Source organism: Caballeronia terrestris (genome assembly GCF_001544515.1).
Classification (GTDB): domain Bacteria; phylum Pseudomonadota; class Gammaproteobacteria; order Burkholderiales; family Burkholderiaceae; genus Caballeronia; species Caballeronia terrestris.
The window spans coordinates 1-50208 of the sequence record NZ_FCOL02000041.1 but is presented as its reverse complement, the minus strand read 5'-3'; the positions used below and the strand labels follow the sequence as shown (position 1 = coordinate 50208).

General features: G+C 59.9%; 44 protein-coding genes and 7 pseudogenes. 23 read left to right on the top strand and 28 right to left on the bottom strand.

Annotated elements, in window-relative coordinates:
• The 3 genes and pseudogenes from AWB67_RS25430 to AWB67_RS25420 all read left to right on the top strand — a co-directional run.
• Positions 1-656: pseudogene (locus AWB67_RS25430) on the top strand (SMC family ATPase); the annotation flags it as partial.
• A 307-nt stretch (positions 657-963) separates the two neighbouring features.
• Complete coding sequence (locus tag AWB67_RS25425; protein ID WP_087658975.1) at positions 964-1350, top strand: hypothetical protein; 387 nt, start codon at positions 964-966, stop codon at positions 1348-1350.
• 400 nt (positions 1351-1750) lie between these two features.
• Positions 1751-2053, top strand: coding sequence for a transposase (locus tag AWB67_RS25420; RefSeq protein WP_087658982.1), 303 nt, complete (start codon positions 1751-1753; stop codon positions 2051-2053).
• A 233-nt stretch (positions 2054-2286) separates the two neighbouring features.
• Here AWB67_RS25420 and AWB67_RS25415 read toward each other — a convergent pair whose 3' ends face one another.
• From AWB67_RS25415 to ligD, 3 genes and pseudogenes are all read right to left on the bottom strand, one after another.
• A complete protein-coding gene (locus AWB67_RS25415; protein ID WP_087658974.1) occupies positions 2287-2598 on the bottom strand; it encodes a DUF4148 domain-containing protein in 312 nt (103 codons plus the stop codon).
• Positions 2599-2613: 15 nt separating this feature from the next.
• A pseudogene (locus AWB67_RS41995) lies at positions 2614-2822 on the bottom strand (hypothetical protein).
• Between the two features lie 845 nt (positions 2823-3667).
• Positions 3668-6178, bottom strand: coding sequence for a DNA ligase D (gene ligD / locus AWB67_RS25405; RefSeq protein WP_087658973.1), 2511 nt, complete (start codon positions 6176-6178; stop codon positions 3668-3670).
• A gap of 440 nt (positions 6179-6618) precedes the next feature.
• Between ligD and AWB67_RS25400 the strand changes: the two genes are divergently transcribed.
• A complete protein-coding gene (locus AWB67_RS25400) occupies positions 6619-7104 on the top strand; it encodes a DUF2934 domain-containing protein (RefSeq protein ID WP_159964931.1) in 486 nt (161 codons plus the stop codon).
• 99 nt (positions 7105-7203) lie between these two features.
• Here AWB67_RS25400 and AWB67_RS43410 read toward each other — a convergent pair.
• Positions 7204-8681: pseudogene (locus AWB67_RS43410) on the bottom strand (helix-hairpin-helix domain-containing protein); the annotation flags it as partial.
• A 119-nt stretch (positions 8682-8800) separates the two neighbouring features.
• Between AWB67_RS43410 and AWB67_RS25390 the strand changes: the two are divergent.
• Positions 8801-9928 carry a J domain-containing protein gene (locus tag AWB67_RS25390; RefSeq protein WP_087658971.1) on the top strand — a complete coding sequence of 376 codons (1128 nt, stop codon included), beginning with the start codon at positions 8801-8803 and terminating at the stop codon, positions 9926-9928.
• Between the two features lie 249 nt (positions 9929-10177).
• On the opposite strand, the gene AWB67_RS25385 is transcribed toward AWB67_RS25390, so the two are convergent.
• Entirely contained in the window at positions 10178-11137 is a 960-nt protein-coding gene (locus AWB67_RS25385) for an SOS response-associated peptidase family protein (RefSeq protein ID WP_087658970.1), read from the bottom strand.
• A 414-nt stretch (positions 11138-11551) separates the two neighbouring features.
• Positions 11552-11773, bottom strand: a complete 222-nt coding sequence (locus AWB67_RS25375; protein WP_087658968.1) for a hypothetical protein — start codon at positions 11771-11773, stop codon at positions 11552-11554.
• Positions 11774-12136: 363 nt separating this feature from the next.
• Here AWB67_RS25375 and AWB67_RS25370 point away from each other — a divergent pair, with 363 nt between their 5' ends.
• Positions 12137-12601: a Fis family transcriptional regulator gene (locus AWB67_RS25370; protein WP_125477666.1), complete on the top strand. Its 465-nt coding sequence runs from the start codon at positions 12137-12139 to the stop codon at positions 12599-12601.
• A gap of 23 nt (positions 12602-12624) precedes the next feature.
• On the opposite strand, the gene AWB67_RS25365 is transcribed toward AWB67_RS25370, so the two are convergent.
• From AWB67_RS25365 to AWB67_RS41985, 3 genes and pseudogenes are all read right to left on the bottom strand, one after another.
• Positions 12625-14103 carry a UvrD-helicase domain-containing protein gene (locus tag AWB67_RS25365; protein WP_087658966.1) on the bottom strand — a complete coding sequence of 493 codons (1479 nt, stop codon included), beginning with the start codon at positions 14101-14103 and terminating at the stop codon, positions 12625-12627.
• A gap of 305 nt (positions 14104-14408) precedes the next feature.
• On the bottom strand, positions 14409-14939 hold the full coding sequence (locus tag AWB67_RS25360; RefSeq protein ID WP_235025311.1) for a tyrosine-type recombinase/integrase: 531 nt from the start codon (positions 14937-14939) through the stop codon (positions 14409-14411).
• Positions 14940-15362: 423 nt separating this feature from the next.
• A pseudogene (locus AWB67_RS41985) lies at positions 15363-15512 on the bottom strand (tyrosine-type recombinase/integrase); the annotation flags it as partial.
• A gap of 144 nt (positions 15513-15656) precedes the next feature.
• Here AWB67_RS41985 and AWB67_RS25355 point away from each other — a divergent pair.
• On the top strand, positions 15657-15983 hold the full coding sequence (locus tag AWB67_RS25355; protein ID WP_087658964.1) for a hypothetical protein: 327 nt from the start codon (positions 15657-15659) through the stop codon (positions 15981-15983).
• A 280-nt stretch (positions 15984-16263) separates the two neighbouring features.
• Positions 16264-16467, top strand: coding sequence for a cold-shock protein (locus AWB67_RS25350; protein ID WP_087658963.1), 204 nt, complete (start codon positions 16264-16266; stop codon positions 16465-16467).
• A gap of 173 nt (positions 16468-16640) precedes the next feature.
• Here AWB67_RS25350 and AWB67_RS43405 read toward each other — a convergent pair whose 3' ends face one another.
• Positions 16641-17480 carry an H-NS family nucleoid-associated regulatory protein gene (locus tag AWB67_RS43405; RefSeq protein ID WP_374729848.1) on the bottom strand — a complete coding sequence of 280 codons (840 nt, stop codon included), beginning with the start codon at positions 17478-17480 and terminating at the stop codon, positions 16641-16643.
• Between the two features lie 360 nt (positions 17481-17840).
• On the opposite strand from AWB67_RS43405, the gene AWB67_RS25340 reads away from it, so the two are divergent.
• Positions 17841-18320, top strand: coding sequence for a hypothetical protein (locus AWB67_RS25340; RefSeq protein WP_235007812.1), 480 nt, complete (start codon positions 17841-17843; stop codon positions 18318-18320).
• Between the two features lie 41 nt (positions 18321-18361).
• On the opposite strand, the gene AWB67_RS25335 is transcribed toward AWB67_RS25340, so the two are convergent.
• Genes AWB67_RS25335 through imuA form a run of 3 tightly spaced genes read right to left on the bottom strand, consistent with a single transcriptional unit; the run spans position 18362 to position 23624 of the window.
• On the bottom strand, positions 18362-21508 hold the full coding sequence (locus AWB67_RS25335; RefSeq protein ID WP_087658962.1) for an error-prone DNA polymerase: 3147 nt from the start codon (positions 21506-21508) through the stop codon (positions 18362-18364).
• Positions 21509-21523: 15 nt separating this feature from the next.
• Positions 21524-22987, bottom strand: a complete 1464-nt coding sequence (locus AWB67_RS25330; protein ID WP_087658961.1) for a Y-family DNA polymerase — start codon at positions 22985-22987, stop codon at positions 21524-21526.
• On the bottom strand, positions 22917-23624 hold the full coding sequence (gene imuA / locus AWB67_RS25325; protein WP_087658960.1) for a translesion DNA synthesis-associated protein ImuA: 708 nt from the start codon (positions 23622-23624) through the stop codon (positions 22917-22919). Before imuA ends, AWB67_RS25330 begins: the two co-directional genes overlap by 71 nt.
• Before the next feature lie 413 nt (positions 23625-24037).
• On the opposite strand from imuA, the gene AWB67_RS25320 reads away from it, so the two are divergent.
• From AWB67_RS25320 to AWB67_RS25300, 4 genes and pseudogenes are all read left to right on the top strand, one after another.
• Entirely contained in the window at positions 24038-24388 is a 351-nt protein-coding gene (locus AWB67_RS25320) for a hypothetical protein (RefSeq protein ID WP_087658959.1), read from the top strand.
• Positions 24389-24521: 133 nt separating this feature from the next.
• Positions 24522-24791, top strand: a complete 270-nt coding sequence (locus AWB67_RS25315; protein ID WP_235025309.1) for a DUF1488 family protein — start codon at positions 24522-24524, stop codon at positions 24789-24791.
• 14 nt (positions 24792-24805) lie between these two features.
• Positions 24806-25042, top strand: coding sequence for a hypothetical protein (locus AWB67_RS25310; RefSeq protein WP_087658958.1), 237 nt, complete (start codon positions 24806-24808; stop codon positions 25040-25042).
• A 540-nt stretch (positions 25043-25582) separates the two neighbouring features.
• Positions 25583-26874: pseudogene (locus tag AWB67_RS25300) on the top strand (NRAMP family divalent metal transporter).
• Between the two features lie 403 nt (positions 26875-27277).
• On the opposite strand, the gene AWB67_RS25290 reads toward AWB67_RS25300, so the two are convergent.
• Both AWB67_RS25290 and AWB67_RS25285 read right to left on the bottom strand, forming a co-directional pair.
• On the bottom strand, positions 27278-27652 hold the full coding sequence (locus AWB67_RS25290) for a phage holin family protein (protein WP_087658956.1): 375 nt from the start codon (positions 27650-27652) through the stop codon (positions 27278-27280).
• Positions 27653-27705: 53 nt separating this feature from the next.
• The gene (locus tag AWB67_RS25285; protein ID WP_087658955.1) at positions 27706-28020 is read right to left on the bottom strand and encodes a hypothetical protein; all 315 of its coding nucleotides are present in this window, start codon (positions 28018-28020) and stop codon (positions 27706-27708) included.
• A gap of 187 nt (positions 28021-28207) precedes the next feature.
• Between AWB67_RS25285 and AWB67_RS25280 the strand changes: the two genes are divergently transcribed.
• Positions 28208-28552, top strand: coding sequence for a hypothetical protein (locus tag AWB67_RS25280; RefSeq protein ID WP_125477664.1), 345 nt, complete (start codon positions 28208-28210; stop codon positions 28550-28552).
• 956 nt (positions 28553-29508) lie between these two features.
• On the opposite strand, the gene AWB67_RS25275 is transcribed toward AWB67_RS25280, so the two are convergent.
• Positions 29509-29799 carry a hypothetical protein gene (locus tag AWB67_RS25275; protein ID WP_235025308.1) on the bottom strand — a complete coding sequence of 97 codons (291 nt, stop codon included), beginning with the start codon at positions 29797-29799 and terminating at the stop codon, positions 29509-29511.
• 377 nt (positions 29800-30176) lie between these two features.
• Positions 30177-30779, bottom strand: coding sequence for a response regulator (locus AWB67_RS43400; protein ID WP_087658953.1), 603 nt, complete (start codon positions 30777-30779; stop codon positions 30177-30179).
• 352 nt (positions 30780-31131) lie between these two features.
• Here AWB67_RS43400 and AWB67_RS25265 point away from each other — a divergent pair, with 352 nt between their 5' ends.
• The 5 genes from AWB67_RS25265 to AWB67_RS25245 all read left to right on the top strand — a co-directional run bounded on the left by AWB67_RS25265 (position 31132) and on the right by AWB67_RS25245 (position 35355).
• Positions 31132-31347, top strand: a complete 216-nt coding sequence (locus AWB67_RS25265) for a CsbD family protein (RefSeq protein ID WP_087658952.1) — start codon at positions 31132-31134, stop codon at positions 31345-31347.
• Positions 31348-32013: 666 nt separating this feature from the next.
• Positions 32014-32874: a hypothetical protein gene (locus tag AWB67_RS25260; protein ID WP_087658951.1), complete on the top strand. Its 861-nt coding sequence runs from the start codon at positions 32014-32016 to the stop codon at positions 32872-32874.
• A 254-nt stretch (positions 32875-33128) separates the two neighbouring features.
• Positions 33129-33854: a YrzE family protein gene (locus tag AWB67_RS25255; RefSeq protein ID WP_235025306.1), complete on the top strand. Its 726-nt coding sequence runs from the start codon at positions 33129-33131 to the stop codon at positions 33852-33854.
• Between the two features lie 48 nt (positions 33855-33902).
• A complete protein-coding gene (locus AWB67_RS25250) occupies positions 33903-34373 on the top strand; it encodes a DUF2382 domain-containing protein (RefSeq protein ID WP_087658950.1) in 471 nt (156 codons plus the stop codon).
• Positions 34374-34467: 94 nt separating this feature from the next.
• Positions 34468-35355, top strand: a complete 888-nt coding sequence (locus tag AWB67_RS25245; protein WP_087658949.1) for a YsnF/AvaK domain-containing protein — start codon at positions 34468-34470, stop codon at positions 35353-35355.
• A 585-nt stretch (positions 35356-35940) separates the two neighbouring features.
• Here AWB67_RS25245 and AWB67_RS25235 read toward each other — a convergent pair.
• The 6 genes from AWB67_RS25235 to coxB are packed head-to-tail and all read right to left on the bottom strand — an operon-like array spanning position 35941 to position 42065.
• Positions 35941-37212 carry a c-type cytochrome gene (locus AWB67_RS25235; RefSeq protein WP_087658947.1) on the bottom strand — a complete coding sequence of 424 codons (1272 nt, stop codon included), beginning with the start codon at positions 37210-37212 and terminating at the stop codon, positions 35941-35943.
• Between the two features lies 1 nt (position 37213).
• Complete coding sequence (locus AWB67_RS25230; RefSeq protein ID WP_087658946.1) at positions 37214-38134, bottom strand: cytochrome c oxidase assembly protein; 921 nt, start codon at positions 38132-38134, stop codon at positions 37214-37216.
• Positions 38128-38463, bottom strand: a complete 336-nt coding sequence (locus AWB67_RS25225; protein WP_087658945.1) for a hypothetical protein — start codon at positions 38461-38463, stop codon at positions 38128-38130. Before AWB67_RS25225 ends, AWB67_RS25230 begins: the two co-directional genes overlap by 7 nt.
• 16 nt (positions 38464-38479) lie before the next feature.
• Positions 38480-39115 carry a cytochrome c oxidase subunit 3 gene (locus tag AWB67_RS25220; RefSeq protein WP_087658944.1) on the bottom strand — a complete coding sequence of 212 codons (636 nt, stop codon included), beginning with the start codon at positions 39113-39115 and terminating at the stop codon, positions 38480-38482.
• The gene (locus AWB67_RS25215; RefSeq protein ID WP_087658943.1) at positions 39112-41019 is read right to left on the bottom strand and encodes a cbb3-type cytochrome c oxidase subunit I; all 1908 of its coding nucleotides are present in this window, start codon (positions 41017-41019) and stop codon (positions 39112-39114) included. Before AWB67_RS25215 ends, AWB67_RS25220 begins: the two co-directional genes overlap by 4 nt.
• Positions 41016-42065 (bottom strand): cytochrome c oxidase subunit II, encoded by a 1050-nt coding sequence (gene coxB, locus AWB67_RS25210; RefSeq protein WP_200822301.1) that lies wholly within the window; start codon positions 42063-42065, stop codon positions 41016-41018. Before coxB ends, AWB67_RS25215 begins: the two co-directional genes overlap by 4 nt.
• Positions 42066-42719: 654 nt before the next feature.
• Between coxB and AWB67_RS25205 the strand changes: the two genes are divergently transcribed.
• Positions 42720-43961: a Gfo/Idh/MocA family protein gene (locus AWB67_RS25205; RefSeq protein ID WP_235025305.1), complete on the top strand. Its 1242-nt coding sequence runs from the start codon at positions 42720-42722 to the stop codon at positions 43959-43961.
• A 434-nt stretch (positions 43962-44395) separates the two neighbouring features.
• Entirely contained in the window at positions 44396-45196 is an 801-nt protein-coding gene (locus AWB67_RS25200; RefSeq protein WP_087658942.1) for an MOSC domain-containing protein, read from the top strand.
• A 465-nt stretch (positions 45197-45661) separates the two neighbouring features.
• On the opposite strand, the gene AWB67_RS25195 is transcribed toward AWB67_RS25200, so the two are convergent.
• Together AWB67_RS25195 and AWB67_RS25190 are read right to left on the bottom strand one after the other, a co-directional pair.
• A complete protein-coding gene (locus AWB67_RS25195) occupies positions 45662-46078 on the bottom strand; it encodes a MerR family DNA-binding protein (protein WP_087658941.1) in 417 nt (138 codons plus the stop codon).
• A 459-nt stretch (positions 46079-46537) separates the two neighbouring features.
• Entirely contained in the window at positions 46538-47074 is a 537-nt protein-coding gene (locus AWB67_RS25190) for a DsbC family protein (protein ID WP_159964929.1), read from the bottom strand.
• 434 nt (positions 47075-47508) lie between these two features.
• Between AWB67_RS25190 and AWB67_RS25185 the strand changes: the two genes are divergently transcribed.
• Both AWB67_RS25185 and AWB67_RS25180 read left to right on the top strand, forming a co-directional pair.
• Complete coding sequence (locus AWB67_RS25185; protein WP_235025304.1) at positions 47509-47997, top strand: response regulator; 489 nt, start codon at positions 47509-47511, stop codon at positions 47995-47997.
• Positions 47998-48248: 251 nt separating this feature from the next.
• Entirely contained in the window at positions 48249-48692 is a 444-nt protein-coding gene (locus AWB67_RS25180) for a hypothetical protein (protein ID WP_087658939.1), read from the top strand.
• 601 nt (positions 48693-49293) lie between these two features.
• Here the strand turns inward: AWB67_RS25180 and AWB67_RS25175 are convergent.
• From AWB67_RS25175 to AWB67_RS25165, 3 genes and pseudogenes are all read right to left on the bottom strand, one after another.
• Positions 49294-49498 (bottom strand): annotated as a pseudogene (locus AWB67_RS25175) (cold-shock protein).
• Entirely contained in the window at positions 49480-49806 is a 327-nt protein-coding gene (locus tag AWB67_RS25170) for a hypothetical protein (RefSeq protein WP_235025303.1), read from the bottom strand. The pseudogene AWB67_RS25175 and the gene AWB67_RS25170 overlap by 19 nt, the downstream one beginning before the upstream one ends.
• Positions 49807-49843: 37 nt before the next feature.
• Positions 49844-50134 (bottom strand): annotated as a pseudogene (locus AWB67_RS25165) (IS3 family transposase); the annotation flags it as partial.
• Between the last annotated feature and the right edge of the window lie 74 nt (positions 50135-50208).

Here is a 50208-nt window from a genome sequence, read left to right as displayed (position 1 = left end):
AGGCCGCTTGCCCGCTAGCAAATTCACGGTGCTGGGCTACGCTCATACGTAGGCCGTGTGCTCAATTTAGCGCTTACGAAGCATTGGCGATGGAGTTAGAGAAGTTCTCAGCCACGCAGTCGCGTGCCGATCGCCTCTCTGACGAGATCGCTCAATGGAAGCTGCTGGCTAAGGGCTTGGGCAACGACGGCGTGATCGCGTTGACCATCGATGACGCGGGTCCGGCGCTCACGCACACCGTCAACGAGCTACTGCTCGCTTGTTATGGCATGCGCTTCACCGTTGAGATCCGCACGCAGCGCACGCTGGCAAGCGGTGAGCTGCGTGAGGGCCTCGAGATCCTCGTTCACGACGCGGAGTCCGACAGCAGCAAGTCAGTCTCCGTCATGTCTGGCGGTCAGAAGGTCTGGATCAACGAGTGCCTGACGCGTGGCATTGCGCTCTATCTCGCGCAGAACACCGGTCAGCCGTATCAGACCTTGTTCAGCGACGAGTCAGACGGACCTCTTGATCCCGAGCGCAAAGTGCAGTTCATGCGCATGAAGCGCGAGGTACTGCGCCAAGGCGGGTATCAGCGGGAGTTCTTCATTTCTCAGACGCCCGACCTTGTTGCAGAGGCCGACGCAGTCATCGACGTACAGGCGCTTGCCGCCTGATTTCTTCTCAACCCTTGTGGGGGAGTTGCCCCACAAGGGGCGCTTCCCGTGTTCCTTCTTTCTCGCGCCCTTCGGCGCTATCCCCCTATGGCACACCTCTTGATGCTGCTGCTCGCGGCAGCCGGCAGTCCGTCCCATTCGAACGCGGTGCCTCACCAGCCGCCAGCGCAGCACGCCGCACCGGCTACTGCTCAATCGCAGCCGCCGCGCCCGCCGTACCTGCGTCGCGCGTCTGAGTTCGATACTGGCCGTTTGCGTCGGATCTGACAGCGCCTCTTTTTGTTTCACTTTTTCACTGGAGCCTTACATGGCCTATTCCTGCACCGATTTCGTCGACGACGTACTCAATAACATGGTGGTCCGAAGCTGGATCAAGCCCGTGCAGTACGGGCCTGATGACCCGCAAGCTCAGTGTGATGCGGTGTTGGGCGCGATTAGCGACGCGGACGTGTCGCTGCGCCTCACCGCTGACGCGAAGCAGTTCTATGCGGAACTGCTGGATGCCGTCGAAACGCTGACCGGCATCGCCGAAGAGCACGGCGCGCTCGCCCTCGCGAATGTCGTCTATCTACAGACGGCCATCTTGAAGGGCGGTGTGATCGAACTCACGCGCGATGAAGCGGACAACCTTGCTTTCGTCAAAGACCTGCCTTCGGGCTGTCGCTGGTGGCAGAGCGTCAAGCTGATCGAGTGATCGGCACGAATCGCCTGCAACTTCCTTTCTTAACCCTTGCGGGCAAGCAACCCGCAAGGGTCGCTCCGCATTTATTGGTGGAGTATTTTTTATGTTCGAAGCAGCCAGTCTCGGCGCATCGCCAGAGCAGTTCGCCAATGTGGAGGCGGCTATCTGTTACATCGCCGGCACGGCGACGCACGCCGGTGAAGTCCGCCCCTGATTTGGAATGTCGATACGAAAGTGTTCTTGGTCATCGGCGGCAGAGTTCGACCCCAAAACGGAGTGTGGCATTGACTCCGCCGGGGCTTGAACAATACGCCAGTGGCCAGAACTCGCTACGCGCAAGAGGACGACGGGCGGTGAGCAAACTGTCTATTTCGAGGGAGCCTCGCAGTTCGAGGTGCATGCGCGTGCCTATTTGTCACTCAAGATCTACCTGATTGTCGACGGACATTCGGTCCATCGATCCGTCACCGTGAAGAAATTTGTCGCCGACAATGCGACGCGCCTGCGCTTGATCCGTTTGCCTGGCTACTGCCCTGATCTGAACCCGGCCGAACTGCTCAACCAGGACGTCAAGACCAATGCACTGGGCAAGAGCCGGCCGACCGGCAAGGCGGAAATGATCGACGCGGGTCGTCGTCATTTGCATCGCCGCCAGAAGGAGCCTCACATGATTCGCAATCCGTTCAAAGAAAAACATGTTCGCTACGCCGCCTAAAAACCAGAGCAGTATTTGATGCACCCGTCAGCAATCGAAAGCTCTTGGCGTACACGGTTCAACTTGACCTATTCGCCGGCAACCAATCCGGATGGAACGCGTAACGCGCGTTGCTGCGCGCGCAGGTGCCATGGACCCTCGCTGGAGAGCCTGGGATTATGTGGGCCTTGCTGATAGCGATCGACAGTTGGCGCGCGTCCGTCGTGGGGACCGATTGGACGTCGGTCACCGGTTCACTGCGTTTGTGTTGGCGCGCATTCGATCCGGTACCAGTAGTCAACAAGGCGCTGCGCAGCCTGCAGGTCCTCGGGATAGTATGGGTCGTCCCAGAATGGGGATGGGTCGTATCCCGCTTTTCGCAACGCGGCTAACTCTGACTGATGCTCGGCCATCGTCGGGGTCGCATTTGTCTTCAATGCAGTCAGGTCGTGGCACTCGCGGTCCGTGAGGTATCTGCCCGGCGGCGGCATCTCGCCGACGGCGCAACCGGCGAGCAAAGATGCCGACGCAAAGGCGATCAGCCAGTGTTTGCGTGTTGTGCCCATGATGGCCGTCCTCTGTTAGTCGCCGCTGCCGAGTTCGCCGTGCTTGTGCGAATGTGTGGCCGCATGGACCAGCTCATAGTGAGCGCCTTGCCGCTTCTGGTCGGCGGAAAATGCTCGCCCTCGACGGACGTCACCTCGAAGCCAGTTCGGTCACCGCCTTCCCTCACGACCTTGTAGATGCCCGATGTTTGAACCTTATCGCCGGGCTTGTGTTGATCTGCCATTTCTGCCTCCATGCCGTTGTTTCAGTAGGCGTGTAGCAAAGTCCATTCCGCCGTTACGTGCCTTCTGCAGATTGCGGGACGCGCTGAAGTGGCGAATCGCTTCGCCGCGTCGCCAAGCGCTTTCATGGATGCGCGCGGCGTTAGTTGTGCATCCACAAAATCCGGCGCATGCAATGAGGATATCGAAGTTCAACGATGCGTCGGTATAGTCGGGGACACGCGCAAACGCCTCCCGACATGCAGCTTCGGGCGCGTCAATGTCCTCGTCCTCCAATGACCAAGCTCGGTATAAGAGGTTGGTCGCCACTTCTCGGGCTCTATTGGCCAGGGGCGCCTGCAGCGAAGCGATGTTTGACGCGGCAGGTTCCCGTCGAAGTCCAAAAGCAGTTGACCGGTTTCTGCATCGCACCTTCGGCTTGTCTCGTCCCTCACGGTGACGCGGTTGCCGACGGCCGCGATGCGCATGCCGGTGAGCGACCCTTCGTGGCCCCAACTCTTGTACAGGTGATCGGGGGCGGGGACAACCTTCACGGGCGAGACGCCTGCGCGTCTGCGCAGTCCGCAGCATGACGACGGCGTGGAACGTGAAGCGCCAGTCGCGCCGCTCGCCGCTTGGCGAGTCGAAGCCGGCCGCAACCAGCCTTTCTACCTCCAACGGGCATGCGCGCACGTGCCGCTGTCTTTCATGGCGAGATCGCGTCGCGAAAGCCGTCGGTTGATTGTGGAGCGGACTCGCCTTTGGCATCTTTTCAACGGGGCAGAAACCTGTGGGTTTGTTTGAAAAGGACCGGGCGAAATCTCACTGCGGTGGCCGATGACATAGCCCACTTGCCGAGCCTCGAGTCTCAAGGAAGACGCTCGATCGCCGACGACAAAGATTGTCCAGTCGACCAGAAATCCGCCCAAGGATCCCGCGACTGAAAACTCAGATACTCGCGCGCCGTCTGGACATTCCACTGAGCACCGCTCTTCAGGTCGGTAAGCTGCTCCCACGCGAGCGGCATCGATACGCCCATTCCCGGCCGGGCGCGGGCCGAAAATGCCGCTGCAGTGGTCTGCCCCTTCCCGTTGCGCAGATAGTCGACGTAGACTTTTCCCAAACGATTTGCGGGCCCAGATATCGCGGAGAAGCGCTCGGGAATGGTCTTCGCAAGGTGTCGAACGAATGCCTGCGAGAATGACTTTACCGTCAGATAATTCAAATCTGGAGTGAGCGGTACGACCACATGCAGACCCTTTCCGCCGCTTGTCTTGAGCCACGCCTTAAGGTCCAGTTCTGAAAGCAGCGTGCGAACGAGCAGCGCCGCCTCCTGGACGTGGTTCCATTTCACGCCCTCGCCGGGATCAAGGTCAAAAACAACCCGGTCGGGTTTGTCGAGCTGACGGACGATTGAATTCCACGTATGAAATTCGATCGTGTTCATTTGTGCGGCGGACAGCAATGCGTCTGCCGTATCGACCGTCAACAGCGGCGGATGATTCGGCCAGAGGTCGCGATTGTGCGGAGTCAGGCCCGGCATAGCCGTGCGTTCGGCATGCTTTTGGAAGAACAGGTTGCCCGCCACACCATCGGGCGCGCGAACCAGGGCCACAGGCCGGTGCCTGAGGTGCGGCAACATCCACTCGGCTACGCTCGCGTAGTAGCGAACCAGATCGGCCTTCGTAATCGTCGCCGACGCATCAATGACTCTTTCCGGGTGAGTGATTTTAAGCTGCGCCGAAGGCTCGGGCAGTTGCGTCTTGCCTGCCTCTCGGACGACGCTGCGTGCGGGCTTATCAAGGCGCAAACCTTTAAACGACGACTGTCGTATCACACCGTCGCCTGTCCATTCGGCGAACTCGACTTCGGCAACCATGGTTGGATTGAGCCACCGTTCGCTGCCTGCAGCACGTCTGGACCATTGTCGTACCTTTGTGACCTGGACGTCGAAGGGCTCCGCGTCAACCTCCAGTCCAATCAGGCGACTCCACAGGTCTCGAGCGGTCTTTGAGTCCCATCCGGTGCCGACCCTTCCCGCGTTATGAAGCTTGTCGCCCACGTAGTACCCAAGCAACAAGCTGCCGACCTCTCCGGATTTGCCGCCGCGGCCGGTCATGCCGCAGATCACCAGTTCCTGCCGCAGTCGGGCCTTTGCCTTCAACCACGAATCCGTGCGTCCCGACTCGTACGGCGCATCGCGCCGCTTGAGTACAAGACCTTCCAGCCCTAAGCCGGCCGCAGCCGCGAAGACCTGCGCGGGAGGCGCGTCAAAGTCCTGACTGAACAGAAGCTGCTCTCCTGCGTTTTCGAGAACCGTAGCGAGTCGAGTTCTCCGCGCCCAAACCGGCACTCTCCTGAAATCTTCGCCGTCGAGGTACATCAGATCGAACAGGAAGAACACGATGTCTTGGTTGTTTCGCTCATCAATTGCAGTCTGAAGTGCCGAGAAGCTTGGAATGCCGTCTTTGAGCACGACGATCTCGCCGTCGAGCCACGCACTCACGACCGGGAGCCTTTTGATCGCGGCGGTCAGGGCTGGAAACTTCGCGGTCCAGTCGTGTCCGTTTCGCGTGAAGAACCTCACTCGGCCCTTGTCGATTCGAGCCAGCAAGCGATAGCCGTCCAACTTCGTCTCAGTGATCCAGTCGCCGCTCTTGGGAAGCGCACTTGCCAGTGTTGCAAGCTGCGGCTCGAGTTTCGCCGGTAGCGAGGCCCGCACTGCGGCGGATAGGTCGATCTTCGACTCGTTGGCGCGCGGGCGTTCCATTGTCTTCGGCTCGCGTTCTTCGAGCAGTCCCAGCGGATTGGCAACGACGCTGTCCGGAAGCGCCTTGATAACGTCGTATTCTTTAAGCGCGCGAGCCCACTCGTCTCGTTTCTTGAACAACATCCACTGGTCCTGCCTATCCTCCGGCTTGGAGATGCGCACCAACTCCCATAAGCCAGCAAGCTTCTCACCGTGCAGGCGAAAAACGAGCTTGCCCACCTCCATACCTTTGTCTGCATCCCCTACCGGCTCCCACGTTCCTTTGTCCCAAACAATGACCGTGCCGGCGCCATATTGCTTCGGCGGGATCGTGCCCTCAAAACCTGCGTAGGAGACCGGGTGATCCTCGACATGCACGGCCATTTGTTTTTTGCTCGGGTCGTAGCAAGGACCTTTCGGAACGGCCCACGAGAGCAGTACGCCGTTGAATTCGAGCCGAAAGTCATAGTGCAGCCGGCTCGCCCAGTGTTTTTGCACGACGAAAATGAGCTTGCGTGGGCTGACGGAAGTCGTGGTGGCAGACGCAGGCGGCTCGGGCGTGGTACTGAAGTCCCGCTTTTTCCGGTAGCGGGCGAGGGGAGGCGCGGATGTGTCGCGGGGCGAGGCCATAAGGGTAGTTAGTTAGTGCGACCGCGGATGATCGAGTATCGGCAGCAGGCAAGGCTAGTTTCGCACCACGCAGCGCAGTTGGTACGGACCTTAGTCTGCGTCTTTGTCCGCTTCGTCGCCTCGTGCGCCTGGACGCGCCCGGTGCCTCCCATGGACAGGGTTGCTTGTGGATACCTCCTCCGGCCCGGTTTTTTAGTGAAGACCTCCGACGCTCGGCTGTGGGCGTTCCATTCCTGAACCGCTGTAGCCATGGCTCAGGGCGAGATATGGTCGCGGGAGCAAAACGTATTCCATTCAGGTCGGTCGCGTGGTGGCTGCAATGCTCGAAGCAGGTGCGCGGGCCGACCATAAAGCATCCGTTTCGAGACAACACCGCCGCATTGAGGATTGGAAGATGACCTGCTATGTTTCCAGTCTCTTCAACTTTCGAGACGGCTCCAATGCATACTGCGCTATCTACAGACGAAATCCGTGTCCGTGCCTATCTGTTGTGGGAGGGCGATGGTTGCCAGACCGGACATGACGAGCATTATTGGCACGAGGCGATTATTCAACTTGAGCGTGAGCGTGTCTCCGTGCACGCAAATGCAGGTATCGACCGCGCTGTTGTGTCGGATCCCAGCATGCCGAAGACCTCGAAGAGAAGCGCCGCGAGAAAAGTCGGTGAAGCGACGTCTTCCAAAGTTCGCCCAGGATCAGACTCATCAACGAACGGCGAAGAGAACGTCAGGAAAAATCGCAAGATGACGGGAGAGCGTCAGAAGAAGGTCGATATAAAGGTCGACGAAAGGGCTAATACGAAAATCGAAGCAAAAGCGAAGGCGAGGAAAAATGCGGATGCGCCCGCAGCCGCTTCGAAACAGCCGAAGAAGTCGCGGCGTATCAAAGAAGAGACCGGCCAAGCGCACGCAAACAAAGCGCCGTAAAACTTCGCGACCAGACGGATGAGTTTGCACAAAGAGGCACGGCGCAAAGCGCGGCGACGGCTGGACCAGATCAATCGGCTCGAGCCGCTCGAGTAAGCTTCAGCAGAAACTGCGACTTTCGGTCGTCAGGCCGCCGAGCCGCTGGGCGACCAAATGTCGAACCTCGCCTTCGCATTGCCAGACGCTATACACCGCAAAAAGCGCTGCGCCCAACGCTTCCTTTCGCTCCTCCTCGAGCGGCGACGGCCGGACGATCACGCTGATACAACATGACGCCCCTGGCGGTGCTCGGTTGCTGCCTCACTGTGACAAGTCCGCAGCCGCGCCAATCTTTCGTTGGGGTTTGCGCAACGTCGAGGCTTGCATATGCCGGTGTGCCAGCAGGACGGGCGCAGCAGCGAACGCGGATGGTGGCCGAAAGTCAGTCCTGCTGCGTTGTACTCGCTGACGATGTCTTCGGCTTCGGAAGGCGCGTCAAGCGCTGGCGTCTCGTCATCGATCCGCTTGTCGGCCAGGATGTCCCAGTCGGGCGCTGCTACGACCGATTGCCAAAGCGCTTCACGGCGATTGACGGCGGGCGACTGCAGCGCGTTCGCGCTCGCGCTCGCGCTCGCCAATACTTGGAGGTCGCGCCCGTCGGGCTGCGCGCGGCGCGCCAGGTCACCCACGCTCGCGAAAGTCTTCGCGGCTCGCGCATGCTCGATGTAGCTCCGCTGCTACGTCCCGCATCCTTTTGAGTAACGACAGACCGCGGCGGACGACTACCTCGCACGATTGACGCGCACGAGTACGGAGTCAGAGCCGCTGACCGTAACGTCGATGGCACCACCTCGATACCGTGTCGCTTCGCATCCTGCACGAGTTGCGACGCCGAGTAGAAGCTCATCGGCTGCGATTTGAGCATCGCGGCGAGCAACGCAGCGGGTTCGTTCGTGGCATTTAAGCCAACTGCTGTCATAGACCAGTAGGATGGAGCTCGCTGCGTGACTTTTGGGAAAACCATATTCGCCGAAACCCATTGATCTTTTCGAAGCGCCTCGCCCGGTGTGAAGCCTGCCGCAAGGATAGCGACCTGCATCCCCTGCTCCTGAAAGATCGGCACGCCGAGGCTGCGGCCGAGAGCCGTCTCGAACGCGGCATTGGACACGTGACCGGCTCGATCTTTTGGCGTCGCCACAGATAAGGATGAACAGCGCCGCCCTGAATCGGACCACGACGCACGATGGCGACTTCGATGACGAGGTCGTAAAGGGTTCGGGGCTGCATGCGCGGCAACATGCTCAGTTGCGCCCGCGACCGGATCTGAAGAACACGGACCATGTCGGCCTGAGGATCATCTCGTACGTTTCAGGGTCCTCTGACCGGATGCCTTGCATCTCGAAGCGCTCGCCGCGCTGCTCCGAGACGACATCGAGTGTGCGGCGAATGGCCGACAGTATGCCAAGCGCGAGCACGTCTTATTTTCAGTAGCCCTAGCGCCTCGAGATCACCCTTGTCCTACTGGATCGCAGTGCAGTCCCCATCGCGGCATTCTCGAAGGGGACGAGCCGCGTGAGCTTACCTCGACTGATGACGAAGTCGCTGCGCGCGTAATAGCGTGACAGTGGGTGGGTTTGTCTGCAGCGGGGAGCAGGTCCGGGAACCTGGTTAAAATGTGCCTTGCGTCGCTTCACGCAGTAATGGAGAAAACCATCCCATGACCAGGACGACCCGCAGGTCCGTGAGCATCGCCCCGGCCCACAACAAGGCCAGTCTATCGAAAGGCCAGAAGGCGTTCAACACGCTCATCCGGCAAATTGAAAAGCGGCGTCACTATCTTGGTGCGTGGGAGGTGGTCGGGCCAGTCTTTCAGAAAAAATACACCGACGAGTTCCTTCCACTCGAAAAGATTTGCACGGATTTGCGGATAAAATTGGTTTATCGCCTTGAGCAGGCCTTCGACCAGAAAGGATTGACGAAATCCGATCGCCGCACGATCTCGGAGCTGATCACCGGCCTAGCGGGCGATCTGATCGAAGAGCAGGACGATGCGCAACTGAAAGCCATTTACAACCGGCATAGTCGATCGGACTTTGACAGCGAAACAGCCGCTGAACTCGAGGACATGAAATCGATGCTAGAGGCGATGCTAGGTGCGGAACTGGGCGACGATATCGACTTGAACTCACCGGATGATCTGTTGCAGCGGGCGCACGCGAAGATAGAAGAGCAACAGGCGCGGGAAGCTGCCGAAAATCAGGCGCGAGAGGAGCGCCGTGCCAACCGGAAAAAGTCGGCGAAGCAGCTCGCCGCCCAGGCGCGGCAAGAGGCGGAGCAGGCACAGCTAAGCCAGTCCATCCGCGAGGTCTATCGCAAAGTTGCCAGTGTCCTTCATCCGGATCGAGAACCGGATCCCCAGGAACGGCAGCGCAAGACCGCGCTGATGCAGCGGGCCAACCAAGCCTATGGCAACAACAATCTGTTGCAGCTACTCGAGTTGCAGCTCGAACTTGAGCACATCGATCAGAGCGCGATCAATAATATCAGCGAAGACCGGCTGAAGCAGTACAACGTGATCCTGAAGGAGCAGCTCGGCGAACTGGATCAGGAAATCCTGCATGTCGAAGCGCGATTCCGGCACGCCTACGGAATTCCACCGTTCATTGACGTCTCTCCTGAGACCGTCGTACGCAATCTCACAGGTGACATCGCAGGAATTCAGCAGAGCGTACGCGACCTGAAACAAGACCTGCTGGTGTTCGAAGAGATCGGAACACTCAAGAGTTGGCTGAAGAGTGTCAAACGTCAGCATGCAACGCTTCACTTCGACGAAATGCCGTTTTGAGTGACTTCGAGGTTCGTGCCCCGAAGATCTTGATTGTGCTGATTTCCGCTCAACACGAAGCGAGCGTCCAACTAAATTTCGACGAGACGCTTCACGAGCAACCGAACACTCTTGCCGCCACACATGGCGACGCACCCGCGCTTACACGGGGGGAAGCGCCCGTTGCCACATCTGGACGGTTGGAGACTTCGCTCTGCTGCTTATTCCAACGACCTCTTTGGTCGGTTGTGACGCTTCGGGAGCGCGCCGCTACGCGGCGAGCCGGTGCTCGTAGTACGGCCGATCCCTGTCTTCAAGAATTGCGTCCAGCGCTTCACGATTCGAAGCATCCGGGTGCAGCCACGCCTCGACGTTCTCCGGCTTGATCGGCACGATGCACCGGTCATGGCCCGCCGCTGCGACCTCGGCCGGAGGTTCGTCGGTTATCGCCGCAAACGACAACAAGTCCGGCAAACCTGGCGCGCTCCAACGAGACCACAGGCAGGCGACCAACATCAACTGGCCGTTGCTCGGACGAAACTCGAGCACGACGTTCTCGTCTTGCTCGTGCGACTCAAGTAAGGTTCCTTCCCACTTCGCCTTGCTGACGTTTTCGTAAAACACATCGACGAGCATCACGCCGTGTGTGCGTCCAAACAACGGCTTCCAGAAACCGTCGAGATTGTCGCGCCGTGCATTGTAGGTCCCCGGAAATTTGATATCGTAGTTTGCTGGCTTGCCCGCAATGCGACACTGGTAGCGCATCGGCCTGACGACGTACTGCCCATCCTCAACGACGAGAACAGGGGCATAGTGACCCGGAAAAATTCGCGAGTCACGCGCTTCGGGCATCGTTCGATTGATGTCTTCCAGGCGTCGTAGCGAGCTTTCGATCTTATCTATCGCAATGCGCTTGCTCTCAGTCGCAGCCTTTGTTGTTTTCGTTTGCAGGGTCCGCTCCGCATCGGCGAGTCGTGTGCGTTGCTTAAAGAGCTCCTGTTCGAGCCGGGTCGCCTGGTCAGCGTTATACCGGTCGATGAACTCTTTTATCTGTCGCTCGTTGTCCGTCTGCGGGTTGCGGAATGCATCATCCATCGCCTTCGGAATCTTTGCCTTGCTGCCTTCGGCTCGCTCCCAGTAAAGGCGCGCGAATTCGCGGATGTCCATTTGAGCGCCAAACATCTTCACATACTTGCGGTAGTCCGCTTCGATTTGAGCCGAATAACACATGAGTCGCTCCGGAGTCACTTTTTCTATTCGACTTATTACATACCAAAACCGACATTTCAGGGTGTAGACGGCGTTGCCCTTTAAGCAGCGGTGAAGGCGAGAAGGCAGCGCGTCGAGGTACTGGAAAGCCGCGGTTGGCGGGCCGACCTTATCAGGAGTCACAGAGTTGGCGGAGGCTAGTAGTAACCCTTACCCCGCGACTAGCATGTTATTCCCGCCCTCAGTGGCTCGCATGCTGTTGGCGTGGTACGCACTTGCGACCCATAACGGCCTGACCAAACTCGCAGACGCTGAGGACCCGTCTCGCGGGTTGGTCAACTTCGGCGCAGAACTGCGTTGTGACGACGCGGCTCTCCAGATGGCAGGAATCGACACGACGCAGCTGTCGCGATGCGCCGCGCAGTCGGTATAACGTTAGCTTCGCGCTTCAGTACCCTTCAACTCGTCATGTTTGTGAGAGTGCGTCGCCCCATATTTCAGCTCGAAGTGCGCGCCTTTCCCGCTACGCGTCGGCGGAAAATGCTCACCTTCCACACAGGTAACCTCGAACGTTCCTTTACCGTCTTCGTGCACCACCGAATAAATCCCTGAGACTTTAACGATCTCGCCCGGCTTGTATGAATTGTCGCCCGCCATCTTTTTCTCCTTCTCCGATGAAAGTGGAACAAGCTTCTTAGCAAGACGTGTTCCGAGGAACAGCGGAGCTCGTCTCAATCAATATTCGATCTCGGCGGATGGTGTCTGCTTGCACACCATCGCCTGTGCGTGGACATTGCGGCGTATTGATACGACCACTCTTGGACGATGCCATGCAGCTGCGCACGATCGCCGGCCTGAAAAAGGCTCCATCCCTCAAGAGATCGGTGCCCGACGTGCGGCGGTTGCGGCTCGGGCTGCAGAAGGGGCGTGATGCAATATGCATTCGGTGGTCGCGCCTTGGCACTAAGTAGCCCGGACCGGTCAAAATTCGGCCTTTGGTAAAATGTCGGATTGGTTTCAGTGGCTGAACATATGCCAACGTCGAAAAAGCGAAGATCGGCCAAGGTGCCGCCAAAAGCATTGAAAAGCCTTCTGCTACCCATGCCTCGGCGCGAATCGGATACGATGTCATTGCGATCACGGCTTGCATTCGAGGCCATGCGCAGTCAGCGGCCGACGGCAACTGACGTTTTGAACGTTGCACAAACGGTCTTGCTCACTAGTTTCATCACCGAGGCTGGGCACGGGCTGCTCGACCTCACCTTGATTCGGCAAGTCGAGGAAGAGGTCCTTGCGCTTCTCGACAGCGGAAAGACAACTGACGACTGGATCACGCCCGAAACACTCCTTGAACCGCTTGCGTCCGTCATCAACGAGCATGACCGACAATTGAGGGAAGTGCGCCTCGGCGTGGTCAAGGCGGCCTGCGAGCGACTTGACAGGATGGTCACTTCGGCACTCGCCCAGTCCAAAGAGGGGAGCTAGTCAAATCGGCGGGTCTGCGGTGTTCAATTGGGTTCGGCACGCCGGACGTTGAAAAGTTTGAGCAGTTCCTCACGAAGATCGGAAATGTCGAGCACGTGCTGGGCGCGAGTCAAAGCCACGTAGAGGAGGCGCAATTCATCCTCGTCCATTGTCAGGCGGCCATCAATCATCTTGAAGCGGAAGTCATTGACAACTCTCACCCGCTTCCATTCGAGCCCCTTTGCACGATGTACCGTCGAGACCACGTAATCGGCGTGGCCTTCGGGTGTTATACGCTGAGCCAGGGCGCGCAGATAATTGGTGCCACGACCGTCGACGATTTCGACAATCGGCCGCAGATCTTGGCCGAGCGCGCTGCGTGCGAACGACTGGGCTTCCTTCCAGTTCTCGAACAATGACAACGCAGTCGGACGAAACGCTCTGCGGCCGGCGAGCAACTGATCCGCCCCGTCGGCGAATGCGACGATCTCGTTTGCGTTCATGCGGATCGCAGGCCGATGGCCCATCTCAATACCGGCCGCGAACTGCCAGATCGCTGTTGCGTTCTTGCGGCAGAGCACCGCGTCGACAGGGGGCGCAAGAGAAGGGTCCTCGACCATGATCGAGCCGATACCGGACTGGCCCCGTATGGGCGTGGTTTCTCCAAGTAAGGCCAATACGCGGCTCGCGAGTGCAGCGAACGTTGCGCCGAAGCGAAACGATTCGGTGAGCGGCCGCTCCGGCGCGATGATCTGTGCCATCGCATTGACCGCGCCGCGCCACTCGTAAATTTGCTGGTAGGGGTCTCCAACGTAGATGATTTGCGCGTGTCGTTGCCGCGACAGAACGGAAAGCATGACGCCATCGCTGTCCTGCGCCTCGTCCAATAAGATGAAGTCCGCGTCGATGCGAGGATTGCTCCGTGCCCACACCTTCAAATAAACATCCGGCTGTATGGCGCTGCGCCCGCGCGGATCGATACTCTCGCTCCAAAGTCGTGTTACGTGGGGCGCAAGATGGGCACGCAGCCAGTCAGCAGCGTCCTCGCGCACTTTTTCATCCACCGGGACGTGAAAAGCCCGCGGGGATTCGTCGGGCGAGCGACAAAACCTACCCAGACCGTCTGAGATCATCCGGCCAATCTCAAACGGCGCAACCTCGACAGCCTTTCCGGTGATGGTAGGCACCTCGATTGCCCCAAGTCCGTAGCGAGCGGCAAGCTCGTGAGGAGGCTCCGACGGCAGGTTGATGCGCGCGGTGAGGCGAGACGGGGCGCCGGCGTAAGCAAGTGAGTGCACCGTGCGTGCAGCTACATTTGCCGGAAAACCTCGACGCGCAGACTCAGCGATCTCTTTGTTGAAAGCAAGGTAGCTCCCGCGCCGAGAGCCGAGTTGATGCGCAACCAGTCGAAGCGTGGACGTTTTGCCGGCGCCGGCATACGCCTTGACCTTCAGATCGTCGCCGCTACTTGCGGCGGTCACGACGGCTTCCTGCTCGGCCGTAGGTTTGAAGGTGGTGGCCACGATGAGCCCTTCCGAGAAAAGCGACAGTGTGCCGGAAGTTCAGCAAATGGGCGCTTTCCGAGGCGAGGGCCGCCCCCCGCGACCCATTCACGAACACGAGCGCAAACAATCCTGTACGTAAGTACGCTTAAAAAGCGACCCTATTGTCATGCTCATCGACATATTCGCGTTGTCGTCCATCTCGTGGCTTGTCTCGAGCATCGGTCCTGCTGCCCAAACGCTGTTGCGGCCCGTCTCGGACGAGCGTGAGCGTGCATCGATGGTCTGCGCTCGAGAGCCTGATTTCGTTGCGAGCCCGACTGAAGTCACCCGATCTCGCTATCCATAGATTCATATTCACACTCAGGCGATGCAAAGGATGGGTCAAGTGTCTGCCGCAGTCGCACACTGGTGCGATGACTGGACAGGCCCAGCAGGTTGGCGACCTCTTCGTCAGTGCGGCCCGCATGGAGATGGCGGCGTGCGTAGGTATTTCTTAAAAGTCGTGGGCTCATATCTGCGGCCGTGATTTCCAGCGTCTGCACCGCCAGCCGCACGTATTTTCCGAGCGTATCGTCCTTCATCGGCTTACCGGCGGCGGTCGCCAGAAATAGCCACTCACTTTGACAGGCCAGCTTCACTCGTGCGTCGTGGTACTCCCTCAGCACCTTGAGCGAGAAAGCTTCGAGCGGAACTCGGCGAGCGATCCGCGGACCGCGCTTTTGCACTGACACGTCTGGCCGGATGCCATCAATATCGAGGTCGGAAAGGCGGAGGTAACGGCATTCGGCGGCCGTGATGCCGGCGCCCAGCAAGATCGCAACAATGGCTGTGTTACGAAGCGCTTTAAAGTCCATTCCCGGCTGCGGGAGGCAAACCGATTGCAACCGGCCATCATCCGCAAGCGAAAGGTAGATCGGCGTGGGTTCGTCCTCGGGCCACGACTCCGCGGCGAGCATCTGAGCCGCAGGGTTAGCCGAGCGGAGTTCCATGGCGACAAGGTGCCGAACGAGCCGGTCGATGAGCTTCAGATATCTCAGCCGTGTCGTTGTGCCCGGCGCGCAATCTCTCGCGAGTTCTTCAAAAAATCCATCGATGTGATCGGATCCGAACGTCGTCAGCGTCTGCCGATGGCCCAGGCTGTGTCAAAACGCACGCCGTTTCGGCTCAGCGCAAAAAGCGGCTTGTTAGATCGACCTATATCGGCCTCGCGGCACCTCGGGAGGGGTAAAGGGACCCCTCAAAACCCAGTGATTTTGAGTTTTGACACGGCCTCGGCCGACAAGGAACCGATTAAAGCGCGCAAACATCGCGCAGTGTTGAACGATGGATCGTTCGGCGAAGGCTCGGCGATCAGCGCCGGCGGCTTCGGTGCGCTGCCATTGCGCATACGCCGTTTCGGGATGGCTCGTCCAGAGTGCCAGCGTCATAAGTCGATATACTGAATTGCCATTCTCGTCAGGATACGCGAAGCTGACGCTTCGTCAAACCAAGTCTCCAACGACGGGTTCACAGTTACGAGCGTGTATCTTGGCAAGGGAGTTTTGGATCGCGTTTAAGAAGGAGGAAAGGACATGAGTTATGTGCTTAGCGATGGGATATTGAAAATTGTCGGCCGTGCGGGGGCCGTTGTGGAACTTCCGGGCGACAGTTTGCATTGGGACGCCCCTTTCGAAGATGCCGAGACGGGCGAGCTTGTTCATCTCGCGACGATTGTTTCCGAGGAGTTTCAAGGGCTTCCGGACGAGCTCATCGTGCTCAAGCTGACTGAGACAGAGGGCGGCGGAGTACAGGGCGGCGAGGTGGTGGTTGACCGAAACGACGGTCACTATGAGATTGATACGGAAGATCTGATCGTTACGATCGAGGACGAGCTCGATGTCGGCGACGCCGATGACTAACGTGCTGTCGAGGTTGTCATCTGGCGAATTTCACTGGTGCGCGAATAGGTGGCGGCCCGGATCTTTTCGTTCATGATGAGGCACACTGACCGGTGGTTTTTCGTAGTGGAGGCATCGGACGACCCTGCAGACCGGGTTTATGTCCGACTGATGTCATTTCTGTAAGCGAAAATGCTGATAGAGATTGCGTACGTCAATGTGCTAAAAATCTGCTGCTGACGGACCAAAGGCCGTCGGGGCAATCTCATCTAGTATTTATCGTTATCGAGGTGTAGCAAAAATGGCAACCGGTACTGTGAAGTGGTTCAACGATGCAAAGGGCTATGGGTTTATCACGCCGGACGCCGGTGGCCAGGATCTATTCGCGCACTTTTCCGAGATTCAAGGCAGCGGCTTCAAATCGCTTCAGGAGAATCAAAAAGTAAGCTTCGAGATCAAACAAGGTCCGAAGGGAAAACAGGCTTCGACGATTCAGCCGCTGTGATCAACCGCCGTCGATAGTCGAAAGCGGCCCCGCGCGGGCCGCTCTTACTTTCAGGAATGCTGCACCTGCCCCGTTCGTCTCAAAACAGGGCAGGGGAGTGACGGGAAATCAAAAGCAGCGTTGCAGGTGGATTCCAAGCGCGCCGGAACTTCCCCTTCAACTGCCCGCTAAATTCAAGCCATCGCCTCGGCGCCGCTCGGCGGTACCGGCGGCGGCGTCATTTGGGCGTCAGCACCGCGCGTATCAGGCGCTGCGACGCTTGCCTGAGCGTCCGATTCAGCCCGTGCTCGGGCCGCTGTCGCCCGCTTGGAAGCGGTTTTCCCCGCGGGGGTCTTTGCCGATACCGCCTTCTTCGCCGCGGACTTCGTAGACGCAGCAGCCTTCTTCGTCACAGACTTCTTAACCGCCGCCTTTTTTGCAACGGTTTTTTTGGCGACTGCCTTCTTCGCGGCAGTCTTCGTCGCGGCGGTCTTTGTTGCGGCAGTCTTTGTCGCGGGAGCGGGCGCTGCCGTAGACTTCGCCTTCTTCGCTGCGACCTTCCGGCTGGCCTTTTTTGCAACCGGCTGTGTGGTGCTGGACTTTTTCGTCGCAGCGACGCTCGATGCCGGGGCGCTGGTTGAAGACGCGCTCGCCTTCACTGACGCACGCTTCTTGGCCGCCGGTTGGCTCGCCAAGCGCTTCGTCGATGCTCCGTCCGTCGCTCCGTTCGTCGTAGTGGAAGTTGCAGTTGTCTCTGCCGAGCTGCCGTCGATGAGGAACTTAGTCCGGTCCCTGACCTTAGCGATCCACGCCGGGGGGCGTGCCCAGCCGCTCCAGGTTTGGCCGGTCTTCGGATTGCGGTACTTAGCCGGCAGTTTCCCCTTGGCTGCTGACGACGATTTGGATGAGGTTCGCGTAGTCTGCGCAGATGTCTGCGCGGATTTCTGCGATAGGGCACCGCGCGGCCGCCCTTTGCGCGCCGAGCTTTTCTGATGAGCGTCGATGTCTGCGGATGTCAGATTGTGTTGAGCCATCAAAGCATGGATGTCATCAAGTATTGCGCGCGAGCGCTTAGCGGTCAGCGCCTCGGCTTGAGTCTGCAGTTTCTTCATTTTTTCTTTGATTTGTTCAAGGGTTGCCATGAGCGGTCTCCTTAATGGTCATGCCCCGAACTATGCCACTATTTGTCAATAAGGCGAAGCGCTTAGCACCATTTAGCGTGAGGTTTCGCTTATTTGTTCCTGCCTTTGCTTCTGAATGAGCTGCACACGATTGCATTAGATCCTCGTCCCTGTCGACAGGGTCTCGGCGGAGTCGTACAAAAAGTCGGCAGATCCGCCTGCCGGGCGTAAGCTACGGGAAGATGTGTCTTTAACGAAACCTACGGCCCGGTTGTGTCTAAGTGGATCAACAGCAGATTAATTGGCTTCGCCGTCGCTTGGTCGCAGTTAGCGGGCAGCGCTCAAGCAGCGGATTTCAAGATCAACCCGCAGGCTGCGCGATTTGTCCTAGCAATCGTGCTTGATGATTTTCAGACGGCACAGGCGGGCGGCGCGTACATGTTCTCGTATGGACCGAATGAATCGGAAGCTTCGCTGCGCGTGAAGGTCGAGCAGTGGCTTTCAGGTCACGATCCGGAGGCCCTGGAAATGGATGCCTCCGAGCGGCAGACGCTCTTCAAGTTCTATTGGGCTGCCAGCATGATGCCGAAGCGCTCGACCTGCTTCGTTCGGATGGAAGCCGAGTCATGCCGACAGGAGTTGACCAAATGGATGTCGCGCGAGGCAGCGGGCGATCCGCGTTTTCTGCTGGACTATAAGACGCTGGCTCCGGCGCTCGGGCTTCCCGCGCTGGCCGGTACAGGAGGTTCGTGAGCAGTCCAGCGATCTGCTGGCCATCCCGTGCTTGGGGATTGTCAGCAGAAGTTCCGGCTGACCGTCGTCAATCCGCCCAGCAAATGCGACATGTCGACGAGCCGTTGCGCGACGAGGTGGCGCACTTCGCCTTCGCATTGCCAGGTGCCATAGACCGCGAGCAGCGATGCGCCAAGCGCTTCCTTGCGCTGCTTTTCGAGCAATGACGGCCAGACGATCACGTTCACATTGCCCGTCTCGTCTTCGAGCGTCACGAACATCACGCCCTTGGCGGTGCCGGGGCGCTGCCTGACGGTCACGAGACCGCAGCCGCGAGCCAGCCGGCCGTTCGGATACGTTCGCAGCGTCGATGCCGGGATCAGGCGCTGCTTGAGCAGGATCGGGCGAAGCAACTCCAGCGGGTGACGCCCCAGCGTGAGTCCGGTCGACTTATAGTCGCTGACGATGTCTTCCGCTTCAGTCGGAGCGCCGAGTACCGGTGTCTCGTCTTCCAGGCGGGCGTCGACCAGCATGTCCTTGTCGGGGACGGCCGCGACCGACTGCCATAACGCCTCGCGACGATTGCCCGCGAGAGAACCCAGCGCGTTGGCGCTCGCCAGCACCTGAAGATCATGCCGGTCGAGTTGCGCGCGCCGCGCCAGATCGCTGACATTCAGGAACGGCCTGACCGCGCGTGCGGCTTCGATCCGCTCCGCCGCGCCGTCGCGCATCCCTCTGAGCAAGGACAAGCCGAGCCGCACGGCCGCCGCCTCTCCTTCACGACGTTCGAGAACGGAATCCCAGCCGCTGATCGTCACATCGACGGGCGCCACCTGCACGCCGTGCCGCTTCGCATCCTGGACGAGTTGCGAGGGCGAATAAAAGCCCATCGGCTGGGAGTTAAGCATCGCGGCGAGAAATGCAGCCGGCTCGTGACATTTCAGCCAACTGCTCGCATACACCAGCAGGGCGAAGCTCGCCGCGTGACTCTCCGGAAAGCCGTACTCGCCGAAGCCCTTGATCTGTTCGAAGATGGCTTCCGCAAAGTCCTGTTTATACCCACGCTCGCGCATGCCGTTGACGATACGGTCGTAGTACTTCTGCAAGCCGCCTTTGCGCTTCCAGGCGGCCATCGCACGCCTGAGTTGATCCGCTTCACCCGGTGTGAAACCCGCCGCGAGGATCGCGACCTGCATCACCTGCTCCTGGAAAATCGGCACGCCCAACGTGCGCCCGAGCGCAGCCTCAAGCGCATCGCTGGGATAGGTGACAGGCTCGAATCCTTGTCGGCGGCGAAGATAGGGGTGAACTGCGCCCCCCTGAATCGGCCCCGGTCGAACGATCGCGACTTCGATCACGAGATCGTAAAAGGTCCTCGGCTGGAGCCGCGGCAGCATTGACATCTGCGCACGGGATTCGATCTGGAACACGCCGATCGTATCCGCCTGCGAGATCATCTCGTAGGTGACGGGGTCCTCGACGGGGATGTCCTGCATCTCGAAGCGCTCGCCGCGCTGCTCGGACACGATGTCGAGCGTGCGGCGGATCGCCGAGAGCATGCCGAGCGCGAGCACGTCGATCTTGAGCAGCCCGAGCGCTTCGAGATCGTCCTTGTCCCACTGGATGGCGCTGCGATCGGCCATCGCAGCGTTCTCGACGGGAACGAGCCGCGTGAGCTTGCCCCGGCTGATGACGAATCCGCCCGAATGCTGCGACAGGTGGCGTGGGAAATTCAGTATCTGCCCGGCCAGCGACGCCCACGCGACAATCAGCGGGTTCTCCGGGTCCAGCCCCGACTCGCCGAACCGTTGCAACAGGTCCTGCGAATTGTCGAACCACTGATGGCTCTTCGCGACCCGGTCGACGATCTGCGGGTCGACGCCCAGCGCCTTGCCCGTCTCCCGCAGCGCGCCGCGAGGCCGATACGTGGAGACCGCCGCCGCGATGGCCGCGCGGTCACGTCCATACTTTCGATAGATGTATTGGATGACCTCCTCGCGCCGCAGATGCTCGAAATCGACGTCGATATCGGGCGGCTCGCCGCGTTCCTTGCTGATGAATCGCTCGAACAGCATGCTGCCGCGCGAAGGATCGACTTCGGTCACGCCGAGGCAATAGCACACGGCGGAGTTCGCCGCGGATCCACGTCCCTGACACAGGATGTGCTGGCTGCGGGCGAAGCGCACGATGTCGTAGACCGTCAGGAAATACGCCTCGTATTTGAGATCGCGGATCAACTGCAGTTCGTGCTCGACCTGCTCCTGCACCGCGTGCGGGATGCCGTGCGGAAAGCGCCGATGCGCACCGACATACGTTTCCTGCCGCAGATACGCGTCGTGTGTGAAGCCTGGCGGAACGAGCTCGTCAGGATATTCATACCTGAGTTCATCCAGCGAGAACGTGCAGCGCTCCAGCACGCCTAATGTTTCGGTCAACGCGTGCTCGGGATACAGGTTGGCGAGCCGCAGGCGCGAGCGCAGGTGCTGCTCGGCATTGGGCGCCAGATCGTAGCCGCATTGCGCGACGGGCTTGCCGAGGCGAATGGCCGTCATCGTGTCTTGCAGCGGCTTTCTCGACCGTACGTGCATGACGACGTTGCCGGTCGCGACGACTGGCACCAGATGCCGGGAGGCAAGATGCTCGACCGTGCCGCGATGGATATCGTCCATCGCGCGCTGATGCAGGGTCAGTCCCACCCAAGCCCGAGCCGGAAAGGTCGCTTTCATCCATTCGAGCTGCGCGGCGAGCGCGTCTTCGTTCGCAGGAAAATCGGGAATGAGGATCGCGAGGCAATTCGGCATGCCGCGAAGATGCGCATACGCCTTTTCCGGACGCGCGATGTCCTGCGGCGTCAGCAGATAGCTGCCCTTCGCCGCCCGCATGCGGCCGAGTGTAATCAGCTCGGACAGGTTGCCATAACCATCGCGGTTCTGAGCCAGCAGAATCAGCCCGAAGGCGGGGCGTTTGTCGGCGTGCACCAGCTTGAAATACGAGCCGATGATGAGCGGCAACTTCTCTTCCTTCGCCTGCACATGAGCGCGGACGACGCCTGCGAGCGAACACTCGTCAGTGATGGCGAGACCCGAATAGCCGAGTTGGGAAGCGCGAATGACGAGCTCTTCCCCACGCGACGCCCCATGCAGGAAGCTGAAGTTGGAAAAGGCGAAGAGCTCCGCATACGCGGGCAGGGCGGAGAAAGGCGAATCCACGGCGTTTGGCTCATGTCATCCAAAGAGGCCGTGCAGGAACCAGCGCACTTCGTCCGAGGTGGCGCTCGGGCGCTCCCGGTAGATCCAGTAGCAGCTTTTGTCGGCGGCTTCAGCGACGAAGTAGTCGCGCGCGGCCAGATCGCCGTCGAACCAGCCGGCCTCGATGCGCTCGCCCGTCGAGACGAGCTTCAGCGTCGATCCGTAGAACGGCCGGTGGTTCTTGACCATCAGACGCAGCGGCGTTTCAAGCAACCACGTCGGACGGGGCAGATCGCAGGGCGGCGCTTCGGGTTTGCCTGCATCCTGCACGGACACCCAGCGGTTCGCGTGCTCCGGCCGATGATCGGACGTCGGCGCAGGGCGCAGGACGTTCTCCGGTCCCAGACGCGCGACGAGCAGTTCCAGCAGACGATTGTGGTCCTCCGCCGATCCGCCGGGGTCCGGGAAGAGGGTATCGGTCGGCGGTTCGGCGGCCTGGACTTTCGTCGCGGTGAGCCGTACGGCGATGACGGCCGCCGGAAGTTCAACGCGCCCCAAGCGCTCTTTCAACAGCCGCACGAGATGTTCTTCGTGCCAGGTCGGCTCGGCGAGCGCCAGGTCGATGGGGGTCGGCTCGATCGCCTCGCGTCCGCGTTCGTGTTCGAGCGTCACGCTCGCGTGCGTGAGCGCGAGTTGCTGCGCGCTCAGCCAGCCGCATAGCTGCACCACCAGCCGGCGCGCCGAGAACAGAATCGCTTCGGCATGTTCGACCCGGTCGGGCAGTTCGACGCGGGCGCTGAACGTGGGCGGCACATCCAGCCACGCGTACAGTTCCGGCGACAGCCCGTAGGCGCGGTCCAGCGAATCCAGCAACTCCACGGAACACCTCTTTTTCAGACCGGCGCGCGGCAGGCGCCGGATATCTTCGAGCACACGGCATCCGAGCCCGGCGAACCAGTCGGCGAACCGGCGGATTTCCGGCACGACCAGGTACGGCAGCGAGTCGAGTTCACGCTCAAGAGAACGCATCTTGAGCACGCGGCGACGCCCGCGCTTGGCAAGCATCCACGCACCCTGACCGGTCGGGGCGACGCTCATGCGCACGCTCACGCCAACAGCATCCACAATCTTCCGAATCTGATGGCAGATCCGCAGGATGCCGCCGAAAAGCCGCAGGCTCGCCGACACATCGACCACCACCGTATCTTCTTCACAGACGGCCACCATCGGCGAAAAACGCATCAGGGCGAGCGCGACCTCGCGCAGCATGTCCTGCTCGCGCACGGGCGCGCGGTCGTAGACGAGCGCATCGGGCGCGAGCGTCACGACGCCCCCGCGCTTCATACCGAGCAAAACGCCCGCCTCCCGAGCCACCGCGTCGGCGATGGCGACCTTGTCCTTGTCCAGCACGACGCAGCCGTTCGCCGTCCTAGGCGACCACCTTGGACGGAATACCTCCAGCGAAAGCCGGGGCAGGTGAATGGCGACGAGTACGGCCATGAGGGCTGAGCAGAATCGGTGAGGGTTGGAGGGCGACGCTGAGCGTCTCGTTTCGTATCGGTCCTCGTCGCTTGACGACGTCGACGACGATGCCGCCATCGGCCGAACGCACGGCGAGCCGCAACGTGGCCGGCGACGCATCCGCTGCGCTGGCGAGCGGCCGGACAAGGAGAAAAAGCGTCTCCGTCGCCTGCGCCGCGAGATGCAGCCGCCGCAGGGCCTCGGCGCGAATGTGCTGCTGCCAGAAGACCAACGCGCCGCAACTTCGTGCCCGCAGCACCTGTTCGGCGCACCAGAGCGCGTCGGCGGTCTTCGGCGCACGCAACTGGATCAGCTTGTCTAGCGGCAATCCCAGATAGGAGAACGCGAGCGAATTGGGCACGTGGGGTGCTTGCAGTAGCGCAACCGGCCGGCGGCTGAGTTCGGCGAGCGCCGGGCGCAACAGGCGAAGCTCACCCACGCCGGGCTGCTGCACCAGCAATTCGACGAGCGACCCGAGCGGCCAGCCGCCACCTGGAAGCTCCGCCGACAGGGCCGCGTAGCCTGTGTCGACCGTCTTGCCATAGGCACGCGCGAGCTGCGACCCGCGCCACAGCGCGGGGTGGATCGACTCGACGTGTTTCGGCAGGGCGGACATAGCGTGAATGACTGTATGGATGTACAGTACTTTACATCGAAACCGCGAACAGTGAATTGCCCCTTATAAGTCGCCGTCGGTCCGTCGAATGGATATCCTGTACCGATGCGGCTCGTTGCCAGAGAGGCAGCGCTCGTTCCAGGTCCGGCACGCCGTAGGACCGGTCGATGAAGCGGCGGCGCGCGCTTAGATGAGGTTTTCGATATTCACGCCACGTACCGAAGGCAAAAGTGGGGAGAAAATCGGCGGACGATTCAACCGACGGGTGGCTGAAGCGTCATTCACCCGTACTATCGCAAAACGTGTGATGGGCAGTGTGTTTGGCAGCAATACGTGGCCAGCGGCGATCAAACGCATCCGTTCGTCCGCAAACATTTTGGGCCGTTCGAGCGAAATTGTTGGAGAGAACAGGGATGGCTGACCACGAGATCGATGTTCGGCCGGGCTCACGCGCCGAGTTACTGTGTTTCCTGGTCGCGACGGCCGCCGCGTCGCGTTCGCTCACGCACGAGTGGCGTGTGGATCACGTTGTCGAAAGCTGTCGTATCTGGCTTGCCCGGCATGCGGTCGTGATGCACTGGCTAGAACGCGTCCAAATGGGGCAGCTGGCGTTGCGGGTTGCCCGGCGCGATTTGCGTAGCGCGGGAATCACCGTGCGGCAGTCGGATGTCCAAGCCCTTTTTACAGGCGAGATGGGTCTGAACCACGCGAGCACCGTGGTGCAGAAAATGATGATGCTCTGCACTACTTTGACAGCAGAGTAAAGAACCGGCTGGCAGCGTAGTTGCGCCAAGTCGGATCCGGCGGCTGCCAGTACTAACAATGCAGCAGAGCGAAGCCTTAAGGCGCTAGCGCTCACGCAGCGGCCAATCTTTATAGAAAGCGCATAGGTGTGAAGTGGATACGAACGTTAAGACCTTGGAGACGGTCGCGCGCGGCGGGGATGCCGTCCTGTTTGAGATCGAGATGCGTGGGAAGAGATGCACGTGTTCCATTTCCCGCGAGGCGCTCGAGGATCACTTCTGGCTCGGACGGCATGCCGACGAGGCTCGCCTGCTTCATGCGTTTTCAGACGGTCGAAAGAGAATTGTCGCAATGGCTGAACGCAAGGCCCGTCGCTTGGCGACCGAGGTGATTAAACTCACGTCACAGGACTTCGAGCGGTAGGATCCGGACGCACGATGACGAAGAGCGAGAATAAATCAAGCGAGGCACGGGCGCTTGAACGTGTCGCGGATGCCGCGCGTGAAGTGCAGGCTGCCTCGATTGCGCTTGAGGCCCATTTTTCAGACGGCGCCTCACATGCCCCAACCACGCTTGAGCTGGCGCGGTTTGCCGCCGCGATGCAGGAATTGAAGGACGCTCGGGAAGCGTTTGACGCGTTGCTGATCGAACGAAAAGCGAAGGGCGCCGAGTGATTCGCTGAAGCGTTGCTACTTCCAGCGCAATTGTTCACCGTGCGACAAAGTTCGAGCTTTGGTGGACCGCTTATCGGCCACTGCTGCCGTTGTCTAACGCCGTAACCTGCTCGTGATAGGGGATCCCATTGCCGTCATCCAACGGCAGGTTGAATCGTCGATCGTTGAATGGCCGATGTTGAGAAACGTGAACGCTTGCTGACGACCCTCAGGCCCGGGACTGGACCGCGATATCGCTTCGGGTGCAGCGGACGCCGAGGCTTTGCTAGTGGCTTCACGTTCGCCGCACACAGAACTTTGTGGATCGTCGCCAGAGAGGACCTCATGCGAGGGGTTCCTTACCTGCGAAGACCTGCTGTGAAGTAAGACAACGCATTCCAAAGCGTCCGGGAGTGGCGACGAGCCACATTGCCCACTAACGCCCGATTCGTTAGGGGCGAAACTCCGAGATGCCGCTTGACTCGATAGCAGAATTGAAAGGTCGCTGAGGCACACTGATTGCAAAGCACCTGACACGGCGTGCTTGCGAGCGGAGCCCGAATGCCTTTCGATATCAATCCCTCCGACGTACCGGACACTGAAGTCCAATCCTGGGTACAGAAACTTGGTCCGGGTCTGATCACCGGCGCCGCCGATGACGTTCCGAGTGGAATCGCGACCTACTCGCAAGCCGGTGCGCAATTCGGCTTCAACATGCTCTGGACGATTGTCGTCACCTATCCGCTGATGGTTGCCATCCAGGTCATCAGCGCGCGCCTCGGACGAGTGAGCGGACACGGCCTCGCAACCAACATCCGGCGTCACTACCCGGCGTGGCTGTTATATGGATCGGTCTTACTGCTGCTCGTCGCGAACACGATCAACATCGCAGCCGATCTCACCGCGATGGGCGCTGCAGTTAATCTCGTCGTGGGTGGCCCGACCCGGCTCTATACCATCGCTCTCGGATCGATATCGGTGTTGCTGCAGGTGTTCGTGCCTTACCGCAGCTACGTTCACGTCCTGAAGTGGCTCACGCTCGCCTTGTTCGCCTACGTGGCCACCATCTTTGTGGTCGCGATTCCCTGGCAAACCGTGGTGCTTCGAACCGTCCTGCCTCACCTGTCGTGGAAGAGCGACTACGTCACCACCGTCGTCGCAATCCTTGGCACGACGATCAGCCCCTATCTTTCTTCTGGCAGGCTTCGCAGGAAGTCGAGGAGATGCGCGCGGAGACGGGGCAGCACGCGCTCAAGAATGCGCCGGGCCAGGGGCCGGCGAGCCTCCGGCGGATTCGCATGGACACCTGGGTCGGCATGGGCTTTTCGAACCTCGTCGCGTTCTTCATCATCCTGACGACGGCAGCGACGCTAAACGCGCATGGCGTGACCGAGGTCCAAACGTCGTCGCAGGCGGCGCTCGCGCTAAAACCGATTGCCGGTAAATTCGCGTTTTTGCTCTTCAGCGTGGGTATCGTCGGGACCGGCTTGCTTGCGCTTCCGGTGCTCGCGGGATCCGCTGCCTATGCGATGGCCGGAACATTCAGATGGCGCAACAGCCTCGCACTCAAGCCCCAGCTCGCCAAGCGGTTTTACGGAATCGTTGTGATGTCGACGATCGTCGGGCTAGCAATCGGATTTACGCCCATTGATCCGATTAAGGCGCTTTATTGGAGCGCGGTGATCAACGGCGTGGTCTCTGTGCCGATCATGGTCCTCATCATGTTCATGGCGGTCAATCCAAAGATCATGGGCCGTTTCGTCATCTCTTTGAAACTGCGTGCGGCAGGCTGGCTCGCCACGGCGGTGATGGGCGTCGGAGTGGTCGCTATGTTTTGGTTTATGAGTCGATGAGGGCGTGGCTTTTGTCACACATAAAGTGTTTCTTTGGCGCGGCGATTCTACTTCTGAAGAGCGAGAGCGATAGCTGAATGAAGGTGAAGGATGTCCGTTGCGCAACCGACGTGCTAAGACTTCAACGATTCGGCGAACGCTCGTACTGTCGACGTCGTCCACGTTGTCAGTCCGGCTTGAAGTGCCGTTTGAAGGGCTCGCCGCGGTCCAAGGACAACGAGGCCGACCAATAGCGCCGTGACGAGCGCGGCGTTAGGCGTTCGTAACAGCCACGGTCCGACGTTCGACACTCCGCGTCGCACTCGGAGAGCGGACGACGCGCCAATCGACTGGCGCGCTGCAATCAGCCGTGCACGGGATACTGCCATTCGTTCCAACACGTTTGACTGAGCGTCTTCGTGTTTCAATTGCTCGCCTCCTTAATCGCTTGCAGGTCGCGGTTGACCTCGGTCCGCAACGTCTGGAACGGTTCGGTTGGCCGTTGCGATCGCATCACAAAGACTGCGGCTAACGTCACGAGAAGCCACGCTCCAGCAACACCCCATGCGACGTGCACAAAATAGGCCGTCTTGGCCGCCGTGACAATGATTGCTATCGAAATGAAGGAGAGGGTAAATAGCGCGCCTATGGCGAGAGCAACGAGCGCTACGACCTCATGCAGCATCCGCGATTTGGTTTCCGCCAGTTCGATGCTGAACAACTCAGCGTAATCGGAGGCGCGTTGCGCGCAAAATAGACCGACATTGCGCCATTTCGCAATCTTTGCTTGTATGGTCACGATATCTCCCTCCCGTCAGCACATGCCGTCGCCCGCGAGTACGGGGCCTTTCATCAGTAATCGTTTGCCTGGCTGCGATCAGGGCGCCGGGTGGCCGTCCCGCGCGTGGAGGTACCGCCGCTGCCGGACCATATGACGCCGACGAAGAACCCGGCAAGCAGCGCTATGCCTAAAGCAGCCAGTGGTCTCTCAACTGTGCGATCGCGCAAGAGGGCCGTTGCATCGGCATAGAGCTGTTGTGCTTTAACGCTCAAATCACTGACTTGACCTGCGACGGCATTTGATGTTTCGCCGAGCGCGTTACCTACGACGCCAACGACCTTGTCCGTCGCGTCGTTTGCTCCATCTTTGGTCCCATTCGTGTCCATTTTTCCGCCCTCCTGTTTTGAACGTCGAGTTGATTACGCACGCGTCGTGCCTGGTCTCGTCGACTGTGACCCGTCCAGGAGTTCACCGAGAACACTCTCGGTACGGCGTTTGCGACTACCGAGGCAGATGAAGGGGGCGCTCGACTCGGCGCGCTCGTTAGCAACGTTGTTGGAGAAAGGAGACGCTATGAAAACCATCGCGAGAGTCTTTGTCAGTCAAATCGATGCGGAGGCTGCGCGGCGTGCGCTGATTGACGCCAGGGTCAGCTCGAGCGCCATCGAAATGGCTTTCCAGGGAGACGAGGCTGGTCCGCCGCGCGGAAATTTTCTTACCGGTGACTCGGTCGAATCGGTCGGAAACGAGGACGAATACGACGCCCGTTTCCGCGTGATGGGCGAGTCGTCGCGGTTCATCCTAACGGCGCGTGTGGAAGATGACAATGTAGCGAACGCTGAAGCTGCGCTTGCGCGGATCGGCGGTCAAACGATCAACTCGGTTTCCGGCTCCGCTCTCCCGGTCAGTAAGGGTTGAAGCCATGGACGACGACCTGAAGCGGCTCGCATGGAAGCCGAGGCTCAGCTGATGGGAACGAGCAGGCGGCGTCGACCGCCCCAGATTTCAAGCGTCCTGCGCTGTGCCTGGTTGAGCCCTTCTTGCTTGGGCGTCAAACCACACGTATGAGCTTCGTCTCAATGGGGCAGACAGACTTGTCCCTGCAGCTCGTCGCGAGTCTCGAGAACCGACGAGTTCGGGAAAGCGGCGCACGTCCCGCTCGTTCCAACGCGACGATCGTTGTTTTGTATATTGAAGACGCGGAAATTCCAGTAGGGCGGCTTGACTGCAAACTCTCAAGCGTCCGAAATAGTTCCATTCTGAGTCTAGGGTAGGGCAAACCCCGGAGGGCTTTTCTAGCTACGGCCTCATAATTGAACGAGATAACCCGTTCCGGGAGAAACCCGATGAGCGACCCCGAAATTAGTTACCATCGCGAAGTGCTAATACCGTTGGACGCCTTCGACGATGGGCTGTATGCGGCAATGCTCATGGGTGCGTGGAGTGGACGGAGTGCAGCGCGCATCCCGGGTTCTGGGATATTTTCCATGCAAAGCGCAGGCATGCAGGTTCGCTATTCAGTACGGAATGGCGGAAATCGATCGGCGCCCGCTGCCGGAACCGGAGTGGGCCTAGACGCGGGCCGCGCGCTGGGTTCTACTGCAAAGGTACCATGAGAGGCGGCAGACACGGGCGCAGCCCGCGCGAGGCGGGGCGTCACTCATGACATCATTGCTTGGGGTGCGGGCGGCGAAGAAGCGTTGATCTTGATCGTTGCCTCGTGACACGCAATTTCTGCACGGCAAAAAGGAACCCCGGGTGGCATATGTAACCATTATAAAACCTAGTGACCCCCCGCTTAGCCGTGAAGGAGCGACTTATCGTTTAAATCCGTATTAAAGCGCAGCGTCATTTTGCGAGTCCGTCGGGGCGCTTCAGCGTAACCGTGCGCTTATTACTTTATGAAGCTCGAACAGACCGCGCTTCGGATCACCGCCTTCTGCCAGAGTCCGCGCAGCGTCGAGAATCACGCACTCGTGGCGATCGGGCGCGAGCCACTGATTCGTGTCATGAATCAGGTGGAGAACGTCTAGACACAGTACTGTTGGGTAATTTCCCGACGGATAACGATTGAGCTCGTTTATCAAAACCGTATAGCGGGCCGCCAACTGGCTTGCATTCTGATAGAACGGCTGCATGAAACCCTCTCCCGGATGGTGCTTCATCTTCGCGCTTCCATGTCCGCCTCGCTATCAGGCGCGATACCAATACATACCTGCGGAGCCGGACGCAGGCGCTCCCATTGATCCGCCGTTTTGGCTCGGTGAGCATCGACTCGGTTATTTTGTGACGGGGCTGCAGTGCTGCAGCTTGCACGGGCACATTGCTCTTTCGGGCGGTCACATTAGTTGACGCCATACAGCAGCCCATGTTGCAAGGCTCAGAGGGAGTGTTCAGACCGTGAGGCGGCCGTGTGGCGGGCTGCAGACCGGCGGTCCCTCATAGCGAGTTCTATGGGGCGAACTATCGTTGCGCAGCCTTTGCCTGCAGTGTTCACGGTGCTAGCGCAGGCCGAACCGTAACGACTCAAGCCTCAGTCGCCTCATTCGCCCGAGCCGCCTAGGAAGGGTGGCGCGCGCCGGCTCGACCGAGCGTGATTCTCGTCGCCGCGGCCAATGTTGACGGGTTGCAAAGCTGGTCCGCCGTACCGTGAGCGTGCTACCCACCTGCGCCTTCCGACGTTTCTCGCCTTTGACGACCACACCTGAGGCGCAGGCGCTGGAGTCATGTGCGCAATAAGGCTGAGCAGCGAGCTGAGCGAGCTTCCCTTTCGACAGAACGCATCAATCTGCACTGCCATGCCGCGCTCGATTACGTCCGCTTCTTCAAGCGACGTGTGCGCGATGATCGGAACGCGTGCAAATCGGCCCGATCCTCGCATGGCTTCGGCAACGGTAAAGCCGTCGCACTCTGGCATTTCCAGATCCAAAATGACCACGTGGGGCGTCCAGCCCAGATGGGTCCTAAAGACGGCATATCCGCCAGTCGCCACTGCTGTTCGGAAGCCTTCGACTGCCAGCGCTGCAGACAAGGCCTCCGCTCCCACGTCGTCGTCATCGACGATCAGGACGGTGATGGGCGGAGCTACGCGCTCAAACGATCGGTTAGCCCACAGGCCTGGAAGAGTAATTGAGTCGCGCTGCATGGGCGAGGATTGAAGAGACGCTTCGTTCTCCAACGCAGCAACCGCTATGCCGAATCCCCGCCCGGCGGCGCGACGCGCTGTTCATGAAGCGCTTTGGCGGCATTATGAAGCGCTGCTTCCTCCGTCGGAAACGCTTCGCTGGATTGCCTCAGAACGACTGACTTCGCGCCACCGGCACGAGCTGAAACAATCGCCCATACCCAACCGCCCCTGCCTGACGTTCCACGTTAATTTCTGGCAATTCGGACATTGGCATCGGCCTCCGTCGCCACACTATAAACCACTGTCCGGCACCTTCCTTGCTTGTATCGAGATGCCTGCGAGGTGGCAGGCGCTCTTTGGGAGAACGGTGATGAATGAAGACCAGGTCAAGGGAGTGGGCGAAAAGGTGAAGGGCAAGATCAACGAAGGCGTTGGCAAGATGACCGATGATCCCGCGCAAGAAGCCAAAGGCGACGCACAGCAAATCGCCGGTGAAGCCCGTAAAGAGGTAGGCGACGCCAAGGAAGATCTGAAGGATGCGGCGGATGATGCCGCTGAGCGCGACGACGGCACAACGGCACCTTGATGCAAAAGGCGGTGCCCGCAAAAGCGGGCACCGTCTAAAGCTAGCCCTTGGGAACCCCAGACGTAGTTTTCAAGTACGGGCGACCAAACCCACGCCTTTAGGACACCAGCCGCTACAACGACTCACTCCCACGAGAGTCTTTCAGCGTTCCGACCTCGATAAGTCTCAGCCCTTGCCAGGGAAGCGACAAGGTATTGAGGGTTGATCTGATTCTCGAAGTTGTCCAACGATCGAAACGGCTAGCACAGGACGGTGCACGAAATTTGTGCGCGTTTCCATGCGTGGAACATCCGTTTCTCGTGGCTAACTAATTGCTTCTCCACTGCGGTCGACCGATGCCGCCTCGGATTTTTTCTCGGGGACTATTCGTCACACACTGGTCCTATGCCAGATCAGGAGAATGTCCGCTATCACGAGTGCCAACCATACGAAAGGCGCCGCCACCAAGAGATACAGATGACAGCCATTCTGCGCATTTATCGGAATTCCTGTGGACGTTGGACCGGACGGCTCCAGTTCGGCGGAACGGAGTTATGTCTTTTAGAGCGATAACGCCGATCCCAAACAAGCAGCACATCGCGCGGCCACGCGCTTCACCAGGGGTAATTTCCGCTCGGCCGGGGCAGCCTGATTGTGCCAGCAAGTCACGCGCGCATTGGAGCAGCGATGATCAAGCAGTATGACGGTGAGATCGGTTTCGACCTTGGCTGGGACCTAGCAAGGTACGGGAGAAAGCCGGCCTTGGATAAGGTCGACGAGTATGTTTTGCGCGGCTACGGTGCCGGCCTCGTGCATTTCCCGCATGCGCAGCGTCACGCGGATCGGTTCGAAGCCAAGTGGCTCCAACTGCGCTTGAGCGCGCTTCGAAGGGGCAGGATCGTCCAGCGTGAGGTGACACCCACGTTCTTGCGGATGATCGACGTCTCTCACTGCCCGGTGACGCTTGAGGAGTTGACGCACGGGATGCGCACGGAGACGGATCGGTCCGTAGACAGAATCAACAACGACGGCGGCTATGCGACCCGGAACTTGATGGTCCTAAGCACCCGGGCGAACCAGGCGAAGGGGAATAAAAACTTCGGCGAAGTGCGCCGAAACTCAGAACGTCTTACCGACTGCGATGGGCTTTTGCCGCGCAAATGGCAACGTTTGCTGTGCTTGATGGCCGGCGCCTGCGGGGCCGCGGCCGGCGAGGAACTGGCTTGCTTTCCACTATCGACTCGCCTTCCGGCGGGAACCCTTGCCCCGCTTTACTTGCACCTGCAGAAAATGGTGCTGCAGTACGCCTTTCCGGCGACGCTGCGCAACCGGCTGATCAAGTTGCTCAGCGCCCAGCAACCGGACGCAGCGCAGCGCGCTCGCTTTGTGATCGCGTGCGAACGCGTGGCGGTCTTGATAGGAAAGGTAGGTCATCCCTACGACGCGTTGGCTGACGCACGCGTACAGGCTTTTCTCGCCGGATGGTTTGTTAGCCTTACCGAAACCGCTCGAGCGCACTTCTCTACATCGACTGAGCCGGGAGTCTAGAGCTGGGGACGAGGGGAATTCGGACTGAGTCGCCTTATCCCGGTCGCGTTCTATCAGATTCAAATGGCGGCGGGGCAATGAACTAAGAAGACCAACCACGGCCTGCCTGAACGCGCCGTTTGTTCTTATACCTCGAGCGCAAAACGTTTTGATCTACTGGCACGGCCATTGCGATAAAGGCGGACACCCATGCGCGGGGATCAGGGCCTGTATCACCGAACGCGTGCGAACAATTTTTCCCTAAGGACACTATCATGCGACTCCTCACCACTCAGGACGGGCTTCCGCGCGTCGCTTGGGGACCGGTCATTGCCGGCGTCATCCTCTCACTAATCGTGTATTTGCTCATGAGCGTGCTAGGAACCGCCATCGGAGCCTCGTTGCTCTCCCCGCTCTCGCAGCCAAATCCAATGCATGGGTTTGGTTTCGGGTCGGGCATCTGGGTGATTCTTACCACCGTAGTGGCCGTATTTATTGGCTCGTACTTCGCCGGTCGCTGTGCGCCGGTGCTCGGATGGCTTCACGGTCTACTCTCGTGGGCGGTCATGGTCTTGCTGGTCGCCTACGGAATGACGTCGTTGGTGGGCAGTGCTGTGAGCACCGCCGGACACGTAGCCGCCACAAGCGCCCAGGTCGGCGGCGCCGCCGCTAATCAGGCTATCGGAAATAACGTCGGTTCACTGGTGAGCTCCGCAACGCAACAACTGCAAGCAGCCGTTGCATCAGCAGCTTCAGCCGCCTCGTCCCCGCAGGCCGAGCAAGACGCCAGGCAAGCGGCTGATACGGCAGCGAGAGGCGTGGCACGCGCGAGTTGGTATTCCTTTGCGGCATTAATTGTGGGTGCGATCATCGCCATCGTGTCAAGCGGGGCAGGCTTTCGCCATCAACCCCCTTTCGAAGAAAGCGGGGGCTCGGTTCGCAACGGCGGGACCGTCACCTCGCAAGGACGCGTGACACGTCCGAGCGGCACCGTCCGATAAGTTGGCCGGAAGAGGGCGCATTTGCCCGAGTCCTTTTGGAGCAAGACGATGGATGTAAATTTCGTTTCTGATCAGCCTGAGAAGGAAAGGGCTTTGTCGTCCGAATCGGCACCGGCCGCCGCTGTCACTATCTCGGCGATCCAGGAAGAGATAAGGGTCGGCGCGGTAGAAACGGAGACCGGGGCGGTGAGAGTCCGAAAGGTCGTGACGAATGAAATGCGATCGATCCCGCTAGGGCTTCGTAGCAAAACAGTCGGCGTGACGCGCGTGTCCGTAAACCGGCCGGTAGAGTCAGAGTATGGGCCGCGTCAGGAAGGCGATACCTTGATCGTGCCTGTTTTTGAATACGTTCCCGTCTTTACGATGCAGTTGACATTGAAGGAAGAAGTGCACATTACCACCCACACTCTTGAAAAAGAGGAGGTACGGGAGGTGCCCGTCAAAGTCGAGACGATCGTAGTTGAGCGGCGTGACGGACCTAACGGCGCGTGGGTTGAGGACGATTCACCGAACCCTTAGCGTGCTACTGCTCGCAGCGGGAACAGCCGTTGCGTGATGTCGTTTTAAGGCGGCTTTCGCGACGACGGCGCCTTTTACTACTTGGAGATTTACGATGGCTCAGACCTTGGTGGCTGTATTCAATTCGTACGACGATGCTCAAGCAGCCGCGGGTCGGCTAGAGGCGGACGGTATCGCACGATCGGACCTGAATATTCATGCACGGGACGACGTTCGTGCCGACCTGCCGGCCCAAGGATTTGCGGGCACGACGGACAACGGCACGCCGCGCGATGTAACGGTAGGCCGCTCCCCCGGCGAGACCGAGGGCGGTGCAATGGCGCGTATTGAACATTTTTTCAAGAATCTCTTTGGCGATGAAGATGGACCGGAAGATGCGGGTCATTACCGGGAGGCAGTGCGCCGGGGCGGCGCAGTCCTGGCAGTGGACGTGGCTGATGAATCGCGAGTCGATGCCATTCGGTCCGTACTGAGCGGCGCCGGAGCGATTGACATCGATCAGCGGGTCACGCAGTGGAAGAGTGCCGGGTATGCGGGCTACGATGCAGCCGCCCCGGTGTACTCCGCTGACGAGATTGCGGCTGAACGCCAGCGCTTCAACGTTGTAAAGGAAGAGTTGGAAGTTGGCAAACGCGAGGTACAGACCGGGGGCGTGCGTGTCTATTCGCGTGTGACCGAAACACCAGTAAGTGAATCAGTGAACTTGCGCGAGGAGCACGCCACCATCGAACGTCGCGCCGTTGACCGGCCGGCGACTGCGGCAGACCTGAAGGAGGGTTTTGTTGAAATTAAGGAGACCGCCGAACAGCCCGTGGTGGCCAAGACTGCGCGAGTGGTCGAAGAGGTCGTTGTCGGCAAGGAAGCTAGCGAGCGGACCGAAACGATTCAAGACACTGTGCGCGGTACCGAGGTTGAAGTCGAACGTGTCGAAGGAAGAGAAGGGCTGGTTGAGAATGATACCCTCGGCAAGAAGCCGGTGTAACGCTACTTAATTAGCGGCGACCGAGCGGTCGCCGTAGTTTTATGCAGGCAGGACCCGAGCGGATGGGAAGCACGACGACTATTCGAGCGCAGCAAGCATACGACACCCTTAAACAAGCGATTGAGCATGCTCACGCAGTTTCAAACTGGTCTCACGCTGTCGATGCTGCGGTTAAGGCAGGCATGGTAGGCGGCTTGCTGCCGTCAGACGCCGCGTTCGAATATCAATTTACGACGCCCGACTAAACGCCGCTATACTCGTGGTGCGAACTGAAACGGTGCCATGGGCGCATGAGCATCAATCAATCGTTATCGGCAGGCTACGTTCGCTTGACCGAGACGAATCTAAGCGCGTCTCTTCGCTTTCTGCTAAGCCCATATGAAACCCACGGATTCCCTCGAACAGCCGTCAGACGTAGTCGTGAAAGAGTGCAGCCACGTCTCTTGCGATCTAGGGCGAAAGTATCGAGAGTCCTCCTCGACTAATCGCAAGACAACAATCGATTCGCGAAGAAGTCGAGACATTAACGCGTGGTTTCAAGGTGACGCAGCGGGATTGCACGCTTCATCAGGGTGCGGAGCACGTCTAGTTGTGCAGCGTGCTTCTAAGCGCGGCGACGTCGTTTGTCGTGATCGGCCGTGCGTCGTTGCCCCACGACGCGCGGATAAAGGTCAGAACCTGCGCAATTTGCAGGTCGTTTAGGGTGGTCGCAAACGCGGGCATCGACTGGCGCAGTGGGCCGTGCTGCGTCGCCGGGCTGTTGCCGCCTTCGACCAGAAGACGAATCAGCGATGTCGTCTCCTCGCTGATGACGGAAGGATTACCCGCTAGCTTCGGAAACGCATTCGCGACACCCTCCCCTCGCGACCGATGACACTCTGCGCAGAACGACGCATAGACCGCCGCGCCGATTGCTGGCGGCATATCGGGTGCGCGGGTCTTGAGCGCAGGCGCCGTGTTGTCGGCTTCGAATTGCCCATCGGCCGCGCCTGTGGCGGGGAGAGACTTGAGATATGTCGCCATGGCGCGGAGGTCGTCGTCGCTTAGATATTGCAAGCTGTCCTCGACCGTCTGCACCATGCTGCCGAACGCAACCACGCCGCCGCCATGTCCGCTTTTCAGGAACGATGCGATGTCGTCGCGCGACATGCGCCCGAGGCCCGAGCCAGGATCGCCGCGCAGATTCAACGCATACCAGTTGTCGTTGACGCCGCCGGCCAGGTAATCCTTCGACGATTCGTCGTAGCCGCGCTCCTGATACGCCGCGCCGCGCGGCGTGTGGCACGAGCCGCAATGTCCGAGCGACTGCACGAGATATGCTCCGCGATTCCATGCGGTATCACGATCAGGACGCGACTCGAACGTGCCCGAAGGCGCGAAGAGCCAATCCCAAGCGGCGAGCGCCCAGCGCTGATTGAACGGAAACGGCACGCGCGTCGGCGGCGGCGTGCTCGCGACCGGCGGCACGCCTTGCATCATGTAGACATAGAGCGCGTGCATGTCGTCGTCCGTGATCTTCGTGAAGGCAACGTAGGGCATCGCCGGATAGAGTCGCTTGCCGTCGCGGGACACGCCTTCGCGCAGCGCTCGCGCGAACTCGTCGTAACTGTAAGCACCGATGCCGTGAAACTTGTCCGGTGTGATGTTGCTGCTGACGATCGTGCCGAACGGAGAGTTCATTTCCAGGCCGCCCGCGTAAGGCGCGCCGTTCTTTGGGGCGGTGTGGCATCCGGCGCAATCGGCGGCTTTCGCAAGATAGGCACCGCGTTCTATCAACGTCGATGGCGCCGACGAAACGTCGACGACGTGAAGAGCGAAAAATCCAACCGCGATGCGACCGATGAGCGAGACATTCATATCAGCCGTCCTGCGCAGCCCGCGCTCGCATTGGCGACGGAAGGCGCTTGACGAGCCAGCGCGCCGCGACCGCGAGTCCGCCGATGAGGTAAGCGAGACCGCCCGGCACCCACATCACGAGCCCGCCTAGTTGCTGGTCTTGCAGCGGATCGAAGCCGAGCGCGCTCGTGCTTTCAATGTACGACGGATACCAGAGCCCCGGCGACAGCGTCAGCAGCGCGCCGAGTGCGCCGGTATGGACCATCGTCGTGAAGAGCGAAAGCATCGCGTGCGCGCTCCGTTCGCTGCGTTGTGTGTTGCCGAACACCGTCCACCAGAAAAGCAGCGCGCTCACGAGAAAGCTCGCGTGCTGCAACGTGTGGATGCCGGGACGCGCGAGCGCCGCTTCGAAGAACACCGGCGCATGCCAGCCCCATAGCGCCGCCGCGTGCAACAGCCATGCGGCGAGCGGCGTCGTGATCGTTCGCCAGGGCGCGCGAATCCAGCGTGACCTCACCGCGCAGCCGACGCCAACGCGCAACGAAACGGGCAGCGCCCACATCCACACCGAGAGCGGCCGGCCGATCACGAGCAAGGGTGCAGCGATCAACATCAGCGCTTCGTGCTGCAACATGTGTGCGGAAAAGAGCGCGGCAGCGAGCGTGTCGAGCGGCGAATCGAGTGCGGCAACGAGCGCGAACCACCCGAGCGCGAACGCAGTGCAATGCACGGCGCGCACCGTGCGCGCCTGACGGCTGCGCGCTCGCAACCGCACGTATCCGACGACATACAGCGCAGCGCTCAGCACGAGCAAGCCAACGACCCACGGATCGAAGCTCCAGCCGAAGTGCAGCGCGGCTCGATCGTCGGCGGTGAGCCCGTGCGCTTCTGCCCCACCCACCCAGCCGAGTGCGGCGACGACGAAAGTTCGTGGGATCAGCATGGCGAGAGCAACCATTGCGGTATCGATATCGCGAGAACCGACAGCGCAGACAACACGCCGACGCCAATCGCCACCGATGCGACGAATCCTGCACGCGCCGGCCGCGCGGAACTGTCGGAGGGAATGCCTGCCCGCGCCGAGCGCCAGCGCAGCCAAGCGGCGATCGAAGCGACGACGCACACCGCGAAGCTCGCGACGCTCACGCTGTTGAGAGGCGCGACGCTTGCGGCTGAGCATGGCGCTGCCATCGTGGAGACGAGCGCGTAGTTCACGCCGAGGCACGCGAGAACGAGCGAAGGCGCGACGATCAATGCAAGCCAGGTTCGCATTTCAATCTCGATACGTTCAAAAGCGCGGCGCCCCGTAAATCACCGCATAAATAGGCAGCCAGCTCAACACGACGAAGTACCAGTACACCGCGTTCTCGCTGACATCCACAAAACGCTTGCCTTCCATCGGCCCGGTAAAAAGCAGCACGGCGAGCACGGCCGTATCGACGGTATCGGTGATCAGATGCGTGGTATGCAAGCCGAGCAGCAGCCACACGACAGAGCCATACGCATTCGTGTACCAACTCACGTTGAGCGCGGCGAATTCAAATGCGCGAACGACCAGGAACACCAGCGCCAATAACAGGCACACGACGAGCCACCAGCGCGCGCGCACGATATCCTCGCGCTCGGCCGCGCGCTTCGCGAGCTGATTCGGCACGAGGCTCACGATCAGTACGATCGTGTTGAGCGTGCCCCACAGCAATTCCGGCGGCCGCCCGGCCATCGGCCATTGAGACGCTACGCCGCGCAGGTAGAAGTATGTCATCACGCCGATCGCGAACACCGTCCCTTCAATCAGCATCAGGCCTATCGTGCTCCACCACATCAGGCTGCGATGACCGTAGCCGTAGGTCGGCAGATCGCGCACGTCGAGAACGAACGAAGCGTCGTCGGCAGAGGCGGCATCGTGACGCACATGCGTGGTCATGGACGCTTCTCCCGCGCGACGGCCAGCGCGTTCTCGCGACGCTTCGGCCAAAACCACGCGATCATCGCGACGACCACCGGCGCCGACGCCCACACCACCGCCCACGGCGTATAGATCGACGCGATGAAAAGCACGGTGGTGGCCACTGCGCTTAAAAAAGGCCAGATCGACGGCGACGGAAACATCGGCCGATGATCGGGCACCGCATCGAGCACGGTCGTCGCGAGCACCTCGCGCGCATCGGCGGCGAGGCCTGCGACGAACGCGGGCTGCGCGCCCGGCTCCCATAACGGATCGCGACCGTGCACGACGGGTATCGCGTCGAAATTGTGCGGCGGTGGCGGCGACGGCACACTCCATTCGAGCGTGCCAGCGCCCCGCCGATAGCTCACCACGACGTTCACTATAAAAAGCAGCACGCTGAGTGCAATCGTCCATGCGCCGACGGTCGCCGCGAGGTTCATGCCGTCCCATCCCATGCCGTGGGGATAGGTCCACACGCGCCGAGGCATGCCTTGCAGGCCGAGCAGATGCATCGGAAAGAACGCGACGTTAAAGCCGATGAAGAACAGCCAGAAATTCCAGCGTCCGAGCGTCTCGCCGAGCATGCGGCCGGTGAACTTCGGAAACCAGTAATAGAACGCGCCGAAGAGCGGAAACACCGCGCCGCCGATCAGCACGTAATGCAGGTGCGCGACGACGAAATACGTATCGTGGACTTGCAGATCGATCGGCACGGAGCCAAGCATGAGGCCCGTCAGGCCGCCCAGTACGAGGATGAAGAAGAACGCGAGCACGAAGAGGAGCGGTGTCTTGAGCGCGATGCGTCCGGTCCAAAGGGTGCCGATCCAGCAGAAGATCTGCATAGCCGACGGGATCGCTATCATCAGGCTCGCCGCCGTAAAGAAGCTCTTTCCGAGTTCGGGGATGTTTGTCGCGAACATGTGATGCACCCACAAGCCGAACGCGAGGAAGGCGGTTGCGATCAGGGCGAGCACCATCGCCGGATAGCCGAAGACCGGACGCCGCGCGAAGGTCGGAATAATCGATGAGATGAAGCCGAGCGGCGGGATGAAGATCAGGTAGACCTCGGGGTGTCCGAAAAACCAGAAGAGATGCTGCCAGAGCAGGACGTCACCGCCTTTTGCCGGGTTATAGAAGTGCGTGCCGACGAGGCGGTCGAGGATCAGCGCGGTGCTGCACAGCATGATCGACGGCATCGCGAAGATCACCATGAATTGCGTGACGAGCGTCGCCCAGACGAAGAGTGGCATGCGGTTGAGCGACATCCCCGGCGCGCGCAGCTTGAAGATTGTCGTGATAAGGACGATCGCTTCGAGCAGGCCCGAAAGTTCGGTGAACGTGATCATCTGCGCCCAGATGTCGGTGCCCTTGCCCGGCGCGTAGTCGGCGCTCGCGAGCGGCACATAGCTGAACCAGCCGGCCGCAGGTGCCGAATTCACCGCGAGCGACGCGAACAGCAGGATGCCGCCGAACAGGAACACCCAATACGCGTACGCGTTCATGCGCGGAAACGCGACGCTGCGCGCGCCGATCATTAGCGGAATCAGGAAGCCCGCGACCGCCTGCATCACCGGCACGGCGAAGAGGAACATCATCGTCGTGCCGTGCATCGTGAAAAGCTCGTTGTAAAGACCGGGGCCGATGAGGCGCGCGTCGGGGCGCGCGAGCTGCGTGCGCATCGCGAGCGCGAGCAGGCCGCCGAGGAGGAAAAACACGAACGTCGTCGTCATGAAGCGGCGAGCGATCGTCTTGTGATTGATCGCCGAGAGCGCGCCGATGAAGCCGGGAGAATCACTCCATGTCGCAGCCAGTGATGCGCGCACGTGGGGCGGTGCGTCGGGGCCGTCATAAAGGCGTGGTTTGGTCGCTGGATCGGTCATTGCAGCGTCCCGAGGTAGGCGACCAGCGCTTGAAGATCGGCGGGGGCGAGGTGAGTCGGCGGCATCATCGCGGCGGGTTTGAGGGCGCGCGGGTCGGTGATCCAGTGTGCTAGTGACTCGCGATCGTTGGTGAGCGTGCCGGCCGCGAGCGTGCGGCGGCTCGCGAGATGCGTAAGGTCCGGCCCGAGCCTTCCGGTTGCCGACGTCCCTTCGATCGCGTGGCAGCGCGCGCACGTGCCCATCATGAAGAGCTGCTGGCCGTGCGCTTCGAGATCGCTCGACGGTGCGCGCGCGCCCTCGCGCTGCCGTGCCGCCCACGCGTTGTAGTCGGCGGGAGGATCGGCGACGACGAGGAACGCCATCAGCGCATGCTCGTAGCCGCAGAACTCTGCACACTGTCCGCGATAGGTGCCGGCGCGATCGGCGCGAAATTCGATCGTCGCGTTGCGGCCCGGGATCATGTCCTTCTTGCCGTGCAGGTTCGGTGCCCAGAACGTGTGGATCACGTCCGCCGCGACCAGCGACACGACGACCGGCCGCCCGACCGGCACGTGCAGTTCGTTGGCGAGGGTGAAGCCCGGCGTGCCATCGTCGGAAAGATAGTGCGCTTCCCACCACCATTGATGCCCGGTCAATTCGATGTGAACTGCATTCGCGACCGGCAGGCGTGAGAGCGCGCGGTCGGTGAGGACGTCGGCCAGCACGAGGCCGAAGAGCAGCACGGCCGAAATTACCGTCGCGACAATCACCGAGCGGCGCAGGCGCGGCTCTGGGCTTTCGATGCTGTAAAGATCGGGCGGCGTGTCGCGTCTGGCCTGCGGCGCGCGTAACAATGCGATGAAGCACGCACTCAGGACCGCGGCGAATACGATCGAGCAGACCGCGAGCGTCAGATGCCACAGGTCGAGGATGCGCGCCGCTTGCACGCCGGCCGGAGCGAGGGTGCTCTGGATCGGTGAGGCCGAAGCGTCCATCGCGAGCGCGATGCCGACCGCCTTCGAAGCGACGATCCTGCAGCCTTGACGCTTGACGGAATATTGCGGCATGAGCCCTCGGGAGCAGTCATCGGCCCTTTCCGGGCGTCTCGGTTGCGACGCCCGACAGCCTGTACAAATTTTCGACAGCAAATTTTGTACCACTGGCAAACCGACTTCGCCTTCGACCTGATCATAGACAAGTACGGTGCGGCTTGGTCATCGTCGGCTTTACCCTCGGGGCTCTCATTGCTCGCATGCATACGTTGAACAAGTACAGCCTCGAACGCTAATGATGTACTGCGCGATCACAACGACTTCGGAGGGATGCAGGAGGACGGCATCACTAAAAACCAAGTCCATTCGTCATTCGGGGACGCGGCGCAGGCGCTTTGACCGTCAATGCGATTTGCGATGCACGTATTTCGGGCGTTGCGGAGCGAGAACCTTGCCACAGGCCTTGACCGACTCGGCACCGGGACGCGACGGAGTACCCCCCGAGGGATTGCGTGGCAGGTCCAATGCTGATGGAGTGTCGTGAATGCACGAGTGTTCGGCCTCTGCGGATCGCACCCGCGAAATTCCGAGCCTCATCGATGGAGCCCTCAATGCCCCTTATCGGCCGACCGACGAAGCCCGAACGATCGCCGCCCGACGCCGACAATCCGCCACCCGAAAACGCCCGGCGTTTCCTTCCTCCAGCGCTGCGGTGCGGGAATCGCCGCCGTGATTGCAGGGGCATCGGCAGGGAGCGTGTTGGCGGCCGGTCTATCCGACTCGGAAGCGAACCAGGTCAGACTTCCGCTGATCCAAGATCCGAACACTGAGCAGAAGGAAGAGGCACCCGACGCGAATCTTCCGCCCGAAGGTCGCATCGGCTATGCGGTGGTCGGGCTGGGACATCTGTCGCTTAGTCAAATTCTGCCGGCACTATCGCACTGCAAGTACTCGAAGGTCGCGCCGCTCGTCTCGGGCGATCGCAGGAAGGCGCTCAAGATAGCACGGCAGTACGGCACGACGGATACGGACGTCTACAACTATCATAACTTCGAGCGTCTCGCCGACAACCCGAGCGTTCAGGCAGTCTATATCGTGCTGCCTAATAGCATGCACAAGGAGTACACGCTGTGCGCCGCGAAGACCGGAAAGCATGTACTCTGCGAGAAGCCGATGGCAACGAGCGTCGCCGATTGCCAGGCAATGATCAACGCGTGCCGGCGCGCTGGGAGCAAACTGATGATCGCGTATCGAAGCCAGTATGAACGGATGGACCGCATGATCGCAACGATGGTCAAGGAGCAAAAGCTCGGGATTTTGCGGGAGTTCGTCGCGGGCAATTCGCAGAACGTCGGCGATCCCGCGCAATGGCGGATGAAGAAGGCGTTCGCGGGCGGTGGCGCAATACGCGACATCGGGCTCCATTGCCTGAATGCGGCGCGCTTTCTGTCGAGCGAGGAACCGCTCGACGTGATGGCATCAGTGCATAAGCCGGATGGCGATCCGCGTTTCGTCGAAGTCGAAGAATCGGTGCAGTTCATCTTGCGCTTTCCGAGCGGCCTCACGGCAACGTGCATGTCAAGCTATGCGAGCCACGAATCGCGCTTCTTCTGGTTGCAACGCTCGCAAGGCTGGGTCGAGATGGACCCCGCGTTCGGCTACAACGGATTGCGCATGCGGCACGGGATGTTGATCGATGGCAAGAGCGCGACGACCGAAGTGCAGATCGATCCGCAGGACCAGTTCGCGCGCGAGATCGATCACATGTCGGTGTGCGTCAAGAGCGATATCACGCCGCACACGCCTGGAGAGGAAGGGCTTCAGGATCGACGCATCATCGAGGCTGATCTATCAATCAGCGCGCACGGGACGCGTCGTGAAGATCGCAAGGCTCGCTTCTCGGCGCGCGGTCCCGATCCGCAGGAGGAGACGTTTCGAGGCCAGGCACCGACACCATGTAAGTGTTCGTGAATGATCCCGCCAAATCGTGGCTTCATGATGCACCGCCGCGACTTCCGCGGGCGCTTTGCACGCGTCGTTCTCATTCGGGAAGCGTCATACGACCGCGCAAAGCATCCGCGAAGCCGGCCCGGACGGTTCAGGCGTCGATGCCCGCAAACACGAGTTCCGCGCGAGATTTAAAATGCAAGCCTACCTGATGGTGAGTGGTCTTGAGTGGCGCCGCCAAAGGTCGGGCAGTAGTCGGCGTGCTCCCGCTCGGCAAGCTCTGATCCTGAGAAGCGAGCGCATGGCGGCGAACAGGCTCAACGGCGCTAGCGCATTGAAGCGCGCGGCCCGGATCGGAGGGCAAGCGAACGAAGCCAAGGATCGCGTCAACGCTTTCCATCGACTGCGCCAAGCCGCCACAAAAATTTCCTGCACAAGATCGTGTCGAAGAGGTATTTATGTTTGTCCATTCGCTCAATCGATACCCTATTAAGGGCCTTTCGGCAGAGCGCCTGCCGAGCGTAGACTTGATCGCTGCCCGAGGGTTTCCACTCGACAGAGCCTTTGCTATCACAGACGGTTCCTTCATGTTCAACCCACAGCAACCGACGCCGGAGCCGAAGACCAAATTCTTAATGCTTGCAAAATACGAGCGCTTGGCGAAACTGAAGACGCGCTATCTCGAAGACTCGGGCGAGCTCGAAGTGCGGCATGGCGATGCAACAAATCGCTACGACCTTTCTTCGGACGCAGGTCGAGAAAGTGTTGCAGCGTTCGTGCGCGACTTTCTTGCGACGCCGCTTCCTGGAGAGCCGAAGGTCGTACATGCGCCCGACCATCAATTCACGGACGTCAGTGTCCACTCAGTTGCGCTAATGCGAAGCATCTCGTTGATCAACCTCGAGACGGTACGTGACCTTGGTGAGCGCGTTGGTATCGAGCTCGATCCCATCCGCTTCCGGGCGAATCTTTATTTCGAAGGCGCCCCCGCTTGGAGCGAGATGGAATGGCTAGGCAGAGAGCTTGTAATTGGAGACGCTAGGTTAAAGGTAGTCCGACGCACGAAACGGTGTGCGGCAACGAGTGTCGACCCGGCGACCGGCGAGCGCGGTTTCAATCTTCCGCTTGCTATCCGGGAGTACGTATTGCATGGCGACCTCGGCGTGTATGCAGAGGTGGTAAAGGGCGGTGCGATTTCACCGAATGATGTGATCGAACTCGTGAGCGACGACGAAGCAGAGCCTGCAGCGGGAGACTGAGTAAGCGTTAAGACTCCCGGCCAATCAGGGAAACTTGATGAAGGTGCATCGAGCGCGGGGCGCAGGCTTGGCTCATTGGGCGATGCTCGGGCGCGGTTTTCGAAGGTCGGAGGGAGAAAGGGTGTGGACGACACACCTTGGAAAATCGGCCCGCTGGCGTGTCTCGATAGCGCGCCGCTTTCTAGCCAAGATCAAAACGTCCGATCTTGGGCGGCCAGCGCTTACTTGGCGTCGACCCCGCCGCCGAAGGCTGCGATGGCGACGATGCGCCCATCTGATACGAGATCCCGCATCGTCGTGGCCAAACGCACAGAAATGAAGGTAGAAATGGGGGGAAAGCCAACCTGAACGGCTTTCTGTTTAATGGATCAGCAGCTATCACGGTCCTAGCCTAGTTCAAGCGCAAGGCTGTACAACGCCGCTCGAGATCTCGGACGAAGCGGTCGATCAACTCGGCACCGCTGATCAAGATCGGGATTGGGCATTTGGCTTCTCGAGCGCGCGGATAGGCTCGCAATGCTCGACTGGCCGGCTGTGGCAATTCACTTCCTGCCTGAGCGCGCGCCACATGCGTTGAAGATCCCGAATATCGCTTTTGAGAATGTCGAGGCGAGCGCGGGTCATACGATCGGCATCGGCGCAAGGTCGCTCGGAGTGATGTTCGAGTGTGAGGAGGTCACGCATTTCATCGATGGTGAAGCCGAGTTCACGTCCGTGCCGGATGAATGCCAGACGCTCAACGAACGCGTTGTCATATTGGCGATACCCATTGCTGTCACGAGCAGTGGCGGGCAAAAGCGCCACCTTCTCATAGTAGCGGATCATTTCGACATTGACGCCGGAGAGTCGGCTCAGCGTTCCTATGGAGTAGGTGACGGTCATGACTGGACCCTTTAGTAGCTACTACGGGCCTTACGATACGCTTTTTGAAGAATCTAAGGCAGCAAACAAAGCTGCGACGTTACCGAGCACGTCGCTGAGTGATACCTAGCAAGCGCCGCGCATTTAGCTGTCACTTTTGCAGAGCTACCGCACTGTTTGCGAGAAAGGTCCGACGTCGGAGAATCACTTTTCTTAAATAGTTATGTAGGTCAGGCGACAAATGATCGACGATCACAACGCGATGCCGGCGTCGAGCGGCATGCCGTGGAAGAGGCGGTTCAGCGTCCAAAAAAAAGACCATAGGCTGCTGCGAACTCTTAGTCTGTACTGGCCGAATCGATGACCGTCGTGTTGCCGGGGCCAGTCGTCCTTACGCTCGCAGGCACAGACATGATGCTGTCGGTAGCCCGCGCTTTCGGTGTAAGGCGATCTTGGTTCGCTCGCCAGCGATATGAGCTCCTATGGAGTGAGCAAGCTTTTCAGATCATCAAGCCGAATTGCACCCGTGACAAGCTCGCCATTCGCAACAATGATCGTGGGCGTGATCCTTACGCCTAGGCCTTGCGCCAACGCAAGATTGCTTTCGAGCGGTGCACAGTCGCACGAGGCCCGGGCCGGAGGTCGCCCGTCGAGCATCCAGGCACGCCAGGCCTTCGCGCGTTCGGGTGCGCACCAGATTGCGGCAGCCATCGGCTTCGACTCTGCTGTGAGAATCGGAAATAGAAAAGTGTAAATTGTGACGTCAGAGACTTGCCATAATCTACGTTCGAGCGCCGCGCAATATGGGCAGTAGGGATCGGCAAAGACCGCCAGCTTTCTACGCCCGTTACCCTGAACGGTCTTGATCGCATGGTCTAGAGGCAGACTGGCAAAGTCGATCTGCCTGCCTTGCATTTGCGTCGCGCTGGCTTCTTCATCCGCCGTCGCGGTCTGGCCCGATAAGAGGAGCGCCGAACTGATGACGAAGGCGGCGGGTAAAGAGCGCAAGCCAATCATGATCCAAGGTCTCATTGAGTCGGCGACGCTCGTAGCGCATGTTCGCCAAAACGGAATCGTCGCCGCGGAGCCGATGCGCGCTTACATTCAAGAAAACTCCGCAGCACCGCAATGCCGCACTGTAGGTGCGCAAGCCGGCGACAGGAAAGCGCCAATGCGACAGGCTGGCTTGTCCGCTGGTTGCTATACCCCGCGACTTTCTGAGTCGTCTATTGTAGGACTTCGCGCCGACCAGTTACGATCAGATTACATCTAATCGCGGGGGCGTGCCCGAGAGCGAAGAACGCTTTCAAGTCTAGACTGAAGAACTCTCAGCAAAATTTCTGCCCAAGGGAACGAGCGTCGAAGCGCCGACAAGTATTGCCTCACGATTTGCGGCGTCCCCTGGCATCGATCTCAGCCTATACTAGTATTGGGCAGAGGGATGCCCGTCGATGCCGTCGGTCGATCGATACGAGATCGCACAGGACTTCGCGATGACCGCCGAGAAATCAGGCATGCCCCTTAAGTGCACAATATGGAGCACGCGGAAACGCGGCGGGCGCCGCTTTCCGCGCGTTCTCGTGGTTGATGACTACGCTGACACCGTTAACGTGACCAGCATGGTATTGGCGCTCGACGGTTTCGAAGCACAAGTTGCCTATCGCGGGAACGCGGCCGTCGACGCCGCCACGCGCTGGCAACCGCAGGCCGTGTTACTCGATATCTGCATGCCGGATATGTCTGGGCTAGAAGTCGCAGCAAGACTTCGAGCAATGACTAGCACGTCGGAGACAGTGCTGATCGCACATTCGGCGCTGGCATCCGATGCGGATCTAGCACGCGCGAAGGAGTCGGGTTTCGACGCGTTCTGCGCAAAGCCGACTGATGCCATGAAGCTAAGTCCATTTCTTCGCCATTTTGTGGACCCTGCGGCCGAGTAGATTCGGCACCAAATTTAGCGGTTCCCGCTGATTTAGCTCTGGCACGACGGTCGGCGTACCGGGGGCGACATCGGTGTCCACGCCGTCTGAAACCGGACCGACGCTTATTGGTTTTCGAATTCAAGGGCGTCTTTGACTCGATTTTTGATTCCGTGTCTGCGGCGATGTAACGTGACATTGCAGAATCCCGGCTGTTTCCAGTTCGCATGCAACGATCATTGCCCACATGAAGCCATTGTTAGGGAACTGCCATGAACACCAAACAAAGTAAAAAGGGACATCTCGAAGGTGCCGCATCGCATCATGAGCAAGCAGCGCGGTTTCACCGTGAGGCATCCCAGTACTACGAAGCGGGCAAGGATTGTGATCATGCAGCTCACCAAGCTGTGTTGGCGCACGGTCATGCACTGCACGCCATCGACGAGGCAAATGTCGCTGCCAAGCATGCGAGCGTTCCTTCGGCAGGGGCCATTGAAGGCGGCCTAACTTCCGCGCAACATCATGCCGCGGCGTCGGATCTCCACGCCCAAGCGGCACAACACCTACGGCGCGCGGTAAAACTCTTCGACGATGACCGCAGCGCAGTCGCTCACGAGATGCAGTTGGCATTTGCTCTCGCACTACGGGCGGTGGCGCATGGCAATGAAGCGGCCAAGCAACATGTCACGTCGCTGCGGGAGAAGGGCGCGTCCTGAAGTGTGTTTCGAACTTGTCGGACGCGGAGTGGCTGTCGAGCGGCTGCGAGCGTGCGAACGGACGCGGTCGAAAACGCACCAAAAAGGACGATCAAAACTTGAACTGCTCCCCGGTGCATATGATCGAGCCGATCAACCTGCTTAACCGGGTTTCGCGCGCGATTTCGCACTGATGCGTCCGAGCCGTGCCGACATGCTAAGGGAATTCGAGCCGCCGCTCACCCAACGGCGCGTCGAATTGTATCGACAAACTTGGAGTGGCTTTTATCGAATGCCGGTGTTGCTCTTCGCCGTTCTTGACTCGTGTCCGCGAAGGGCCGTAGCAGAACGTATCGGCGTGCAATAGCCGAACTTGTTAGACGTCGACGGATAACGAAAGTGAGGTTTTGGGGGCGGCGCAACGCTCAGGGCATATCTGGGTAGTCGGAGCTAATTTCGCGTGCTGCAAGTTAATCTCACACATCAAATCATCGGCTAGTCTCGCAAGACCGCATGAACGTGAAGGCAGAAGAAGTTGAGGATAGAGGGCTAGCGAGACAAACGGCCACTCCGCGTCGTTGGATCCAGCAGCGGGCCGACCCGACCCGCCGCTCGAACCGGTCTACAGCGGTTGGATGTTGGACGCTTGCTTGCCTTTCGGGCCTTGTTTTACTTCGAAGCTTACCTTCTGATTCTCCTGCAGCGACTTGAAGCCGTCCGCCTTCACTTCAGAAAAGTGTGCAATCAAATCTTCGCCGCCTTCATCCGGCGTGACGAAGCCAAAGCCCTTTGCGTCATTGAACCCACTTTACAGTACCGGTTGCCATCTGCTGATTTTCCTAGAGATCATACATTTCGAGTAATTACGCCGCGCATTGAACAGCTTCTCGCCGGGCGTGTGCGTCTGGCGCAGTGTGACCGGCAAGGCTGCCGCCCACCGCTCGTAATGCTTGCAGAACCAGCTATATCCATAGCCTTCCGGCTCCTGCGCCTTGTACTCGTTCCACAACAGGTCGAGCGTCACGCCTTTCCTGCCGAGGTCCCGATTCACCGCCGCCCAGTTGGGCATCGGTCGTGTCCGGCTCGACGATGGCGGCGGCGGAAACAGCAGCGCATCCAATGCTGCCTCTTCCATTGACTGAGGTCGGTCGGAACCCGTGGACGCCAACGGGTTAAGCAGTGATCTTGTTCAAGTAGAAACGCTGCGTGAAAGCGGCGGGAGACAGGTAGTCAAGCCGCGCCTGTGTTCGCTGCCGGTTATAAAAGATCTCGATGTATTCCGTGATCTCTTGCTTCGCTTGGTGCCGAGTGGCGAACCGCCGCTGATAGACCAGCTCGCTCTTCAGTGTGCCCCAGAATGATTCGATTGGTGCGTTGTCAAAGCAGTTCCCTCGTCTACTTATCGATGCTTGCATGCCGAACTGGCTGACAAGATCTTGGTAAGCATGCGCGCAATATTGGGCGAATTCAACTGGTCGTTGCAACACCTCCTAAATGAGGTGTCAAATGGGACGACCACAGGGTTGGGGTTCGGAGC

Excerpts from the sequence above, each read along its gene's own strand:
- AWB67_RS25225 (WP_087658945.1), bottom strand. The coding sequence starts at position 38,463 with ATGCGAACCTGGCTTGCATTGATCGTCGCGCCTTCGCTCGTTCTCGCG.
- ligD (WP_087658973.1), bottom strand. The coding sequence starts at position 6,178 with ATGGCCTCGCCCCGCGACACATCCGCGCCTCCCCTCGCCCGCTACCGG.
- AWB67_RS25280 (WP_125477664.1), top strand. The coding sequence starts at position 28,208 with ATGAAAACCATCGCGAGAGTCTTTGTCAGTCAAATCGATGCGGAGGCT.
- AWB67_RS25250 (WP_087658950.1), top strand. The coding sequence starts at position 33,903 with ATGGATGTAAATTTCGTTTCTGATCAGCCTGAGAAGGAAAGGGCTTTG.
- AWB67_RS25375 (WP_087658968.1), bottom strand. The coding sequence starts at position 11,773 with ATGGCGGGCGACAATTCATACAAGCCGGGCGAGATCGTTAAAGTCTCA.
- AWB67_RS25330 (WP_087658961.1), bottom strand. The coding sequence starts at position 22,987 with ATGGCCGTACTCGTCGCCATTCACCTGCCCCGGCTTTCGCTGGAGGTA.
- AWB67_RS25385 (WP_087658970.1), bottom strand. The coding sequence starts at position 11,137 with ATGTGTTATTCGGCTCAAATCGAAGCGGACTACCGCAAGTATGTGAAG.
- AWB67_RS25275 (WP_235025308.1), bottom strand. The coding sequence starts at position 29,799 with ATGAAGCACCATCCGGGAGAGGGTTTCATGCAGCCGTTCTATCAGAAT.
- AWB67_RS25425 (WP_087658975.1), top strand. The coding sequence starts at position 964 with ATGGCCTATTCCTGCACCGATTTCGTCGACGACGTACTCAATAACATG.
- AWB67_RS25195 (WP_087658941.1), bottom strand. The coding sequence starts at position 46,078 with ATGACCGTCACCTACTCCATAGGAACGCTGAGCCGACTCTCCGGCGTC.
- AWB67_RS25180 (WP_087658939.1), top strand. The coding sequence starts at position 48,249 with ATGAACACCAAACAAAGTAAAAAGGGACATCTCGAAGGTGCCGCATCG.
- AWB67_RS25190 (WP_159964929.1), bottom strand. The coding sequence starts at position 47,074 with ATGATTGGCTTGCGCTCTTTACCCGCCGCCTTCGTCATCAGTTCGGCG.
- coxB (WP_200822301.1), bottom strand. The coding sequence starts at position 42,065 with ATGCCGCAATATTCCGTCAAGCGTCAAGGCTGCAGGATCGTCGCTTCG.
- AWB67_RS25320 (WP_087658959.1), top strand. The coding sequence starts at position 24,038 with ATGGCTGACCACGAGATCGATGTTCGGCCGGGCTCACGCGCCGAGTTA.
- AWB67_RS25185 (WP_235025304.1), top strand. The coding sequence starts at position 47,509 with ATGCCGTCGGTCGATCGATACGAGATCGCACAGGACTTCGCGATGACC.
- AWB67_RS25390 (WP_087658971.1), top strand. The coding sequence starts at position 8,801 with ATGACCAGGACGACCCGCAGGTCCGTGAGCATCGCCCCGGCCCACAAC.
- AWB67_RS25260 (WP_087658951.1), top strand. The coding sequence starts at position 32,014 with ATGATCAAGCAGTATGACGGTGAGATCGGTTTCGACCTTGGCTGGGAC.
- AWB67_RS25350 (WP_087658963.1), top strand. The coding sequence starts at position 16,264 with ATGGCAACCGGTACTGTGAAGTGGTTCAACGATGCAAAGGGCTATGGG.
- AWB67_RS25220 (WP_087658944.1), bottom strand. The coding sequence starts at position 39,115 with ATGACCACGCATGTGCGTCACGATGCCGCCTCTGCCGACGACGCTTCG.
- AWB67_RS25170 (WP_235025303.1), bottom strand. The coding sequence starts at position 49,806 with ATGGAAGAGGCAGCATTGGATGCGCTGCTGTTTCCGCCGCCGCCATCG.
- AWB67_RS25360 (WP_235025311.1), bottom strand. The coding sequence starts at position 14,939 with ATGGACTTTAAAGCGCTTCGTAACACAGCCATTGTTGCGATCTTGCTG.
- AWB67_RS25400 (WP_159964931.1), top strand. The coding sequence starts at position 6,619 with ATGCATACTGCGCTATCTACAGACGAAATCCGTGTCCGTGCCTATCTG.
- AWB67_RS25245 (WP_087658949.1), top strand. The coding sequence starts at position 34,468 with ATGGCTCAGACCTTGGTGGCTGTATTCAATTCGTACGACGATGCTCAA.
- AWB67_RS25285 (WP_087658955.1), bottom strand. The coding sequence starts at position 28,020 with ATGGACACGAATGGGACCAAAGATGGAGCAAACGACGCGACGGACAAG.
- AWB67_RS25265 (WP_087658952.1), top strand. The coding sequence starts at position 31,132 with ATGAATGAAGACCAGGTCAAGGGAGTGGGCGAAAAGGTGAAGGGCAAG.
- AWB67_RS25255 (WP_235025306.1), top strand. The coding sequence starts at position 33,129 with ATGCGACTCCTCACCACTCAGGACGGGCTTCCGCGCGTCGCTTGGGGA.
- AWB67_RS43405 (WP_374729848.1), bottom strand. The coding sequence starts at position 17,480 with ATGGCTCAACACAATCTGACATCCGCAGACATCGACGCTCATCAGAAA.
- AWB67_RS43400 (WP_087658953.1), bottom strand. The coding sequence starts at position 30,779 with ATGCAGCGCGACTCAATTACTCTTCCAGGCCTGTGGGCTAACCGATCG.
- AWB67_RS25200 (WP_087658942.1), top strand. The coding sequence starts at position 44,396 with ATGTTTGTCCATTCGCTCAATCGATACCCTATTAAGGGCCTTTCGGCA.
- AWB67_RS25415 (WP_087658974.1), bottom strand. The coding sequence starts at position 2,598 with ATGGGCACAACACGCAAACACTGGCTGATCGCCTTTGCGTCGGCATCT.
- AWB67_RS25235 (WP_087658947.1), bottom strand. The coding sequence starts at position 37,212 with ATGAATGTCTCGCTCATCGGTCGCATCGCGGTTGGATTTTTCGCTCTT.
- AWB67_RS25215 (WP_087658943.1), bottom strand. The coding sequence starts at position 41,019 with ATGACCGATCCAGCGACCAAACCACGCCTTTATGACGGCCCCGACGCA.
- AWB67_RS25355 (WP_087658964.1), top strand. The coding sequence starts at position 15,657 with ATGAGTTATGTGCTTAGCGATGGGATATTGAAAATTGTCGGCCGTGCG.
- AWB67_RS25230 (WP_087658946.1), bottom strand. The coding sequence starts at position 38,134 with ATGCTGATCCCACGAACTTTCGTCGTCGCCGCACTCGGCTGGGTGGGT.
- AWB67_RS25310 (WP_087658958.1), top strand. The coding sequence starts at position 24,806 with ATGACGAAGAGCGAGAATAAATCAAGCGAGGCACGGGCGCTTGAACGT.
- imuA (WP_087658960.1), bottom strand. The coding sequence starts at position 23,624 with ATGTCCGCCCTGCCGAAACACGTCGAGTCGATCCACCCCGCGCTGTGG.